This is a genomic window from Clostridium neuense (assembly GCF_045310695.1).
Classification (GTDB): domain Bacteria; phylum Bacillota; class Clostridia; order Clostridiales; family Clostridiaceae; genus Clostridium_S; species Clostridium_S neuense.
Window position 1 is genome coordinate 1 of sequence record NZ_JBJIAA010000025.1, and the last position, 52987, is coordinate 52987.

General features: G+C 29.8%; 44 protein-coding genes, 2 pseudogenes and 1 riboswitch. Of the genes and pseudogenes, 32 read left to right on the plus strand and 14 right to left on the minus strand.

Features of this window, described 5'->3' with window-relative positions; all coding sequences use genetic code 11:
* The 3 genes from ACJDT4_RS21860 to ACJDT4_RS21870 all read left to right on the plus strand — a co-directional run.
* Nucleotides 1–1001: polymorphic toxin type 15 domain-containing protein (locus tag ACJDT4_RS21860; protein ID WP_406789731.1), on the plus strand; the 1001-nt coding region annotated here is incomplete at its 5' end.
* 11 nt (nucleotides 1002–1012) lie between these two features.
* Complete coding sequence (locus tag ACJDT4_RS21865; protein WP_406789732.1) at nucleotides 1013–1561, plus strand: T6SS immunity protein Tdi1 domain-containing protein; 549 nt, start codon at nucleotides 1013–1015, stop codon at nucleotides 1559–1561.
* Between the two features lie 571 nt (nucleotides 1562–2132).
* Nucleotides 2133–2702, plus strand: coding sequence for a recombinase zinc ribbon domain-containing protein (locus ACJDT4_RS21870; RefSeq protein WP_406789733.1), 570 nt, complete (start codon nucleotides 2133–2135; stop codon nucleotides 2700–2702).
* Between the two features lie 614 nt (nucleotides 2703–3316).
* On the opposite strand, the gene ACJDT4_RS21875 is transcribed toward ACJDT4_RS21870, so the two are convergent.
* A protein-coding gene (locus ACJDT4_RS21875; protein ID WP_406789734.1) for an IS3 family transposase occupies nucleotides 3317–4473 on the minus strand; the annotation gives its coding sequence in 2 pieces (ribosomal slippage) (nucleotides 3317–4218 and nucleotides 4218–4473; 1158 coding nt in all).
* 145 nt (nucleotides 4474–4618) lie between these two features.
* Here ACJDT4_RS21875 and ACJDT4_RS21880 point away from each other — a divergent pair.
* Both ACJDT4_RS21880 and ACJDT4_RS21885 read left to right on the plus strand, forming a co-directional pair.
* A complete protein-coding gene (locus tag ACJDT4_RS21880) occupies nucleotides 4619–5137 on the plus strand; it encodes a hypothetical protein (RefSeq protein ID WP_406789735.1) in 519 nt (172 codons plus the stop codon).
* Between the two features lie 497 nt (nucleotides 5138–5634).
* On the plus strand, nucleotides 5635–6087 hold the full coding sequence (locus tag ACJDT4_RS21885; RefSeq protein ID WP_406789736.1) for a hypothetical protein: 453 nt from the start codon (nucleotides 5635–5637) through the stop codon (nucleotides 6085–6087).
* Between the two features lie 8 nt (nucleotides 6088–6095).
* Here the strand turns inward: ACJDT4_RS21885 and ACJDT4_RS21890 are convergent, their stop codons facing one another.
* Both ACJDT4_RS21890 and ACJDT4_RS21895 read right to left on the minus strand, forming a co-directional pair.
* Entirely contained in the window at nucleotides 6096–7028 is a 933-nt protein-coding gene (locus ACJDT4_RS21890) for a GNAT family N-acetyltransferase (protein ID WP_406789737.1), read from the minus strand.
* Between the two features lie 11 nt (nucleotides 7029–7039).
* Nucleotides 7040–7135: pseudogene (locus ACJDT4_RS21895) on the minus strand (YciI family protein); the annotation flags it as partial.
* Nucleotides 7136–7273: 138 nt separating this feature from the next.
* On the opposite strand from ACJDT4_RS21895, the gene ACJDT4_RS21900 reads away from it, so the two are divergent.
* On the plus strand, nucleotides 7274–8605 hold the full coding sequence (locus ACJDT4_RS21900) for an aminotransferase-like domain-containing protein (protein ID WP_406789738.1): 1332 nt from the start codon (nucleotides 7274–7276) through the stop codon (nucleotides 8603–8605).
* Between the two features lie 15 nt (nucleotides 8606–8620).
* Here ACJDT4_RS21900 and ACJDT4_RS21905 read toward each other — a convergent pair whose 3' ends face one another.
* Complete coding sequence (locus ACJDT4_RS21905; RefSeq protein ID WP_406789739.1) at nucleotides 8621–8797, minus strand: flagellar biosynthesis protein; 177 nt, start codon at nucleotides 8795–8797, stop codon at nucleotides 8621–8623.
* A 157-nt stretch (nucleotides 8798–8954) separates the two neighbouring features.
* On the opposite strand from ACJDT4_RS21905, the gene ACJDT4_RS21910 reads away from it, so the two are divergent.
* Together ACJDT4_RS21910 and ACJDT4_RS21915 are read left to right on the plus strand one after the other, a co-directional pair.
* Nucleotides 8955–10328, plus strand: a complete 1374-nt coding sequence (locus ACJDT4_RS21910) for a sensor histidine kinase (RefSeq protein ID WP_406789740.1) — start codon at nucleotides 8955–8957, stop codon at nucleotides 10326–10328.
* A complete protein-coding gene (locus ACJDT4_RS21915) occupies nucleotides 10325–11008 on the plus strand; it encodes a response regulator transcription factor (RefSeq protein ID WP_406789741.1) in 684 nt (227 codons plus the stop codon). The genes ACJDT4_RS21910 and ACJDT4_RS21915 overlap by 4 nt, the downstream gene beginning before the upstream one ends.
* Before the next feature lie 56 nt (nucleotides 11009–11064).
* On the opposite strand, the pseudogene ACJDT4_RS21920 reads toward ACJDT4_RS21915, so the two are convergent.
* A pseudogene (locus tag ACJDT4_RS21920) lies at nucleotides 11065–12444 on the minus strand (urease accessory protein UreH domain-containing protein); the annotation flags it as partial.
* Between the two features lie 75 nt (nucleotides 12445–12519).
* Nucleotides 12520–12696, minus strand: coding sequence for a hypothetical protein (locus tag ACJDT4_RS21925; RefSeq protein WP_406789742.1), 177 nt, complete (start codon nucleotides 12694–12696; stop codon nucleotides 12520–12522).
* Nucleotides 12697–12858: 162 nt separating this feature from the next.
* Between ACJDT4_RS21925 and ACJDT4_RS21930 the strand changes: the two genes are divergently transcribed.
* From ACJDT4_RS21930 to ACJDT4_RS21985, 12 genes are all read left to right on the plus strand, one after another.
* Complete coding sequence (locus tag ACJDT4_RS21930) at nucleotides 12859–13671, plus strand: tetratricopeptide repeat protein (RefSeq protein WP_406789743.1); 813 nt, start codon at nucleotides 12859–12861, stop codon at nucleotides 13669–13671.
* Nucleotides 13672–13680: 9 nt separating this feature from the next.
* Complete coding sequence (locus ACJDT4_RS21935; protein ID WP_406789744.1) at nucleotides 13681–14793, plus strand: sensor histidine kinase; 1113 nt, start codon at nucleotides 13681–13683, stop codon at nucleotides 14791–14793.
* Nucleotides 14794–14797: 4 nt separating this feature from the next.
* Nucleotides 14798–15430, plus strand: coding sequence for a response regulator (locus tag ACJDT4_RS21940; protein ID WP_406789745.1), 633 nt, complete (start codon nucleotides 14798–14800; stop codon nucleotides 15428–15430).
* Nucleotides 15431–15801: 371 nt separating this feature from the next.
* The gene (locus ACJDT4_RS21945) at nucleotides 15802–16737 is read left to right on the plus strand and encodes an ABC transporter ATP-binding protein (RefSeq protein ID WP_406789746.1); all 936 of its coding nucleotides are present in this window, start codon (nucleotides 15802–15804) and stop codon (nucleotides 16735–16737) included.
* An 11-nt stretch (nucleotides 16738–16748) separates the two neighbouring features.
* Nucleotides 16749–17852 (plus strand): ABC transporter permease, encoded by a 1104-nt coding sequence (locus ACJDT4_RS21950; protein WP_406789747.1) that lies wholly within the window; start codon nucleotides 16749–16751, stop codon nucleotides 17850–17852.
* Complete coding sequence (locus ACJDT4_RS21955) at nucleotides 17852–19000, plus strand: ABC transporter permease (protein ID WP_406789748.1); 1149 nt, start codon at nucleotides 17852–17854, stop codon at nucleotides 18998–19000. The genes ACJDT4_RS21950 and ACJDT4_RS21955 overlap by 1 nt, the downstream gene beginning before the upstream one ends.
* Nucleotides 19001–19120: 120 nt before the next feature.
* Nucleotides 19121–19222, plus strand: a riboswitch (purine riboswitch).
* Between the two features lie 303 nt (nucleotides 19223–19525).
* Nucleotides 19526–20815 carry an NCS2 family permease gene (locus tag ACJDT4_RS21960; RefSeq protein WP_406789749.1) on the plus strand — a complete coding sequence of 430 codons (1290 nt, stop codon included), beginning with the start codon at nucleotides 19526–19528 and terminating at the stop codon, nucleotides 20813–20815.
* A gap of 482 nt (nucleotides 20816–21297) precedes the next feature.
* Nucleotides 21298–22713 carry an amino acid permease gene (locus ACJDT4_RS21965; RefSeq protein ID WP_406789750.1) on the plus strand — a complete coding sequence of 472 codons (1416 nt, stop codon included), beginning with the start codon at nucleotides 21298–21300 and terminating at the stop codon, nucleotides 22711–22713.
* A 466-nt stretch (nucleotides 22714–23179) separates the two neighbouring features.
* Nucleotides 23180–24418, plus strand: a complete 1239-nt coding sequence (locus ACJDT4_RS21970) for a PucR family transcriptional regulator (RefSeq protein WP_406789751.1) — start codon at nucleotides 23180–23182, stop codon at nucleotides 24416–24418.
* A gap of 231 nt (nucleotides 24419–24649) precedes the next feature.
* Entirely contained in the window at nucleotides 24650–26044 is a 1395-nt protein-coding gene (locus tag ACJDT4_RS21975) for an APC family permease (protein ID WP_406789752.1), read from the plus strand.
* Between the two features lie 46 nt (nucleotides 26045–26090).
* Nucleotides 26091–27431: a 4-aminobutyrate--2-oxoglutarate transaminase gene (gene gabT, locus ACJDT4_RS21980; RefSeq protein WP_406789753.1), complete on the plus strand. Its 1341-nt coding sequence runs from the start codon at nucleotides 26091–26093 to the stop codon at nucleotides 27429–27431.
* A 218-nt stretch (nucleotides 27432–27649) separates the two neighbouring features.
* Complete coding sequence (locus tag ACJDT4_RS21985) at nucleotides 27650–28171, plus strand: peptidylprolyl isomerase (RefSeq protein ID WP_406789754.1); 522 nt, start codon at nucleotides 27650–27652, stop codon at nucleotides 28169–28171.
* Nucleotides 28172–28246: 75 nt separating this feature from the next.
* Here the strand turns inward: ACJDT4_RS21985 and ACJDT4_RS21990 are convergent, their stop codons facing one another.
* The gene (locus ACJDT4_RS21990) at nucleotides 28247–28450 is read right to left on the minus strand and encodes a cold-shock protein (RefSeq protein WP_406789755.1); all 204 of its coding nucleotides are present in this window, start codon (nucleotides 28448–28450) and stop codon (nucleotides 28247–28249) included.
* A 305-nt stretch (nucleotides 28451–28755) separates the two neighbouring features.
* On the opposite strand from ACJDT4_RS21990, the gene ACJDT4_RS21995 reads away from it, so the two are divergent.
* The 3 genes from ACJDT4_RS21995 (at nucleotide 28756) to ACJDT4_RS22005 (ending at nucleotide 32611) form a co-directional block, all read left to right on the plus strand.
* On the plus strand, nucleotides 28756–30453 hold the full coding sequence (locus tag ACJDT4_RS21995) for a methyl-accepting chemotaxis protein (RefSeq protein ID WP_406789756.1): 1698 nt from the start codon (nucleotides 28756–28758) through the stop codon (nucleotides 30451–30453).
* A 493-nt stretch (nucleotides 30454–30946) separates the two neighbouring features.
* The gene (rhaM, locus tag ACJDT4_RS22000) at nucleotides 30947–31261 is read left to right on the plus strand and encodes an L-rhamnose mutarotase (protein ID WP_406789757.1); all 315 of its coding nucleotides are present in this window, start codon (nucleotides 30947–30949) and stop codon (nucleotides 31259–31261) included.
* A gap of 30 nt (nucleotides 31262–31291) precedes the next feature.
* A complete protein-coding gene (locus ACJDT4_RS22005) occupies nucleotides 31292–32611 on the plus strand; it encodes an MFS transporter (RefSeq protein ID WP_406789758.1) in 1320 nt (439 codons plus the stop codon).
* Nucleotides 32612–32807: 196 nt separating this feature from the next.
* Here ACJDT4_RS22005 and ACJDT4_RS22010 read toward each other — a convergent pair whose 3' ends face one another.
* Nucleotides 32808–34271 carry a sensor histidine kinase gene (locus tag ACJDT4_RS22010; protein ID WP_406789759.1) on the minus strand — a complete coding sequence of 488 codons (1464 nt, stop codon included), beginning with the start codon at nucleotides 34269–34271 and terminating at the stop codon, nucleotides 32808–32810.
* Entirely contained in the window at nucleotides 34271–34957 is a 687-nt protein-coding gene (locus ACJDT4_RS22015) for a response regulator transcription factor (protein WP_406789760.1), read from the minus strand. The genes ACJDT4_RS22010 and ACJDT4_RS22015 overlap by 1 nt, the downstream gene beginning before the upstream one ends.
* A gap of 120 nt (nucleotides 34958–35077) precedes the next feature.
* Here ACJDT4_RS22015 and ACJDT4_RS22020 point away from each other — a divergent pair, with 120 nt between their 5' ends.
* Together ACJDT4_RS22020 and ACJDT4_RS22025 are read left to right on the plus strand one after the other, a co-directional pair.
* Nucleotides 35078–35848: a YdcF family protein gene (locus tag ACJDT4_RS22020; RefSeq protein WP_406789761.1), complete on the plus strand. Its 771-nt coding sequence runs from the start codon at nucleotides 35078–35080 to the stop codon at nucleotides 35846–35848.
* 155 nt (nucleotides 35849–36003) lie between these two features.
* The gene (locus ACJDT4_RS22025; RefSeq protein WP_406789776.1) at nucleotides 36004–36876 is read left to right on the plus strand and encodes a DUF1002 domain-containing protein; all 873 of its coding nucleotides are present in this window, start codon (nucleotides 36004–36006) and stop codon (nucleotides 36874–36876) included.
* 210 nt (nucleotides 36877–37086) lie between these two features.
* Here the strand turns inward: ACJDT4_RS22025 and ACJDT4_RS22030 are convergent, their stop codons facing one another.
* Genes ACJDT4_RS22030 through ACJDT4_RS22040 form a run of 3 tightly spaced genes read right to left on the minus strand, consistent with a single transcriptional unit; the run spans nucleotide 37087 to nucleotide 41574 of the window.
* Nucleotides 37087–38880, minus strand: a complete 1794-nt coding sequence (locus tag ACJDT4_RS22030; protein ID WP_406789762.1) for an ABC transporter ATP-binding protein — start codon at nucleotides 38878–38880, stop codon at nucleotides 37087–37089.
* Entirely contained in the window at nucleotides 38831–40573 is a 1743-nt protein-coding gene (locus ACJDT4_RS22035; protein WP_406789763.1) for an ABC transporter ATP-binding protein, read from the minus strand. Before ACJDT4_RS22035 ends, ACJDT4_RS22030 begins: the two co-directional genes overlap by 50 nt.
* Nucleotides 40570–41574 (minus strand): LacI family DNA-binding transcriptional regulator, encoded by a 1005-nt coding sequence (locus tag ACJDT4_RS22040; RefSeq protein WP_406789764.1) that lies wholly within the window; start codon nucleotides 41572–41574, stop codon nucleotides 40570–40572. Before ACJDT4_RS22040 ends, ACJDT4_RS22035 begins: the two co-directional genes overlap by 4 nt.
* Nucleotides 41575–41934: 360 nt before the next feature.
* Between ACJDT4_RS22040 and ACJDT4_RS22045 the strand changes: the two genes are divergently transcribed.
* The 7 genes from ACJDT4_RS22045 to ACJDT4_RS22075 all read left to right on the plus strand — a co-directional run bounded on the left by ACJDT4_RS22045 (nucleotide 41935) and on the right by ACJDT4_RS22075 (nucleotide 51111).
* Nucleotides 41935–42927, plus strand: a complete 993-nt coding sequence (locus ACJDT4_RS22045) for a glycosyltransferase family 2 protein (protein ID WP_406789765.1) — start codon at nucleotides 41935–41937, stop codon at nucleotides 42925–42927.
* Nucleotides 42928–42965: 38 nt separating this feature from the next.
* Nucleotides 42966–44447 (plus strand): glycan biosynthesis hexose transferase WsfD, encoded by a 1482-nt coding sequence (gene wsfD, locus ACJDT4_RS22050; RefSeq protein ID WP_406789766.1) that lies wholly within the window; start codon nucleotides 42966–42968, stop codon nucleotides 44445–44447.
* Nucleotides 44440–44694: a hypothetical protein gene (locus tag ACJDT4_RS22055; protein WP_406789767.1), complete on the plus strand. Its 255-nt coding sequence runs from the start codon at nucleotides 44440–44442 to the stop codon at nucleotides 44692–44694. Before wsfD ends, ACJDT4_RS22055 begins: the two co-directional genes overlap by 8 nt.
* 581 nt (nucleotides 44695–45275) lie before the next feature.
* A complete protein-coding gene (locus tag ACJDT4_RS22060) occupies nucleotides 45276–46454 on the plus strand; it encodes an acyltransferase (protein ID WP_406789768.1) in 1179 nt (392 codons plus the stop codon).
* A gap of 217 nt (nucleotides 46455–46671) precedes the next feature.
* Nucleotides 46672–49272 carry a sensor histidine kinase gene (locus tag ACJDT4_RS22065; RefSeq protein WP_406789769.1) on the plus strand — a complete coding sequence of 867 codons (2601 nt, stop codon included), beginning with the start codon at nucleotides 46672–46674 and terminating at the stop codon, nucleotides 49270–49272.
* 95 nt (nucleotides 49273–49367) lie between these two features.
* Nucleotides 49368–50057 (plus strand): response regulator transcription factor, encoded by a 690-nt coding sequence (locus ACJDT4_RS22070; protein WP_406789770.1) that lies wholly within the window; start codon nucleotides 49368–49370, stop codon nucleotides 50055–50057.
* Nucleotides 50035–51111 (plus strand): sensor histidine kinase, encoded by a 1077-nt coding sequence (locus ACJDT4_RS22075; RefSeq protein ID WP_406789772.1) that lies wholly within the window; start codon nucleotides 50035–50037, stop codon nucleotides 51109–51111. Before ACJDT4_RS22070 ends, ACJDT4_RS22075 begins: the two co-directional genes overlap by 23 nt.
* Before the next feature lie 50 nt (nucleotides 51112–51161).
* Here the strand turns inward: ACJDT4_RS22075 and ACJDT4_RS22080 are convergent, their stop codons facing one another.
* Both ACJDT4_RS22080 and ACJDT4_RS22085 read right to left on the minus strand, forming a co-directional pair.
* Nucleotides 51162–52412, minus strand: coding sequence for a metallophosphoesterase (locus ACJDT4_RS22080; RefSeq protein ID WP_406789774.1), 1251 nt, complete (start codon nucleotides 52410–52412; stop codon nucleotides 51162–51164).
* Between the two features lie 212 nt (nucleotides 52413–52624).
* Nucleotides 52625–52987, minus strand: a 363-nt coding sequence (locus ACJDT4_RS22085) for a transketolase-like TK C-terminal-containing protein (RefSeq protein ID WP_406789775.1), incomplete at its 5' end; no start/stop codon positions are given.

Sequence of the window (52987 nt, forward strand, 5' to 3'; positions counted from 1 at the left end):
AAAGTGAATTTACAGATACTCAAGTAGAATGTGCATTAGGTAATTGTTTTACAGGAAGGACTTTGGTAAAAACAGAGACAGGCTTAAGAAGAATAGACAGCATACAAGAAGGAGAAAAAGTATACGCAGAAAATGAAGAAACAGGAGAAATAGGCTTAAAAAGAGTAATACATGTATACAAAAATGAAACAAAGGATGTTATACTAGTAAGAGCAGGGAAAGAAGAAATAGAGACAACAGCCTTGCACAGGTTCTATATAGTAGGGGAAGGCTTTAAGATAGCAGCAGACTTAAAACCTGGAGATAAAATAAAGACAGCTGCTGGGACTTATGAAGAAGTAAAAGGAATAAGTGTATGGCATGTAGAAGCTGGGGAAAAAATATATAACTTGAATGTAGAAGATTACCATACATATTATGTTGGTGAGGGAGAATTACTAGTACATAATAATTGTAATGAGGATGAGGCAAATCAAGTATTATTGGACATGCAGGCTGAAAACACTGTACCAAGAATAAAAGAAATAGAAGTCAATTTTAACTATAAGGCGAAGTATGATAAAGCTGAATTTGCAAGGCAGTTAACTGACCAAGAAAATGGCATGAACAAATTGACAGTTGATGAATATTTGAAAAATAGACAAAGATATATTGATGAAGGTCGTGCAATAGAAGGAAATATGGCTCAGCAAGCAGCTAGAGAAAATGCATATTTAGATAAGGTTACAGAATTACGTAGAAGTGGGTTATCTCCAGAGCAAGCAAAAATAAAAGCACAAGAGTGGATGGACACACAGGCGGCGTTACATAATCCAGACCAAATTGCGGGAGGAAATCCATTAAATATTGGTGGAATGGGTGATAAAGGAATCAATTCATCTATTGGGTCACAATGGAAATATAGAATAGATGCTGTTGATGAGCAAATTCAAGCAATGGCTAAAAACATGACCGATGATGAAAAGAAAAGTACTTACCTAAATGTAAAATTAAAATACTAGGAGGATAGGCTATGAATGGTGATTTATTTAAAGGATATAAAATTAATAGTAAAGTTGATAGCGAAATAATTAATAAGTATAAAGAAGTTTTACCAAAGGAATTAATATCAGTATGGGAGAATTATGGATTTGGTTGTGTATTAAACGGATATTTGAAAGTAATTAATCCAGATGAATATCAAACAGTTATAGACATGTCATATTTTAGAGCAAATGTATCTACTCCTATCTTTGTAACTGCATTTGGGGATATAATCACTTGGGAAGAAAATAGATACATTAGAATGGTAAAATATAAAAACGGAACATTTAAAGGGATATCATCAGGATTTGATTTCTTTTGGGAAGATGCAAATACCGATTATTTTTGTAAGGAATTTTTTGAATTAGATAAGTACAATAAAGCAATTTCTAAATTGGGAAAATTAGAATATGATGAATGCTTTGGATATGTACCTTTATTAGGATTAGGTGGCAGTGAAAAAGTTGAAAATCTGAAAAAAGTGAAAATAAAAGAGCATATAGAATTAATTACACAGTTAGTAGGTAAAATAGAATAATAGTAGCAAGTTTATGCAAGCACTCACAAAGCCATTTGGGAGACGTGAATAAATTTTGTGAACCGAGATATACATACATAGAGAATCGTCATTTTTGTGGCGGTTCTTTCTGTTTTTGAGTTAAAAACAGGGGGTTCAAAGGGGGTCTAACCTTTTGCAAAACCAATTTCAACGCGTATTAATATCATTGAGCGGTCTCACCACACGTGGAGACTGTTGTGTTGATACACAAGAAATAGCTTGGTATCAAAGACTTTGGGGCATATGCCCTTTTTTTATGTGTGTTTTATGTTCCTATAGACTATTTTGGTCAATGGATTTTTAAGCGTGGGGGGCTTACAAATACGCAAAACTAAGGACTTTTGCGTTAAGGTTTAGTATTTGCTTAATTGTTTAAGTTGATACAATAAAAGGCAACTTGCCTCCACTATACATAAACTATAATTTTTATACAATAGGAAAAACCTTGAAAATGATCAAGAATTTTTGCTGTTTTTTACATTGAAAATTGGAGTTATAATGGTATAAAAATTACAATATAAAGGTAAAAATACCCAAATGTACACTCTAGGTGCAAAGTTATCTTGAGCTTGCAAGAGATGGTAAAAAGGAAATGTGGGAAGCAGTACAGCTTGAAATGGATAGAAGAAAAACCTTTGCTGAAAAATATAATATTAGCAAATTAGATTATGCAACAGTAGATAATCCTTTTGATGGAAGAGTTATTTGTGGACATTGTGGTAGCAATTTTGGAAGGAAAGTATGGAACTCTAATAATGAAAGACTTAGAAGAATTATTTGGAGATGTAATAAAAAATATACGGTTAAAGGTGAGAAAAGTTGTGAAAATAAGCATGTTGATGATACAGTTCTATACAAAGCATTTGTGAGTGTGTTTAATGAGATGGTTGAAAATAAGGAATACTTCATGGAGAAGTGGAAGGTAGGATTGCAGAGCGAAAACTTTTTAATAAGATATAAAACCAAGCAATTTATAAAGATTCTTAAAAATGCAAAGGTTTTAGAAGAATTTGATATAGATTTGTTTTTTAGAATAATAGAGAAGATTACAGTGTTTGAAGGGGAAAAGATTATAGTAACTTTACTTGATGGTATTGAGATAGAATGTGAAATTGAATAAAGAGTTTTAAAATAGCCAGTTAGTGTGATAGGTAATCACTTTGACTGGCTGTTTTTTTGTTTCGCACATTAATTTTGTAACTCTTACAATATGTAGTGAAATGTTTAAATGAAAAAATTTTGGTTTACTTTAAAGAAATATGTTATAATTTAATTCATAGGTTAATTATGGACTATTATGAAAAAAATACAATTACACATTGGCTATGATGATAAGCTCGATGAAAGGTTTATTGATGAACGACTTGCAAATGTCCTTGACACTCCAGCTGGCTCCACACCAAAAGAACCTGCCCAAATTGCGTAACTGCTATGCAAAAGGCTGAAGTATAGGTAAAGCAGGTGCCTAAAAGTACTCCAGCAAAAAAGTAGCCTGAACATCCCTATGACCTATTTTATAAATTTAGAGTATAAGCTAGGAGGAAGTTATGGCTAGAATTAGTTAAGATATTGGAGTTGCCGAAGGGGCAACTTCATACGTTAAAAATGTTAACATGAGTAGAAAAACAACCGTACATTTTCCCGATAAACTGGACACATCATAGTTAGATATTCTCTTTAAATTGCAGTATTGCTATCCTTTTCATATTATTTGATCTTAATTCGGTTTTACCATTATGTTAATAGGCTTTTATACTCATTTTTAACTTTTGACGGTATCATATATCCTATTGCCTGATGTTTCCTTTTTCTATTGTAGAAAATTTCTATGTACCAGAAAATGTCACGACGTGCTTCTTCACGTGTAATGTAATTTTTTTGATACAACAATTCACACTTTATGGTACTGAAAAACGTCTCAGCACAAGCGTTATCCCAGCAATTGCCTTTACGGCTCATACTGCATATTATTTCATTCTTTTTCAAAAATTCTTGATAATCATTGCTGCAATGTTGTATTCCTCTATCTGAGTGGTGAATAAGTCCAGGAGCTGGTTTGAATCTATTTATAGCATTATTAAGAGCATTTATGCATAATTGTGTTTTCATATTATCATCAGTTGCGAAGCCAACTATTTCTTTTGTATATAAATCTTTTACAGTGGCAAGGTATAGCCAGCCTTCATTTGTGCCAATATAAGAAATATCAGTTACCCAAACTTCGTTTGGCTTATCAACATTAAAGTTTCTGTTAAGTAAATTTTTTGCTACAAGAAGTTTATGATCAGAGTATGTAGTTGCCTTGAATTTTCTTTTTCTTATAGAGTATAAATTATTTTGTTTTTGTAGGTTATAAAGCCTTTTTCGGCTACAATGAGGGAAACATTCTCTCACATCATCAAGCAGTTTATCAAGACCATAAATCCTTCTATTTTCTTCATAGCTTTGTTTAGCTGCTTTAAGTATTTTTTCGTTTTCAATAACTCTCTTACTCTTAATATGTTTTTTCCAAGTATAATATCTACTCCGTGACGTATTAAATAATTTGCACATCTTTTCAATCGAATGTACAGAGCATTGATTTTCAATAAAATGATAAATCACCTTCGGTTGTCCTGAACAAAGAGTGCAGTAGCTTTTTTTAATATATCAACAGACTCGTCTAAATCATCAATTCTTTTTTGCTTTTCCTTAAGTTGACGTTCCAATTCATCAATTCTTGATTTCTCAGGATCTTGCTTTCTTTTCTGGTCATTAAGCCAATTTCTTAATGTTTGCCCATTTATACCTAAATCTTTAGCTACTCCATTAATTGATCTGCCTTCTTCGACAACTAACCTAATTGCATCAGCTTTAAACTGATTGTTATACCTGGTACCCTTATTTGACATTTTATCCTCGCCTCTTTACTATTATTATATCTAACTTACACTTGTCCATCAATTCGGGTACAGGTCAGATACTCTAGATTTAAGTAGAATTATGTATAAGAGTTTAGATAATCATAAGCTAATAACTATAAAGAAGTATTTTAAAATGGACTTAGATAGCCATAGGGCATCAGATGATACTAAGGTTGCGGCAGAAATATATATAAGATATTGTAAGAAACTTACTGATGAAGTAAAAAAGAATGATGATGTAGTATTTAGTAAAGATGAATTCAAATGCTATGATATAGTTAAAAACATATTAATTAGTGAAAATAAAAATACTGATTATTTAAGATATTCACATACTGGAAACTATTTTGATATAGATGTTTTTTATAATTTTTTCAGAATTAAATTAACTGCTAAAAAACATTTTATAGTATCACAATATACTATAGATGAATTGAAAAATATAGTTCCAGATGCTAAATATGAATTATCTCCAAAATCTGAAACTGGTAAAACCAGAATAATAATAGAAGATTTGAATGATATATCAAAGTTTAAGGGCTTCATATTAAAATCATTTGATAAATCAATTGAAAGCATGAATTATTATAAAGAACATGTAAATGCAGCAGAATACAATATTAGTAGATACTTAATAAGTAATGCAAAATAAAAAATATTGATATAAAGTATAATAGGGCAGAAATTAGGAATTATTACAGAAGATGATTTCTTAAGATATTTATAATAAATATGAAAAATGTATTTATTGTTCCTTTATATTGTGGTGACAAAATGGTGACTAACACTACCAATAAATAATATAATCTAATATATTCAAGCAACACGATAAGAGAAGAAACCCCGATAATTCAGGGCTTTAAAAGATGTGACATATTATAAAAACAATACATTATAATTTAGGATGTATTTAAATCTGGATGTTACTTGACTAAAATCTCCTGAATCTTAACATAAGATGTACACATCTAGAGTTTGCGCAGAGCGCATATGACTTCATGAACATAATACTCATTTATCTAAAGAATAACGCTTCAAACAAATATACTATGATAGAATAAATAAGAGTTTGCGCAGAGCGCATATGACTTCATGAACAAAATATTAGTATTTGTTTTAAGACTTTTCACATTATGAAAGGCATACAATATGAATATAATTAATTCCCAAGCATATTTTTCAAATAAGCAGCTCAAAAAAATAATTAAATTGCTAGGCAGCGGTTACAGGCCAGATTGTATTGTAATATATGAAACCAGAAGAGATGTAATAAAAAATATATTTCGTCACAGAGAGGTTCTTACAAGTGCTGTATCAATTTTATTAGGAAAAACAGAAGGTTTGTTTTGGCAACCTAAAAATAGAGTGAGTGTATTTATATTTTCTGAAAATGATGATGGAGATGATAAGGAGAGCAAACAGCTTTATTCACTGCATGCCCTTTTGCATGAATTAAGACATGTATATCAAGAAAAACATAAAATTAATGGAGACGAGGAAATAGATTGTGATAGGTTTGCAACAAATTTTTTAGATGTCCATTCAAAAGAAATAAGCAAAATAATGCATTGGAAAGATGAATGGACAGTTGAAGAAGAATAATAAAATTTTTATCCAGCTAATCTTGTAAGCAGCAGTGCACCTTTGCTGTCAAAAGGATTATCTTTTCCCATAAGCAGCATTACAAAAGTATGATATATTTTAAAATGGTGCTTTGAAATTAGGTAATTACATATTTCCATGTTATAAGTATTAGAGTCAATTAATATTTTTTTATAACCAATATTTTTAGCATAATTTGCACAAGCATTTACAATAGAATCTATGGCAAGCTTGTAATCCGCACTGCTATCTATAATGGCAAGTTTGATCTGTAAGCTCTTTGCGGTATTTTCTCTAATGGATTTTGTATAGCATATTGCAATTCCACAAATGCTGCCGCCATCTTTTAATTCAAAAATAGTTCCTAAACCTTGATGTTTTATGAGATTAAGTTCAGGGGTTAGATCAAAATCCTTGAATACTTTATTTGCTAGGTTTTTTAAGTTAGTTTTTAAGCTGTAATAATCAGTTTCACTAGCTATATTTACTTCATTTACACTGTATTTATTTGAATCAGAAGAATAATCCAATTCATCAAGCTCTTTTTTTAAACTTAGTGTTAGCTTAAGTGGAGAGAATCCAAGATTCATATAAAAACCCACATTGTAGCTTGATTCTGGCATAGTGTTAAGTCCTATGGTTGATGCATTATAGTCTTCCTTTAGAATTTTTATTGTGTGAGCTATTAAAGCTTTTCCAATACCGCTTCCCTTATATTCTGGATGAACACCAAGGGGACCAAACCATGCAAAAGAGCCCCATAGGTGTAAAAAGTTATATCCAACCACCTTATTGTCTATTTCGTAAACGATGCTTGAGTTGTTACTTGCTTCAATATAACCTTCGATTCCAGTTGTAGTTCTTTTGGTATCAGCTTTAAAGCATAGCTTATCTATTTCCTTTACAGCTTCAATATCTCCAAAACACATATTCCTTATCATTTTAAAACCTCCTATTTTATAAACTTTTCAAAGCCTTCTGCATATTTAGAAGGTATAAATTCAATTATTTCATATTCAGCTATGTCATTTTTGTAAAAAGGATCTTCTTATATTTTAAAATTATTATAAACATTAACTGTATCTCCTTAATGATAAATTTATGATACAATTGCAGTATAAATTATGTAAAAGGCTAATTCAATAATTAAAAATATATATTGTACTAGTACAAGAGGAGAAAGAATATGAGAAAATATGATAAAATAGTTGATTATATAAATAGCGAAATCTCAAAAGGTAGCATTAAATGCGGTGAAAGACTGCCAACTATAAGGGAGCTTTCGGAAAAGTTTGAGTGCAGCAAGCAGACAGTTGTGCATGCTTATGAAAAACTTCAAGGGCTGCATATTGTATATTCTATACCTCAAAGTGGATATTATCTTGTGGACAAGAAGAAAATGAATGAAGCCAAACATAATAAAGTGATTGATTTTTCTTCAGGAGCACCAGATGAAAGCATACTTTGTTATGAGGATTTTCAACATTGCTTAAATCAAGCTATAGATATATATAAGGTTACTCTTTTTAATTATTCATCTCCAAAGGGACTTAAGGAACTTTGTTATACATTAAAAAAATATTTTGAAGAATATCAGGTTTTCTGCGGTGAAGAGGATATATTTATAACTTCAGGTTCTCAGCAGGCAATAAATATACTTTGCAGTATGCCTTTCCCAAATGGAAAAAGCAATGTTCTTGTGGAGCAGCCAACATATATGGGAGCATTAAAATCCATTGAAATAACTGGAACACCTGTAATTGGAATAGAGAGAAAATTTAATGGCATAAATTTTGATGAACTTGAAAGAAGATTTGCTTTTGGAAATGTAAAGTGTTTTTACACAATCCCTAGATTTAGCAATCCACTTGGATTAAGTTATTCAAATGAGGAAAAAAAGCATATTTTAAAGTTGGCACAAAAATATGATGTTTATATAGTTGAGGATGATTACTTAGGAGATTTGGAGCTTAAAAACAACGAATATCCAATGTATTACAGTGATGTTTCTGGAAGAACAGTGTACGTTAAGAGCTTTTCTAAAATATTTCTTCCTGGGCTTAGAATTGCAGCAGTAGTGCTTCCCAAGGTTCTTCGAAATACGTTTTTAGAATATAAAAGATGGATGGATTTAAATACCGCAGTGCTTTCACAGGGTGCACTTGAAATTTATATCAAAAACGGTATGTTTAAAGCAAATAAAAAAAGGATAAGAAGGATATATGAAGAAAGAATGCAGATATTGAAAAGTGAAATTTTAAAAAGCAAACTTACTAATGTAAATGCTCATATACCGGATACAGGATTTTATGGCTGCCTTGAATTTTTGAAACCTATTAATACGATGTATTTAATGAATAAATGTAATAAAAATGATATACACATTAAGAATATGGAGGAGGAGTATTTAAAAGATTATTTTAGCAATGAAATATTAAGAATAAGTGTTGCAAGCTGCAGAAGTGAAGATATAAAAGTAGGTATTAAAAAAATTTTAGATATAATTAAAGAAGCTTAAAATCAATTTTTATTTTTACTTAGGTTTTCTTTTATAGCTTAATATGGCAGCTATGAGAAAAAAGCTAGCAGATATAAAATAAAGTTTGTTATAGTAGGGCAACTTCTTTTTTGATGCAATTGAAGCCATTAAGAAAAATATTCCCCCAAAGCAGAGAAGAAGTGATGTATAATAAGTTTTATTTCTTTTCAATGAAATCCCGCCCTTTAAAAAGAATTAAGTAGGTTAAATACAATTATAAAATAATATAAGTTACTTTTCAACAAAGATATGCATACTTTGAATATTTTTCTACACATAATCTTTATAATAAAATGATAAAATGTATGTATTTTTGGAGGTGATTTTGATGCAAAGCATAAGAAGAAGACTGAGCATAATAACTATAGCTTGTTCTATAGTGGCAATTATACTATGTGCGTTATTTGTAAATTTAGCTGTTAATAATACCTTTAATAAATATATGTCGGATATTCAAGAGCAGAGAAATAATAGAATTGTTCAGTACTTTGAGCAAATTTATAAGAAGGATAAAAGGTGGCAGTCTACCTCAGGAGAAGAAATTATGCATGAAGCTTATATGGGAAATTACTGTCTCACACTTTTAGATGCAAATAAGAAGGTTATTTGGGGAATGAATCCCTCTACTATAAAGCAAAATATGAATGGAACCATGATGAAATCTCAAAGTACAGGAGTATACATGTCAAGCACCTTTCCAATAAAAGATAATGGAAAGATTGTTGGATATGTTACTATAGGGCAGTATTCCCCAATTATTTTATCAAAGCAGGATGTTGATTTTAAACTTGCTATAAATAAAAATATCGTCATTAGTGTTATTGTAACAGCATTGTCGGCTATAATTATAAGTATCATGCTTTCAAAGCAATTTTCTGCACCTATTAAGGCAGTTGCGGATACTTCAGTTGAATTATCAAAGGGAAATTATTCTGCTAGTTCTGATGTAAAAAGTGATATAGTTGAGCTTAACAATTTAATAGAGAGTATAAATACTCTTGGAGCAAAGCTTAAAAAGCAGGATGAACTAAGGAGAAGGCTGGTATCGGATATATCTCATGAAATAAGAACTCCTTTAAATGTACTCCAGAATAATTTAGAGGCTATGCTGGATGGAGTATTTCCTGTGGATGAAAATAGATTAAATTATTTGAACAGTGAAGTTATAAGATTTGGAAAATTACTTGATAATTTAAGTGAGTTAAATGGTTTTGAGGATGAAAAAGTTCAGCTTAAAATGAAAGTGATTTTAATTGATGAAATTGTTAAAGCTGTTTGCGATGAATTTTACATTGAACTCAAAAACAAGAATATAAAGCTCAACTTAGATATAGAAAAAGGTAAAAAATTTAATATTATGGGAGACTACAATAAACTGAAAGAGGTTTTTATAAACATAATATCAAATGCAGTTAAATTTACTAATAATAATGGCCAAATATGGATAAAGCTTTATAAGAGTGAAGGTAAAGTACTAGTTAAAATCAGGGATAATGGTATAGGGATAAAAGAAGAGGATTTGCCTAACATTTTTGAAAGGCTTTATAGAGGGGATAAGAGCAGGCATAAGATACAGGGAAACGGAATAGGGCTAACAATTGTAAAAAGGATACTTTCACTGCATTCTGCGGATATAGGTGTTTCTAGTGTGGAAGGAAAAGGAACAGAATTTACTATAAGCTTTAGGGAAGTGATTATATGAAAAATATACTTGTAATTGAAGATGAAAAGCATGTATCAGAGGTAATAAAGGCTTATCTTGAGAGAGAGGGGTATACAGTTTACTGCACAGAAGCTGGTCTTAGTGGTATAGAGTTATTTAATAAAATAGAATTTAAACTTGTAATTCTTGATTTGATGCTTCCAGATATTGATGGAGAAGAGGTTTGCAGGATAATTAGAAGGAATTCAGATGCATATATATTTATGGTAACGGCAAAGGTTTCCTTAAATGATAAAGTTGAGGGATTGAATATAGGAGCAGATGAATACCTTACAAAGCCTTTTAGTCCAAGAGAACTTACGGCTAGAGTAAATGCACTTTTTAGAAGGTTTGAGGGTGAAAAAAAAGAAACTTTGACTTTTGATAATGGTAAGCTTGAAATAGATAAGGATACAAGAAACGTAAAGGTAAAAGGTAATGAGGTTATTCTAACTCCAAATGAATTTGACATACTGTACACACTTGCATTAAATAAAGGCAGAGTTTTGTCTAGAGAACAGCTTATTGAAAAAGTATTTGGTATAGATTTTGAGGGCTCAGATAGAACTGTAGATGTTCACATAAAGAATATACGTAAAAAGATAGAAGAAGATAGCAGAGAGCCCAAATATATAATTACAGTTACTAAGGTTGGCTATAAATTTAATGATAGAAATTAAAAAAAGGTGATGATTTCACCTTTTTTTAACATAGTCTTTTAATTTGATGGAACTTTTCCCGCACAGCAGCCAGGAGATGTAGCCGGTGGGATTTCTTCACTGTCCTTTGATGCATCTTGTGAATTTATGTTATCAACTACTTTTATTACTCCATTAAGCATTCCCATTCCACAGGTGAAATTTATGTCTCCATCCTTAGGTGTGAAGCTTATAACATTGTCACCCGAAACTAATTCTTTTTGGATATTGAGAGATGGAATTACTAGTTGATAATTGCAGGAGGTTAATTCATTTCCGGATATTATCCATTTTACAGGCATGTTTTTTTGAACATAAAATACATTTTGGGAATATCCGCTGGAGACTGCATCCATCTTTATTACTTGTACACCATTTTCTATTGTAGGTTTATTTATATTACTTTTAGCCTGTGAATTGCTGCTTGAATTTCCATAGGTTTTGCTTAAGGCGGCAGTAGCTGTTGGTGAAAAGGATATTCCATATAAATTAAGACCTCTATTTCCCATAAGTATTCCTAATATTACCACAAGAATTCCACTAAACTTTAATATGTTTTTTGTGTAGCCCTTGCTGAGTATACCTGATATGGCACCAAAGCCAAGCATCAATGGTACTGTTCCTAAGGAAAATAAAAACATTGAAAGAGCACCTTTTATAGGACTTCCAGTTCCAAGAGCATATAGCTGCATTGTTTGAAGAGGTCCACAAGGCATTAAGCCGTTTAAAATTCCAATTAAGAATGGTGTTTTAGGTTTTTTCTTCAATGAGCAAGAGGACCATGGAAGTTTTATGTTAAATCTTCTAAAAATACTAAAGCCAGCCATGTTTAGTCCCATAACTATCATAAACAGACCTGCTGCTATTTGAAGTGCTGCTTTGACTCCTATTGAAAGAGATAATACAGAACCCAGTGTACCGACAATTCCTCCAAGCAGTGTATATGAGATTACTCGTCCTAGATTATAGAAAATAGCTGGTTTAATAGAGTCCATTTTGCTTGAAGTTTCAACGTGAGAGCTTTGCGAAAGCATTATTCCACCGCACATACCAACACAATGAATTGAGGTTAAAAGTCCAACTATAAAAAGCATAAAGTAACTTGCACCATTTAGCTTTGAATTGATATCGAAGCCTGTAGAAGTGGAAGTACTTAAAAGTATAACTGCGGCGGCTATTATAAGCATTCCAACAATTTTTAATTTTGAAGAATCTTTGGTACTATATCCGGATTTTTTTATTGCACCTATTATATCCTTATATGTGCATAGATTTTGATCAAATTCTATAGTTGCACTTTGTTCCTTAAAACTTGCTGAAGCATTTTTTACGCCTTTTAGCTTTTTTAAAGCTGTTTCAACTTTATTTTGACAGGAGGTACATGTCATACCATAAACTTTAATTTTTTTCTTAACCATAATAATTGATAACTCCTCTCTAAGCTAAGTTATAATTATTATAAATGCCTATTGTGGAGATATTATGAAGAAGACTTACTTATCCTTTTTATCCCAATCGTGTTCTCTGAGACTGCTTTTAATTGAATATTTAATTGATTGCTGCAGATCATCTAAGCTTTCTTTAATTGCATTTTTTACAGCAAATTTTATAATTAAGTATAAAATAAAAGCTCCAAGAGCAATAGCTAGTAAGTAAATTATTGTTTCCAATTAAAATCACCACTTTCTAATAAGGTTAGACGCAATTAAAATGTATCAATATTGTACCATAAATTTCAAGTGAAATGTTAACTTTCTGTTAATGGGTTTATTGTATAGGTAGTAGAGTATATAATTAAAAGGAATGCAGAATATTTTATAGGGGTGGACTTTATGCTAAATAATAAATTTTTAACAAATGTCATTGTTATTGTCATTGGACTATTAGCATTTATGTTTGTAAACAAGTTTCTCGGAATAATAATTTTAGGAGTTTTTATAATTGCAGTGGCAATTCCATTGATACTTATGTTTTTAGGAAATTCAGCTTATGGTGCAGGACAAATAGATAAGTCAATTAGGTATTACAGAATGGCAGCAAATAACATATTTGCTTCTATTAAAATCAAAATTGCATATGGCTATATTGCTATAAAAAATGGATATATAGATGAAGCTGAAAAGGTTTTGCAAAAGTATGAAAATGTAAAAATGGGAGTTCAGGATGAGATAAGATATAAATCTACATATGGAATTGTTTTATGGAAAAAGGGGAAAATTGATGAAGCAGTTGAAATAGTTTCTAAGGTATATGAAAAATATAAGTCAACTGCAGTATATGAAAACTTAGGATATTTTCTTGTGCTTAGCGGAGATTATGATAAAGCAATTTCATTTAATAAAGAAGCATATGAATACAATGATTCAGACGCTGGAATTTTAGATAATTTGGCTCTTAGCTATTATCTAAAAGGCGAACATGAAAAATCTGCTGAAATTTATGAAAAACTAATGGAAATGAATCCAGAGTTTATAACTGCATATTATTACTATTCTCTTATACTAATAGAGAAAGAGGATTATAAGAATGCGCTAGAGAATTTGCAAAAGGCGTTAAAGTGTAAGTTTTCATTTATTAGTCTTATTAAGAAAGAAGAAATTGAAGAAAAGATAAAAGAAGTTGAAAAATTAGCTCAAAATGAGTAAAGGCGAAGTATGGATAGGTGGATGTGGATAGACTCAACAAAGCTGGCAGTATTAACATACTGTACATATGAATACTGCAGCAATAAAATAAAAAATATATATGAACTTGTATTAATTGTACTTATTTACATTTGTCTTAACACCATCACACATCTTGTAAAAAAAATAAATTTAAAAAGAGTAGTGGTGGTTTTATGCATAATAAATGTCATAGCTGCAGTAAAAATTCTTAGCCCAATGTTTATTATTTTGATAGCATTGAATATATTAGAATTAAATTTCTATTTTAAGTATAGTATTTTTACAAGTATTTTAGAATTAATATTGATTTTTATTTTTATAACTCCTTGGATAAAAGTACAATTTGTAATCTTTACATTTTTTAATTGTGTTATATATATGTTATCAAATAATTATTCAGTAAAAGTAAATACAATCATAAAAGAAAATGATGAGATGAGAGAAAAAATTTATAATCTTTCGTCAAAGTTAGATAAAAATTATGAATATGAGCGCCAGATAAAGTATACATCTAAACTTGAAGAAAGAAATAAGATTGCTCAAGAAATACATGATAGATTAGGACATACTATAGCAGGAAGCTTGATACAATTAGAAGCTTCCAAGCTTTTTTTGTACAAAGATGTTAAGAAATCGGAAGAGATAATTAACAAGGTTACTGAAATATTAAGAAATAGCAATGAGGGTATAAGGGCATCACTTAAAAATATAAAACCGCCTTCAGAGCAAATGGGTATTAATAAAATTAAGATTACATTAGATGAATTTTCAGTAAACAGTAATATAAAGACGAATTTAGTTTGTACTGGAATGATGGATAAAATAACCAATATGCAGTGGATGGTTATACACGATAATTTAAAAGAAGCATTAACCAATATTTTAAAATACTCAAAAGCCACACAGGTAAATGTTAAGATAGATGTACTTAGTAAGCTAATTAGAGTTGAAATAAAGGATAATGGAGTTGGAGCAGAGTCCATTAAAAAAAGCCTTGGAATAATTGGAATGGAAGAAAGATGTGGCAAGCTTCGTGGACAAGTAATTGTTGATGGAACCAAAGGCTTTTCGGTAATAATTATACTTCCAATTGAGGAGTGATAGTATGACAATAAAACTTTTAATAGCAGATGATGATGCTATTGTAAGAGAAGGTTTTAAAATGGTACTTGGTATGGATGAAAGCTTTGAAATAGTTGGAACAGTAGAAAACGGCAAAGAAGCTGTAGAATTTTGCAAAAATACTGATGTAGATGTAGCACTTTTGGATGTTAGAATGCCTGTAAAAAATGGGGTTGAGGCAACTTTGGAAATATGTGAAAAAACAAAAACTAAAGTCCTAATATTAACAACCTTTGATGATGATGAATTTATAAATGATGCAATAAGGTATGGAGCTAAGGGTTATCTCTTAAAGAGCAATCCTCCTGAAAAAATTAAGAGTGCTATAAAAATGGTTTACGGTGGTAATGCAGTCATTGAAAATGTGGTATTTGATAAGCTGAAAGAGAATTTAAAAGTTTCAAATAAAGGTAAAATTGATAAAAGCTTATTTTCGGAAAGAGAATTTCAAATAATAGAAAGCATATCAAGGGGACTTTCCAATAGGGAAATTTCAAAGGAACTTTTTATATCAGAAGGTACTGTTGCAAATTACATAACATCAATTTTAAACAAAACTGGTTTAGAGCATAGAACTCAAATTGCAATATATTATTTAAATAATGGGAAGATATGAAGTTCTTCACGTTTATAAAGTGAAAATCTTCATGTAGAAAAGGTGAACTTATGTACTATTATAAGTTTGGCCTTTTTTTTATAATATTGGTGTAAAGTTAAATTAGCTGAAGGCCATAAAATTTATTTGCAAGGTTTTACAGGTAATTTATAAAGGATTAGAGTACAAAGTACAGAGTACAGTAAAAGATGATTTTTTTCAGCTAGCGCTGCTAAAAATCTTAAACTTAATGCTAGATCATGGTTAAAATATAGTATTCAGCGCAGCTCATAATATAAGTTTTAAGATTTACGTAAGTGAAACGAAAGGTAAATCCACATTCACTGTGCTCTGTCAATTGTCCTCTGTCCTCTGTTTTAAAGGAGGTTATTATGAAAATTGTTAAAATAAAAAATCTTGTAAAAAAGTTCAATGATATAGCAGCAGTGGATAATATTTCACTTGAAATTGAAGAAGGTGAAGTGTATGGTCTTTTAGGGCCAAATGGAGCAGGGAAAAGTACGACAATAAATATGCTTTGCGGCCTTATTAGGGCAGATGCTGGTGACATTAGTATAATGGATAAAAGTATAAATAAGAATAAGCTTTTTGTTAAAGGCAATATAGGAATAGTTCCACAGGATATTGCTATATACGAAGAGCTTACTGCCTATGATAATGTTAAATTTTTTGCAGGGCTGTATGGCTTTCGCGGAAAAGAACTTAAAGAAAGAGTGGAAGAGGCCTTGGACTTTGTTGGACTTTTGGATAAAAGTAAAAACTATCCAATGGAGTTTTCTGGTGGAATGAAGAGGAGACTAAATATTGCTTGTGCCATTGCGCATAAACCTAAACTTATTATAATGGATGAGCCTACAGTTGGAATTGATCCTCAGTCAAGAAATCACATACTTGAATCTGTAAAGAAGCTAAATAAAATGGGAAGTACAATTATATATACAAGTCACTACATGGAGGAAATAGAAGCCATATGCACTAAAATAGGAATTATTGATCACGGAAAATTAATAATAGAAGGAACTAAGGAAGAACTTAAAAACAGTATTACTAATGTAAATACCACCTGTATAGCTTGCACGTCAATTGAAAATATAGATGAAAATGAGCTTAAAGAACTTAATGGAGTTATAGGTGTAGAAATAAATGAAACGTCAGCTTATATAAGTACTTCAGCAGATGTAAATAATTTAGATAAAATAATTTTATACTTTACTAAAAAGGGTGCTAAGATAAAAAATCTTGAAATAAAAACTCCTGATCTTGAAACTGTATTTTTAACTCTTACAGGAAGAAAATTAAGGGATTAGGGGTGAGGAAAATGAATATGCTTTCAATTATCATTAATTCTATAAAGCTTACACTTAAAAATAAGACTGTGTTTTTTTTAGAAATATTATTTCCAGTAGTGCTTATATTTGTATTTGGAATAGTTTTAAATGGAGCTATGGATAATTCTAAAAATTTTAAGGATATAAAAATTGGATATTATAATTCAAACGATTTAAATAATGCGTTTGGTGAGATAAAGAAGCAGGGCCTTAAGCTTGGAATGAAGTTTTATAAGGATGAAAAAGAAAATGCAATAAAGAAGGTTGAAGATGGAAAGTATACATGTTTTGTTGAAATAAAAAACAATGAAATTTACCTGTATAAAAATGATAAGGATGAATTTAAAATAAATCTTGTTGAAGGTTTAATGAAGACATTTGTTCAAAGGTATAATGCTATTTTTAAGATAGCAGCAGTAAACATGAGGGCGTTAAGCAGTATGAACTTTAAAAAAATAGATATGAATTTAGTAAAAGATGTTTCAATTAGTGGAAAAGGAACTCCTGGCTCAATGGATTATTACGCTGTAACTATGCTTACTTATATTCTAATATTTTCTGCGACTAATGGATTTTACGCAATGTCTAAACGTAAGGAAATAACCAATAGAATTATCTGTTCTCCTGTGAAAAAAAGGGATGTTATTTTAGGAAAACTTTTAGGAAATGTTGCATTTGCCGCAATACAGATACTTGCACTTATATTATTTAGCAAATTTGCATTTAAAGCATATTGGGGCGAGAATATTGGCACAGTGTTTTTTATAGCTTTATCTGAAGCAGCAGCAGTTATTTGTATTGGAATGGCTGTAGGTTTTATAAGTAAGAACTGCAATGAAATTAATACTCAAGTTTCAACAATAGGGTTAGTACTTGGATTTTTAGGTGGAGCATTTATTCCAGTAAAGAATATGGGGAAAACATTTAAGTTGATATCCAATATATCGCCAATAAGACTTATAAATGACGCTATATTTAATGTTATTTATGAAAGTAATTTTACTAAAGCTTTTATGGCAATTGTCATATGTATGCTTACAGTATTGATATTTATGGTTATAATGTCAGTTTATTATGAAAGGAGAGTGGCTTAATGGTAAAAGATATATTATGGCTTATGCTTAATACATTTAAAATAAGTTTTAGTAAAAAAATTAATCTTATAGGGATTATAATAATTCCAATATGTGCTATATTACTTTCTATAATGGTAAGCACTAAAAGCAGCAGTAACCCAATAGATGTTGGAATTTTAGACAATGATAAAAGTAGTATGTCTAAAGACTTTGTAAAAAATATTAAAAGTCAAGATGATTTTAATATTATATTAGTTAGTGAAAAGGATGGGGAAAACAAGCTTACAGCTGGAGATATAGATTGTAATGTTATAATTCCAAAAGGTTTTGAAAAAAGTATATATGATAATAGAATAAAAAAGTTATATATTAAATCCTTAAAGGGTTCATCTGCTACTGCGTGGGTAGATAATTATACCAATATTTATTTAAATAATATAATGGATACATTTAAAGCCTCTGGAAATAATATAAATGTATTTAATAAGATATACAAAAATAGTAAGGTGAAAGCACTAGAACTTAATATAGAAAAAGTAAAGAATAAAGCAGCTGATAAGGAAATAACCTCAAGAAGTATTGGATTTTTTATAATGATTGTAATGATGAATGCGAGTATTTCATGCGGATTCATTTTGAAGGAAAAGAAGAACAGGGCTTATCTTAGAATTCGTTCTTCTAAAGTTAGTTCAAAGTCATATGTATTAGCCAATATATTTGCTGGACTTGTTGTTGCTGCTGTTCAAATTTTTGCAGCACTCATAATTATGGTTGGAATATTTAAAATCAATACCTATGTTCAGTTTTGGCAGTTATTCATTATATTACTTTGTTTTGCAATTTCGGCAGTAGGGCTTGGAATTTTAATTGTGTCGTTTTGTAAGAATTCTAATTCAGCAAATTATGCTATCACGCTTATAATAACACCAAGTTGTATGGTGGGAGGTTGCTTTATACCTACCAATCTTATGCCAGAGACAATTCAAAAGATATCATACTTCTTGCCTCAAAAATGGACAATTGATGCTATTGAGAAACTGCAAAATGGAAGCAGCTTTGCAAGTATATCCTCATATATTTTGGTAATACTTGCTTTTGCAGTTACATTTTTTATAATTGCAGCTTATGGATTTAGCAGAGATCAAAATGTAAAGATATTCGAGTAAAAGTCACAATTGAGAGCATTAACTATATATACCAATGATTCATAATAAATTTATAGAAAGTTTAAAAATAGCTTGATTTAATTATTAAATTGCTGTAATATTATTAAGGATGACACGAATAATAAATAAATTTAATATACCCGTATATACTTAGAAATATGGTCTAAGAGTTTCTACCAGACTACCGTAAATTGTCTGACTATGGGTGTTTATAGGTATTTTGTATATTTATAAACTCCATAAATTAATATGGAGTTTATTTTTGTTTTTGGGCTTATTGTTCGTATTTATTGCGAAATAAACTTGAAGTCATAAAGTGTTTTATTTGGTGGCAAATATTGAAAAAAATTCACCGCTTAGAATGCTTATTAAGGTTCTGCAAAAATACATTATATTAAATAGTAAAATAGGAAAACTAAAGTTATATGATCTAAGCCTAAATTACTATAGTTAAACACCACAAGACAAAGCGGTCATAATATTTTTTCATAATATAAAATATTAAAATAAATCTGGGAGGTACTTATGTTAGAGAAAATTTTTCACTTATCAGAAAACAAAACAAATGTTAAAACAGAACTTTTAGCTGGATTTACTACTTTTATGACAATGGCATATATACTTATAGTTAATCCTCAAATTTTGCACAAAACTGGTATGCCAATGGAAGCAGTTTTTGCAGCCACAGCTCTTGCATCATTCATCGGTACTATAATTATGGCTTTTGTAGCAAATTATCCTTTTGGAATGGCTCCAGGAATGGGACTTAACGCATTATTTACTTATACAATATGTATTACAATGCACTTTTCTTGGCAGACGGCTCTTGCAGCATCACTTATTGAAGGTATTATATTTTTATTATTAAATGTCTTTAAGGTTAGACAGTATATAATAGATAGTGTTCCACAAACACTAAAATATGCAATAAGCATAGGAATTGGTTTCTTTATAACTTTTATAGGTCTTCAAGATGCAGGAATAATAGTTAAGTCAGAAGGAACTTTAGTTACACTTGCAAATATGAAAAGCCCAACAGTTTTACTTGCTGTTTTAGGTGTTTTATTAATAGCTGTACTTTATAACAGAGGTGTAAAAGGTTCTTTTATAATAGGTATGATAGTTATATATGTATTAGGCATAATTTTTGGATTATCGCCAGCACCAAGCAAAGCTTTTTCAGCACCACCATCCGTTGCACCAGTATTTTTAAAATTTGATTTTTCACATGCAATGACATTTAAAATAATTCCAGTTATACTTGCTATGTTGTTTGTTGATATATTTGATAGTATAGGAACTCTTATAGGTCTTGCTTCAAAGGCAGGATATTTAGATAAAGATGGAAATGTTAAAAATGCAGATAAAGTTCTTACAGCTGATGCTGTTGGCTCAACTATAGGAGCTTGTCTTGGAACTTCTACACCAGTTGCTTTTGTAGAATCTGCTTCTGGAATTGCAGAAGGTGGAAGAACAGGACTTACAGGTGTTGTAATAGCAATATTATTTTTATTAGCTATGTTCTTTTCTCCAATATTAACAGCAATACCTTCATTTGCAACAGGACCAGTTTTAATAGTGCTTGGAGCAGTAATGATGGAGCCTATCGGTAAAGTTAATTTCTCAGATTTCACAGAGAGTTTTCCTGTGTTTATAACTTTAATACTTATACTTCTTACTTATTCAATTACAGATGGTCTTGCATTTGGATTTTTATCTTATGTTGTAATTAAAGCATTCTCAGGTAAGGCTAAAGAAATACCAAAGGCTTTGTATATAATTTCAATATTATTTATAGTAATGTTTGCCATTTAATATATAAATAAATATCTACCTAGATTTTTGTTAAGGTTAATTGGTAGTATTGACAGGACAATTTTTAAAAATCCAGTAAATCTTGCTTGAAATTCTAAAAAGGCTTAGTGCTTTCAATTTGCTTAAGAACAGTGAGTTGTTGAAAGTTATTAGAATTTCAAACTTAGATTTATGGATTTTTTTAATGTCCTTAAATACTGCTGATTAACCTTTTTTATATTTTTGAGTAAATAGGGAATAATATTTTGTGTAAAAAAATGCTATTACAGGATACAAAAAATGATATGTTTAAGTGAAATATGTAAAAATAACAATGAGGCATCACTATTATTGACACATTAAAAATATATGTCAATAATATATCACTAAAATTAGCATATTGATTTGTGAAAACGTTTTTAAGACGACAATGTTGAACTTTTAAATAGATTAAATTCAAGATATAATATTAATTGCTGCAATTAATATTAAGGAGGAGTTTCATGGACATTTTTAGAAAGAAATCTTTAGAAAGCATGCTTACTAGTGCAAAGAAAACACATCTTACAAAAAGCCTTAAAGCAAAAGATATAGCAGCTTTGGGAATAGGTGCAGTTGTTGGTGTTGGTATATTTGTTGCTACAGGAACAGGTGCCCATATGGCAGGACCTGCTATAATAATTTCATTCATTTTAGCAGCCATAGTAGCATGCTTATGTGGATTAAGCTATTGTGAGCTTGCAACTATGTTTCCGGTAGCAGGAAGTACATATTCATATGCATATATAACTTTTGGGGAATTCATAGCGATGATAATAGGATGGTGCTTGACTGCAGAATATTTAGTGGCATGTAGTGCGGTTGCATCTGGATGGTCAGGAACCTTAGTTGGAATATTAAAGAATGTAGGAGTAAGTTTACCACATGCTATTATTGCTTCACCTGCTAAGGGTGGAATATTAGATTTGCCAGCTGTGCTTATAACTTTATCTCTAACATATATGCTTTACTATGGAATGAAGGAAAGCTCACGTGTAAATAATGTAATTGTATGTGTTAAGATAGCTATAATTCTTCTATTTTTAGTATTGGGTGCGTCACATATTAATGTTGCTAATTATAAACCATTTGTTCCATTTGGATTTAAAGGTATTTTTCTTGGTGCATCAACAGTATTTTTCTCTTATATAGGATTTGATGCAATTTCAACTACAGCAGAGGAAGCTGAAAATCCAAGTAGAGATGTATCAAGAGGACTTATAGTTTGTCTTATAGTTGTAAGCTTGTTATATATATCCGTTGCTTTTGTTCTTACTGGTATGGTTCCATTTAAAGAAATAATATCTGAAAATGCAGTTCCAGGCGCACTTGCGAGAGTTGGAATTAGATGGGGATCAGCTTTAGTTGGAGTTGGAGCAATTTTAGGTATGATTTCTACAATGATAGCAGTTCTTTATGGTCAAATAAGAGTATTTATGGTTATGTCAAGAGATGGACTTATTCCAAAGGCTATTTCAAAAATTCATCCAAAACATAATACACCTTATGTAGCAACTTTGTTAACAGGTATTACAGCAGCTATAATAGCTGGAGTTTTGCCGCTTGATATCATAGTTGAATTTTTAAGTGTTGGTACTCTTTTGAGTTTTTCAGCCGTATCTCTTGCAGTTATTGTTCTTAGGTATAGGATGCCAAATTTTGAAAGAAAATTTAGGTGCCCAGGAGTTCCATTTACACCATTTATAACCTTAATAGCTTGCATAGCATTACTTACAACATTAAGGGCTGTAACTTGGCTTGGATTTATTGTATGGTTAGCTATTGGACTAATAGTATACTTTACCTATGGAGTGCATAACAGTGTACTTCAAAATCAAATTAAGGAAGTAAATGAAGATTTAAAGGAAAATCAAAAATAGATAAGGTTTTATACCTTATCTATTTTTTTTATATAGATAGACAACTTAGAAGATTTAAATTGATAATACTAAATTCATACTGTTAAGTTATGGTTTAACTCAGAGCACAGTGAAGATAGATTTACATTTTGCTGCTCTCAGGTAAATCTTAAAACTTATTAGTATCAGTTCGCTGAATATTATATTGTAAGCCATGTGCAGCATTAAGTTTTATATTTTTCGAAGCATAGCTGAGAAAAATAATCCTTTACTGTTCTCTGTCAATTGTACTCTGTACTCTAAGTAAAATATTAGTTTTCTAGTATAGACTTGGTGTTGGTCATTTCAAACTTTCAAGTTGTCTATCTTAAAAGCATTGATGATAAATTGGCAATAAATAATTGACATATATAACAATTATTCATATAATTTAGATATTAAGTAATAATTTTTAAATACATGTTAAACTATGATAGGGGGTTATGTCATGGTAATAACTTGTGGTAGCATATTAAAATTACCTTTTCTTGAAAATATGAAAGTTGTGGCGGGGGAAAGGGGATTGAATAGAATTATTCGTTGGGTTCACGTAATGGAGTATCCTGAATATTCAAGGTGGCTTAACGGTGGAGAGCTTATTTTATTTTCAGGAGTGGCTATCAAAAATGATTTGGATAAATTTTTGAGTTTTGTAAAAGATATAAATTCTAAAAATGTTTCTGGACTTGCAGTTAATATAGGGCCATATATTGAGAAAACACCTAAAGAAGTTATAAGTTTAGCAGATTCACTTGGGTTTCCAATATTCGAATTTCCCTTTGAAGTTAAATTTATAGATGTAAGTCAAAGCATATGTAAAGCAATTTTTATAAATAAGGTGGAGCAGCAATCTAGGGATAATTTTATGAAGGATATTATTCTGAAAGGAACAGTTTTTTCGGAGGATATTTTGGAAAGAGCTATTTTGTACGGGTATAACCCAAATAGAGAATACTATTCCTTTGTTATAAGTATTGAAAATTTCAACAAAATTGCAATGAAAAATGGAGTGCTTGATAGTGAAAAAGCATTTCAAGTTAAGCAGCATGTGGAACAGATTGTAATGGATATGTTCAATAAAAAAGGTAAGAAACTAATTCAAATAACAGAAGACAGTTCAATTATATTAATGATTGAAGGCAGGAACAATAATTTTTATAAAACTTCAATTGAAGATGTTGGATGGGAAATAATTAAAAATATAAATGCTGCAATTGATAATATAACTGTAAATATTGGAATAGGTGGATTGTGGAATGAGCTGAAGGACTTTAAAAAAAGTGTTAATGAAGCACGTAAGATATTAAGACTTTTAAAAGCTAACGGTTTAAAAAATACTGCAAGATATTACGAGAATATTGGCATTTACAAACTGTTTTTTAAGATAGATGATTATGGTATAATGGAAAATTTTTATCTTAATTCATTAAAAAGTTTATTAGATTATGATAATAAAAATACCACACAGCTTGTAGATACGCTTGAGGTTTATATAGAAGAAGGTGGAAATTTAAATAGAGCATCTGAAAAACTTTTTGTTCATAAAAATACTTTGAAATATAGGATTAAAAGAATTGAGGAGATTTCAAAATGTGATTTGAGAAATGTTAATCAATTATTTGATTTTTATATTTCTTTTAAAATTAAAAAATTCTTAAAAATAAGTCATTTCAACTCTAATAGTTGAAGGGCTTGTTTTTTTATACCATTTTAGTTTGGTAAAACAAAAGCTCAGGGTTATATTTGTCCCAAAACGATATATAAAAAATATTTCAAATGTGATAAATTATATATAACATTATTAATAAATTAGTAATTTAATAGAATTATATATAATATATTAATAATAAAACGTAATAAATATTAATAATAAATGAAAAGCGATGCTTCGGATATAGGAGTTTGGAGGTAGTGAATTATGGAAAAATTAAAAAAGGATAACTTAAGCATAATTGAAACTGTGGCTTTATCAGTTGCAATTATAGCACCAACGGCATCAATGTCACTAAATATATCATTAATGGCTAAAACAGATAAATTTTCTTCACCGCTTGTGTTTTTGATTTCAACTATTATTGTAGGAATTGTATCCTATTCAGTAATTAAGTTTAATACTTGTATGTCAACGGCCGGTTCCCTTTATACTTTCACAAAAGAAGCACTTGGCAGGAGAGTAGGATTTATATCAGGTTGGTCACTTTTATTTGCTTATATGGCACTTGCAGCCGGCTGCAGTGCAGGAGCAGGAGCTTTTACCTCTAAACTTCTTTTATCTGTATTCGGAATACATGTAGGTTGGCTTCCATTATCAATTGTTATTTCTATGATTATGATAATTTTAGGGATTACAGATGCGAAAATAAGTACAAGAATAATGCTTACAATGGAAGGAATATCGATTTTACTCATATTAGCTCTTTCAATTGTAATCATATTTAAAGTTGCTTTTACTAAGGGCTTAACTATTGCTCCTTTTAAACTAAATGGTGTTAAAACATCGGCTATTGCCAGTACTTCAGTGCTTGCATTTTTATCATTTATAGGTTTCGAAAGTGCATCTAGTTTAGGAGAAGAAACAAAAGAACCTCATAAGTGTATTCCTATAGCTATAGGAAGTGCTGTATTTGTAACGGGAGTTTTTTATTTATTGTCAAGTTATGCTCAAGTTATAGGCTTCGGATTGGATGCTAAAGGATTAAAAGCAATAACAGCCTCTACTCTTCCACTTTCGGATTTGGCAGGTATATATGCATCTAAAGGTTTTGGAACTCTTTTGATTTTATCTGCATCACTTTCATTTTTTTCTTGCGCGCTTGGCTCTGTATGTGCAGGTGCAAGAATGTTATTTTCCATGAGTAGGGATGGGCTTATGCATAAAAGTATGAAAAAAGTTAATAGAAGATATAATACACCTTATGTTGCACTTATATTGATAGTTACAGTTGATTTAATTGGCCAAATATTATTTTTTAATAAAGATGGTATTGATGTGTTTAGTTATTATGGAACAATTGGTTCTCTTGCAATTTTGGTGTCGTATATATTTACTAGTGTTGGAGCGATAGTTTATTTTACAAAAAAGAAGATTTGGAATGCATTACATTTAATAATTCCAATTTTAGGAATTGTATCTTTATTGTATGTATTATGGTCAAGTATTTATCCAATTCCGGAATTTCCACAGAACTTATTCCCATATATAGTTTTAGCATGGATTGTACTGGGTGTTATATTAAGTAAGTTGTTTAGTAAAAAGGAAGTATATGTTGAAACTGATAAGCAGGAAGAGCTTATTGTTGAAAATGCTAATTAATTAAAAAAGTTAATATATTTTAAATTAAAATACTGGAGGTATTATAATGATAGAAGAGTCAAATGCAAAAATTATTACAGAGGTTCCAGGACCTAAATCTAAGGAGCTTATTCAAAAAAGAGAAAGATATGTTGCAAATGGCGTTAGCTGTAGTGCACCTATATTTGTTGATGAGGCTAAGGGAGCACTTATAAAAGATGTAGATGGCAACGTGTTTGTCGATTTTGCAGGTGCAATAGGTGTTCAAAACATTGGTCATAGAGATGAAGGTGTAGTTGAAGCTATAAAAGCTCAGCTTGATAAATATATCCATCCAAGCTTTCATATGCATATGTATGAGCCATATGTAAATTTAGCAGAAAAGCTTACTCAAATTACACCTGGAAATTATCCTAAAAAAGCAATGCTTGCAAATAGCGGAGCTGAAGCTGTTGAAAATGCCATTAAAATAGCCAGAGCATATACCAAAAAAAGTGGTATAATATCTCTTCAAGGTTCTTTTCATGGACGTACAAATATGACTATGTCAATAACAAGCAAGTATAAACCTTATAAAAATGGATTTGGACCTTTTGCTTCAGATACCTATAAAACTGATGCAGCTTATTGCTATAGATGTCCATTAGGATGCAAATATCCAAGCTGTAAAGTTGCGTGTGCAGAAAAACTCAAAACTATGCTTAACACTGTTGTTTCACCAGATGAAATCGCGTGTCTGATTGCTGAACCTATTCAAGGTGAGGGAGGATTTGTTGTTCCGCCAAAGGAATATTTTAAAGCTCTTCAGCAAATCTGCAATGAAAATAATATAGTATTTATTGTAGATGAAGTACAAGCAGGCTTTGCAAGAACCGGAAAGACCTTTGCACATGAAAACTTTGAAGTTGATGCTGATATAATAACTATGTCAAAATCTATAGCGAATGGAGTGCCCTTAAGTGCTGTAGTTGGAAAAGCTGAAATAATGGATGCAGCTTGTGTTGGCGGCATAGGGGGAACTTATGGTGGAAGCCCTCTTGGATGCGTGGCTGCACTTAAAGTTATAGAAAAAATAGAAAAAGAAGATTTAAATTCCAAATCTCTTGAGATGGGTAGCTATATAATGAAAAGATTAAATGAAATGAAAGAAAAGTATTATGTTATTGGCGATGTGAGAGGACTTGGAGCTATGATAGGCTTAGAATTTGTTAAAGATAGAGAATCAAAGGAACCCTATGGTGAAATAGTTAAAAAGACAATTAAATATTGCTTTGAACATGGGGTTATATTCCTTAACGCAGGACTATTTGGAAATGTAATTCGTTTTCTTCCACCTCTTGTAATGACTGATGAGCAGCTTGAGTATGGTCTTAATATTTTAGATGATGCAATAAAAGAATCTATTTGATAAATTTTAAATGGGGTGTCGCATTAATATATTTTTTTATGCTAATGCGACACCCCATGTGATTTTTGAGCAAAATGCTATATACTTTAATTCATTCCTAAAATTCTGCAGGTACAGAGGAATTTTTTCCTTGCACTACTTTGCAATATTTATGGATATATATTTCCTACTTTGGTATAATAATTAAATGTATATTTAATTTATAAAATGGAGGAAGAATGATGGAAAATCCAATAGTTACAATTGAGATGGAGGATGGAAATAAAATTGAGGCTGAATTATATCCAGCTGTGGCCCCTAATACCGTAAATAATTTTATTTCTTTAATAAACAAACAATTTTATGATGGTACTATATTTCACAGAGTCATTCCTGGGTTTATGATTCAAGGTGGAGATCCTGAAGGAACAGGAATGGGCGGCCCTGATTATTCAATAAAAGGTGAATTTTCTTCAAATGGCTTTAAAAATGATTTGAAACATACAAAAGGAGTTATGTCAATGGCAAGAACTTCTTATCCAGATTCAGCAGGTTCTCAATTTTTTATAATGTCTAATGATGCACCACATCTTGATGGAGATTATGCTGCTTTTGGAAAAGTAATTTCTGGAATTGAGGAAGTTGATAAAATAGTTTCTTCTAAGAGAGATTATTCTGATAAACCTTATGAAGATCAAAGAATAAAGAAAATGACTGTTAATACATTTGGAAAAGATTATCCTGAACCTGAAAAGATATAATTAAGATAAATAACTTCATGCTTTAGCATGAAGTTATTTTAATCTTAATGTATATAGGTATATATATTAATTAAATTATAATCTAACAACGTTAGCTGCTTGAGGTCCTTTTGCACCGTCTTCAACGTCAAATTGAACTTTATCGCCTTCATTAAGATTTTTTCTTCCAGTCATGCCTTGAATTGCAGTGTAATGTACAAATACATCATTTTCTCCTTCAACTGCTATAAATCCATAGCCTTTTTCTGAATTAAACCATTTAACTGTTCCTGTTTTCATTATATCCTCCTAAAGTGGCACACAATTATTGACATATTACCATATATCTGTGGGCCTAATTACAAGTTTATTATAACATAAAATGTAATATAATGAAACGTTGAAGTATGTATTATGCTGTTATAGTAAATGTTGAAATTTATACATTTATATAAATATGCAGTATTAATTTATCAAATAAAGCAATGATTATATAAAAATGTGTAATAAAATGTTATAATATATTTAAACTTTGTATAAAAAAGTGATGCATAATTAAAAAATGATCATGTAACAAATCAAACATAACTTAGGAGGGCTAACTTATGAAAATAATGTTTAAAATTTTATTATCTTTCATGTGTGTTGTTATTTTAACATGTGCCATAGGGGTATTTGGAATTACTCAAATTAGAAAAGTTAATTCCAATATAGGTACAATTTATAATGTAGATATGAATGGAAGCAATACACTTAATGAACTAAAAAATAATATTGCAACAGCTAGGGTAAATATGCTATTGCTTATGGATCCTAATAATTCTTATCAAGTCGATAAGTTAATTGAAGCTATGGGATCACTTGAAAAAAGTAACAATCAATTGCTTGGGTATTATAAGAAAAATTTGATTACAAATCAAAATAAAAAATCTTTTGAAGCATTTGAACAGTATTTTGATGGATGGAGAACAACGAAGGATCAATGTATTAATTATGTGAAAAATAAGGATTATAATGATGCTCAAGTTGAGTTTGAGAAAAATTCCGATTATTTATCAAGTATAGTTGAAAATTTAGATAATGAAATAGAATCAAATACTAAACTGGCAAAGAAGGATTATAATAGTAGTCAATCTGAATTTGAAAAATCTATTATTTTCGCTATTTTTATTATTATAATAAGTATGGTAGCTGCTATTTTGCTTGGAATATTTCTTGCTAAAGATATACATAATGCTTTAGTTAATATAAGAGAGTATGCTAAGCAGCTCGCAAACTTTAATTTTTCTACTCCCATACATATGAATAGAAAAGATGAATTTGGAGAAACAAGCAAAGATCTTAATAAAGCTCAAGAAAATGTAAGGAATTTAATAAAGATGATTATGATTAATTCACAAGATATGAGTGCTGCTAGTGAAGAACTTTCGGCAACTTCTGAGGAGTTATCATCAAAGGCTGAAACCATAAATAATGCAGTAAATGGTATAGCTTCATTAGTAAATAAAACTAGTGATGTTTCTCAAGAGATAACTGCTGCAGTAGAGGAAATTAATGCGAATGTAAATCAATTATCTTCTAAATCTGCTGATGGAAGTAAAACTGCTAGCGATTCAAAGCAAAGAGCTACAAATGTAAAAAACCAAAGTGCAGTAGCAATAAAAGAAAGTAAAGAAATTTATAGAAAAAAGAAAGATGATATAATACAGGCAATTGAAAATGGAAAAGTGGTCAATGATATTAAGAATTTAGCAGATGCTATTGCACAAATATCAGAACAAACAAATTTACTTGCATTAAATGCTGCAATTGAAGCAGCAAGGGCAGGAGAAGCAGGAAAGGGTTTTTCAGTTGTAGCTGAGGAGGTAAGGACGCTTGCAGAACAGTCTTCTGAGTCGGTAAATGGTATCAATGAAACTATACAAAAAGTTCAGGTAGCATTTAAGAATCTAGCCTATAATAGTGACGAAATATTAAAATTTATGCGTAACGACGTGAGTAAAACCTTTGAGGCTTTTGATGATGTTGGAAACAAGTATTATTCAGATGCTGATTTTGTAAGTAAAATGTCTGATGAAATAGCAGTAATGGCTCAAGAATTAAATGAAACAATAGGCCAAGTAAGTGAAGCTGTACAAAATGTTGCAAATGATCAACATAAGTCGGCTGAAAATACTGAAGAAATAAGATCAAGTATTAAAGAGGTTACCAGAGCTATAGAGCAAGTGGCAGTTACATCTCAAAGTCAAGCAGAGCTTGCCCAAAAGCTTAATGAAATGGTACTAAAATTTCAGATAGATTAAAATAAATGTTTCTATAGAGCAAAATAGCTTCATTAAAGAAAAGTTAATAAAATATTTTAAAATAATAAAGGAGAATCCTTGTATATAAGGATTCTTCTTTATTTAAGGTTAGAGGCTTTTTCTATTTATATAGTGAAGTAACTATAATTAAAGATGCAGCAATAATGCAAATAAGGATAAAAAATTTATTTTGTTTGGATATTAAAAATGATAGCTGAATGAAATATAATTTAAGCATAAGTAAACGATTAGATGGAGGGGGGATTATTATGAAATACCATTTGATAATTAATATAGAGGGCTCAAGTTGAAGCAATATGCTGTAAATTTTAAAGTGGTATAAGAAATTTAGTAAGAAGCATTTTGAGGATATTTCTTATGTATATGCACTTATATAATTTGAAGTATTGAAAGCTGCATATAAATTTTTTGCAACAGAGAATAAAAATAAAAAGGTATTTATCTAGTTTTAATTGTTAAGGGGGAAAATAAAATGATCCGTAAAGGCAGTATAATGAGATTATTTAGTGGTTTTGAAGATGAATATAAGAAACGTCATAGTGAAATTTGGCCTGAAATGGTTGAGATGCTAAAAAAATATGGTGCCCAAAACTATTCGATTTTCTTGGATGTGAAGACAGGTAATTTATTTGCTTATGTGGAAATAGAAGATGAAAAATTATGGAATGAAACTGGGGAAACTGAAATTTGCAAGAAATGGTGGGCTTATATGAAAGATATTATGGAAACAAATTCTGATAATAGTCCTGTATCAATTGAATTAAAAGAAGTATTTCATTTAGATTAAATGTAAAGGGTTTAACGGGGGGAATAATTAATGAGTATTAGTAAAGAAAAAAAATCACTTTGGATAGCAACGATTTCGGCATCCATGGCAAATTATATTGATGCTGGATCTATTGTTGCAGGAGCAGCAGGCTTATCACTTTGGACTGCTTATCTTCATATGAGTGATATACAACTTGGAGCCTTGAGTGCTTTTAGTTCAAATGCTGTTTCAGCGGCCATTGGAGCGTTAATTGGCGGTAAGCTTTGTGATAAATACGGGCGTAAGTTAATTTACAATTGTTCTATGTTATTTTATATGGTGGGAATATTACTTATTGTTTTTGCGAAATCCTTTCCAATGTTTTTTATAGGTTACCTAATCGTAGGATTATCAGTTGGTGCTGATATACCAGCATCTTGGACTACTATTGCTGAAGGTGCTCCAGCTAAAAATAGAGCAAAACATTGTGGGTCTGCACAGATTGCATGGTCAGCAGGTCCAATCATAGTATATGTTCTTTCAGTGGCATTAGGTGGCTTAGGGTTACTTGGTAGTCGTATAGTTTTTGCACATTTATTTTTTGTTGCACTTTTTACTTGGATACTAAGAAGAGGGGTACCAGAATCGGCATCTTGGAAGGCTGAACAAGAGAAAGAAAAAGAACTTGCGGCCAAAGGAAAGGAATCACAGAAGCTTACTTTTAGACAACTATTCACAAAGACAAATATTAAATCAATGTTGTTTTTGATTGGAGTTTATCTTTTCTGGAACTTGGCGGCAGGAACAATGGGTTTCTTTATGCCATTAATTTATCAAACAGTTGGTAACGTTTCCTCACAAACAGCAAACTTACTTCAAGCAGGTTTATTTGGACTTACAGCAGTTGGAACATACTTTGTCTTTATGGGGTTAGGAGATAAAATAAGCCGCAGAGGCATTTATGCAGTATCATCAGTAATGGCAATAGCAGCATGGTCAATATTTATATTGCCACAATCAAGTATGAAACCTTTTATGCTAGTTGTATTTGTTGTTGTATATGGACTTTCTTGCGGATTTGGGCAACAACCATTTTATCAATTATGGTCAAGTGAACTTTTCCCAACAAAATACAGAGGAAGTGCTCAAGGTGTAATGTTCTTTGTTGTCCGCGTAGCACTTGGTATATGGAGTTTTATAGTTCCAACAATTATGAGTAAGTTTGGATTTCAATTGGCAGCAGCATGTATGGTAGGCTTTCTTATAATTAGTGCAATAATTGGAGTTACGTTTGCTCCAAATACTCAAGGAAAGACACTTAAAGAAATTGAAAATGAACGTTATGGTAATACAAAAATCGAAGAAAAATTTTGTGATGAGACAGTTTAATATATATTTTCAGTAAGTTTTGGTTAAGGCAAGGAGGAAGGTTAGGAATTACTATTTTGCTTTTTTCTTATGTAATGGAATATACAAAAAGGTTTTAAGCAAAGCATAAATGGTCTGTACAAACTTTCATAGAGATAATTATTGAAATGAAAGTTTGTACAGACCATTTCTAGTAAAAAGCTTTATTAGAATACTGTTACATAGTAGTTAAATATATATAAAAGATAGTTCCTTTTCCTAAGGTGCTTTTTACGTCTATTTTGCCTTTATGAGCATCTATTATTGATTTTACGATTGGTAATCCAAGACCATAACCGCCATGTTGTCTTGAGCGATGAGACTCACTTCTAAAAAATCTATCGAATATTTTATTTAAATCATCTTCAGCTATACCTGTTCCATTATCACTTATTTTAAGAACCAATAAGTTTTTGTTATCTATAATTTGTGATTCCAGTGATATTGTGATGATACCGTATTTTTCATTTGTATGATTTATGGCATTTTGAACGATATTAAATATAACTTGTTTTACTTGATTTTTGTTTCCTAAAAAATACATATCTTCATTTAAAATAAGATTTATCTTTCTATCTTTTGAAAGAATTTTTAGTTGGGGATAAATATCCTCTATTATGCTTTTCATATTTTGCTTTGACATTTCTAATTCTGTTTTTCTATCTAGTCTAGTTAATATTAAAAGTTCATTTACAAGCTCGGTAAGGCGTTCACTTTCTGTTAAAATACTATTTAAAGCTGTATTGAGTTTCTTTTCATCTTTGGCGGCTCCCATAAGCAAAACTTCAACAAAACCTCTAATAGAGGTGAGAGGAGTTCTGAGTTCATGTGAAGCATCTGAAATAAACTGCTGCATTTTCTTTTTTATGGCATTTTCTTTTTTGAAGGAGGTCTCTATACGTTCAAGCATTCCATTAAAAGCCATTGATAGGCTGTCGATTTCTAATTGCTTGTTATTTACAGGAAGTCTTTTGTTGAGTTCTTGAGGTGTAATCTGTTTTACAGTACTAGTCATATTATATAGAGGATTTAAAGTGTGTTTTAATACTGCACCACCTATTATAACACCTAGAATTAGAATAATAATGCATGCAAATATGTATGTAGAAAGTTGCTTGTAAAGTATAGACATAATTGGATCAGCCTCAGTACTTAATTGAACTAGTCCAGAACTAGAATGTAAGTCTCCGATTTTTCTCCATATGACTAAGTCTAAATTACCATATGTGTTTTTAATTAATGCATATCCTTCAAGATTCCCTTTTTGATGCATTATAGTTTTGTAATCATTTTGAGTAAGCTGTGGTGCTGGAGCTCCGTGTTTGTAATTGCTTTTAGAAGATACTACGTTTCCATCACTATCTATAACAGAAGAGGCTATACCAAAATCAACGCTATTTTCTACAAGCTCATCAGCATTGCTTATTATATCCTCTTTTGAATATAGATTCATCATAGTCTTGGATATATTATGCATGCGTGATTCCAAAACCTGTTCTTTACTTTTACATAAGTAATGTTTTAAAGAAGCATATTGAAATATTTCTGCTATTATAAGAAAGAGTATTAAAAGTAGGAACATCCTTGTTAAAAGCTGAAACTTTAAGCTTTTTTGTTTAGGAATGCTAAATAATTTTTTCATTATATAACCACCTTATATCCAACACCTCTTACAGTACAAATTATATTGTGCTCCTTGTCATTAAGTTTATCTCTTAAATATCTTATATAAACCTCAACAATGTTTTCTTCACCGTTGAAGTCATATCCCCAAACTTTTTCTAGAATGATACTTTTGCTTAAAACAATTCCATTGTTAGTAAGTAAATATTTTAGTAAGTTGTATTCTGTAGGTGATAAATTTAATATTTTATTGTTAAAACTTATTTCATGAGCGGCATCATCTATTATAAAATTTCCAATATTAGTTTTTGGAAGCACTTCAGGCAAAGTGTTTCTGAGCCTAGCGTTAATTCTTGCAAGTAATTCTTTAAAGCTAAAGGGTTTTACCATATAGTCATCAGCCCCAAGATTAAGTCCAAGAACGCAATCATCAATGTCATCCTTTGCTGTTAACATTATAATTGAGGTTCTTATTGATTTTTTTATTTTGGAGCATACTTCATAGCCGTTCATTCCAGGCATCATTATGTCAAGTATTATTAGTTCTGGTTTTATTTCTAATGCAGTAGAAAGAGCTTCTATGCCATTGTAGGCAGTATGTACAGTATATCCTTCATTTTCTAACCCCATTTTTATAAATTCAACTATACTTTCCTCGTCATCAACAATTAATATATTAACATGCTTTTTATTAAAAAAAGTCATAACTACTTCTCCTTTTAAGTAAGTATTATTTATATTATTTTATCAGATTAAAATATAAAATAAAGTATTACTTAAAAATTAATTTGTGATAAAATAAATTAAGTCTTGGGGGTGAAAAATATGTTTAAGAGGAACTTAGGAATATTTTATGTTATATTAGGAGTTTTTAATATTATTTATTTTGCAGCATGTCTTATTACTTTTGGATTTATAATTAATTTTTCATCATTTTTTGCCTTTATAGGTTTCATTCTTATAGTAATTGGAATTTTAAAGATCAAAATTAAAGGGAGTATTTTTAAAGGGAGGTCTAGTAATATTTTAAATTTGTTTAGATTATTAATTATAATATTTTTAATTTCTTTTGCTGCAATCGAAAGTATGCTCATATATAATTCATTTGAAAAGAGCAATAGAAAAACTGATTTTGTTGTAATACTTGGAGCAGCAGTTAGAGGAAAAACCATGACTTTAGCACTTTGTCAGAGAATGGAAAAGGGACTTGAATATTTAAATCAATATCCAGATATTAAGGTGGTGGTTTCTGGGGGTAAGGGTCCTGGAGAAGATATACCAGAGGCTGAGGCTATGAAAGATTTTTTGCTTAAACATGGTATAAATCAAAGTAGAATAATAGTAGAGGATAAATCTAAAAACACTATGGAAAACTTAAAAAATACAAAAAAAGAACTCCAGAAATTATATGGACAGCGTGATTTTAAAATAGCACTTGTTACAAATAATTTTCATGTATTTAGAGCAAAAATGCTTGCAGAAAGGTTTGGATTTAAGGTATATGGTATTCCAGCACCTGTTCATCCAGGCATTGTACTTAACTCATATGTAAGAGAATATTTTGCAGTTATAAAATCATTTATATTTGATAGATAATATTTTTAGTATATAATATATAGATAAACCGTTTCAATTATTGAAATTCATGTGCACCATAATGCCCTGAGGAGAGCATTTTGGTACAAATAAATTTTAAGTTTCAAGATGGTTTATCTTTAGATGCAATATATAGTAAAAAGGAGACTTGTATTATGAAATTTAAAGCAATTGTAAGTAGGGTATTAGCGGGAATTTTGGCTTCATCTTTATTAGTATGTGCGCCTTTGACAAAGGTTAGTGCAGATGCTTATAAAAGTGTCACTTTAGGAGGAGATTTAAGTGATCAACAAAAACAAGACATGCTTAAATACTTTGGAGTGACTAAGGACGATGCAAATGTAATAGAAGTAAATATAGATGAGGAAAGAAAATATTTAGGAAATACTGCTTCTAAAAATCAGATAGGAACAAAGTCTATATCGTGTTCATATATAGAACCTACTAGCAGTGGTGGCTTGAATGTGAGCACTCATAATATATACTGGGTTAATGGAAATATGATAAAAAATGCGCTTATTACAGCAGGAATACAAAATGCAAATGTTGTAGCAGCAGCACCTTTTAATGTATCAGGTACAGCTGCACTAACAGGAATATTAAAGGGATTTGAAACCAGCAAAAGTGGAAGCAAGATAAGTGAAGCAAACAAAGAAGCAGCAAATCAAGAATTAGTAACTACGGGTGATCTTGGTCAGAAAATTGGTAAGGATAAAGCAGCTGGCTTAATGAATGAGGTTAAAAAGGAAGTAGTTGAAAAGAAGCCTAATGATAAAGCCGAAACTCAAAAAATAGTAGAAAATGTAGTCAACAATTATAACTATAATTTAAGTAAAGACGATATAGGTAAAATTACCGATGTAATGAATAAAATAAATGGCTTAAATCTAAATTATAGTAAAATAAAAGGGCAACTAAATAGTGTTGCAAACAAATTAGGATCGATTCTTAAAAGTGATGAGGCTAAGGGATTCTTTAGTAAAGCGTGGGATTCAATTAAAAATTTCTTCTCTGGCATTTTTGGATAAAAACTTAGGCGTTAGTGAACACTTCAACTATTGAAATTTGGCTGCACCAAATGCCCGGAAGGTGTCATTTTGGTGCATATAAATTTCAATATCTAAATAGGTTAAACATGCTTCAGCCTTCATTATTATATGTTGTGTTACTGTATATGTTATTAATAGATGTTTTATAAAATTAAACAAAAATAAATCCTAAAGGGTTATGCTTTAAATTTAACTTATTGCTATTTCTTTGGTGCTTTCATAAACCAACTTTTTATAATATCCATCCTTACTCATAAGTTCATTATGATTTCCAATTTCTAATATTTCACCGTGCTTTAAAACTATTATTTTATCTGCATTTCTTATTGTCGAAAGCCTGTGAGCTATCACTAAGGTTGTCTTTTCTTTTGTAATATTTTCTATGGCTTTTTGAATAAGCTTTTCTGTATGTGTGTCTATATTGGCAGTGGCTTCGTCTAAAACAAAAATACATGGGTTATGGGCTATAGCTCTTGCAAAGGATAATAGCTGTCGCTGACCTGCAGAAAAAGTACTTCCTCTTTCCATAACAGGTTCATGAATTTTATTTGGCATCATTTCAATAAATTTAGAGGAATATGAGTTTTTTATAGCTTTATCAATTAAAGCATTATCAATTGAATCATTTAGCGTGATGTTTTTTTCAATGTCACCAGAAAATAAAAATACATCTTGCAGTACAACAGCTACATTTCTTCTTAAATCTTCAAGTCTTATATCGTTTATATTAACTCCATCAATTAATATTTCACCTTTTTGAATCTTATAAAAACCGCTTATAAGGCTTATTATAGTAGTCTTTCCTGCACCAGTTTCACCTACAAAGGCAGCGGTTTCACCTTTATTTATGGTGAAGCTTAAATCTTTAAGTATCCAGTCCTTTTCGTTATAGGAGAACCAAACATTTTTGAACTCTACTTTTCCTTCCATATGTTTTATGGAAACTCCTTCATTAAGCTTTTCAAGAATATCCTTTTGATCAAGGAGTTCAAAAATTCTGTCAGCAGATACTAAAGCAGATTGTATTGTGGTGTAATTATCTGCAAGATCTGAAACCGGATCAAAGAACTGTCTTATATAGGTAGTAAATGCATACAAAACTCCAACTTGAAGAGTGCCTTGTGCAATTTTTCCCATACCGTACCAAATAATAATTGCTATTGAAAGGTTTTGAAATACAGTTGAAGCAGGTTTTAGAAAACTGTTAAGAAAAACTTGAAATAAGGTTGCATCGAAGTATTCATCATTAAGCTTTGAAAATTCCTCCTTCTTTTCTTTTTCTGCCCTAAAAATTTGCACAAGTTTCATTCCAGAAATATTTTCAGCCATAAAGCCATTTATTTTTCCAATTAGTGATTTCATTATTACAAAATTTTTCTTGACTTTAGTTTTCAAAGCAAAGATTATAAAAAGCATAATAGGTATTACTGAAAAAGATACGAGGGATAGTTTTATATTCATGGAAAGCATAGCATAAACAATTCCTATTAAAAGAAACACATCTTTAAATAAGTTTATTATTACATCTGTGTACATTTCACTTAAAGCTTCTACATCATTTGTTGCTCTTGTTATAAGTCTTCCAGAAGAAGTTTTATCAAGATAAGACAAAGGGAGAAGCTGTATGGTTTTAAATACATTACTTCTTAAGGTTTTCATAATACTTTGAGCTGCTCTATTTATTAAATTGGCTTCGCTTATTGAAAAAAGTCCACCAAAGGCTACTATTAAAAAATATAAAATTCCCATTGAAGTTATGGAATATAGGCCGGCTTGAGGCTTTTTAGAAACTAGAAAATCGTCTATTACTATTTTTAATATATAAGGTTTAAGTAAATCAGCAGCATTTATCAAAAGTACGCAAATAGAAGCAAGTATAATTTTTTTTATGTGAGGTAGCGTAAGCTTTAAGAGCCTTTTAAAACTCTGCATTTTAAGAGGCTTCTGATTGTTTATCCTTGAACTGTTCTCTGTAGATGTCATAGTATATACCTCCTTTATTTAGAAGTTCATCATGAGTGCCTTTTTCTACTATAGTACCTTCATCTAGCACTATTATTTCATCTGCATCCCTAACAGCGGAAAGTCTATGGGCAATTATGATTGCTGTTTTATTTTTTCTTATAGCTTTTAGATTATCTAGTATTTCAGTTTCAGTTACAGCGTCAACTGCCGACAAGGAATCATCTAGTATTAATATAGGAGGATTTTTAACTACGGCTCTTGCTATAGATATCCTTTGTTTTTGACCTCCAGAAATGTTTACTCCTCTTTCGCCAAGGATTGTATTAAAACCATTTGGAAAGTTAATTATGCTTTCATATATGCATGCTGCTTTAGCTGAATTTTTAATTTCTTCATAACTATATATATCTTTAAAAAAGCTAATGTTTTCTTTTATATTTGCAGAAAACAGAAAGTTATCCTGTGGTACGTAACCAATATTATTTCTTATAGAATTGAGTGTGTAGTCATTTATATCAACGCCATCTAAAAATATTTTTCCATTTTCTACGTTATAAAGCTTTAGAAGTAAATTATTTAAGGTTGTTTTTCCAGCACCAGTTTTTCCAACAATACCTACTGTAGAACCTTTTTTTATGGTTAGATTTATATTGTTTAAAGCTTTTTTGCTAGAGCCTGGATAACAAAACGTTAAATTTTTAAATTCAATATTTCCTTCGATGTTTTTTTCAAGCATAGCATTTCCATCAACAACAGCAGGTTTTACTTCAAATATTTTGTTAAGTCTTTTTAAGGAAGCCATTCCTCTTTGGAAGACAATAATTACACGCCCTATAGACATTACCGGTGCCATAATCATTGATATGTAAGTATTAAAGGCAACGAAATCTCCTAAAGAAGTTTGACCTTTTAAAACCATGTTTCCTCCTATAATTAAATTGCAAACAAAGCTTATACTAAAGCAAAGTTCAATTATTGGAGAAAGTGCAGAAGAGATTTTGACTAATTTTAAGTTTGAATTCATCATTTTATCATTGAGTGCCTCAAAATTTTTAACTTCTTTTTCTTCTTGAACATAAGCCTTTATAACTCGTATTCCATTTATATTTTCCTGTACTCTATCTGATATGTTTGCAAAGTTTTCTTGAACCTTTCTAAATCTATGCTGAACCATTTTACCTATTTTAAGCATTATGATTACTATAAAAGGTATTGGAATAAGGCACATTAAAGTTAGTTTGAAGCTTATGCTAACTACCATAGAGTAGATTGAAGAAACGCATATTACAAGACCATTTATTGACATAGCTGTAGCTGGTCCAAAGGTCATTCTTACAGCGGAAATATCATTTATAGCATAGGCTATAAGGTTGCCTGTTTTTTCATTGTTATAAAATTCAGGTGATAGCTTTTGAAAGTGATCAAAAAGCTTCTCTCTTATATTATTTTCAAGTTTTCTTCCGCCACCCATGACCATGTTTCTCCATACAAAGGTACATACAAAGGTTGAGAAGGCAATTAAAATCATATAAATGATGTTTGAATTAACATTCATGCTTTTAAAATTACGATTTTTTAAAATATCTATAGTGTCTCCAAGTACTTTTGGAAATAAAGTTTGTATGTATGATGAAGCAACCATAAATATTAAGCCAATGAAGTATCTAAGCTTGTTTTTTTTAAAGAAATTGATTATTATATTTTCTTTCATGCATATTCTCCTTTTGTGAGTTTTTTTACTGAATCTCTTTCTATTAAAAAGCCGTTTATGGTTATATTTTCATAAGGTTTTTCAGAATCATTAATTCTTTTCATGAGTAGATCAATGGCACTGTTGCAGGAATATTCTATATTAATGTCTATGGTTGTAAGAGCAGGTATTGATATCGAGGCTACCTCTTGATTACCTTTACCTATTATTGATACATCTTCTGGAACTTTAATGTTATTTTCATGCAGCAATTTTATTACCTTTAGCGCAGTTAAATCACCCTGACATATAATTGCTGTAGGTCTATCTTCAAGAGTTAAAATTTTTAATAATTTTTTATTGAAATCATCAGCTTTATTATCTATAAAAAATTCTTTGTTTATTTGAAGCTTATATTTGTTCATAGCGGCTTTCATGCCAAGTACCTTTTCACCTAATATATATGTTGATAAATTTCCAATAAAGCCTATACGTCTGTGTCCATTATCTAATAAGTATATACATTGCTTGTAAGTAACATTTGCAGCATCAAATCTTACAGTGTCACAGTCCAGAGAAGGGGAGTAGTTTGCATATGAAACTTGACATTTTACTTTTGATTTTAAAAAGTTTATGTAGTCTTCATTAAACCTTCCTATAAATAGTATTCCATCAAAATAATTTCCTTTTAAAAGTTTATATGGAAGCTCTTTTTGATTCTGCTTATCTTTTGACACAAATTCTATACTGTATTCAGCATTTCTATTTTGAAGATTTGTTTCTATGCATTGAAGAGTAAAATTAAAGTTTGGGTTATCTTGTAGGTTTGTTTTTTCATGAAGAATTAAAATATTAACGTTATTTTTTGATTTTTTATACCCTAAAGCTTTAGCTTTAAAAATAATCTTATCTCTAAGTTCCTTGCTTACACCATCTTCGCCTCTAAGTGCTCTGCTAACTGTAATTGAAGATACGTTTATAGTTCTAGCTATATCGGAGATGGTGGCTTTTTTATGTTTCAATACAATAAATCCTCCTTTTTATTAGATATTGTTTTATAGTATGACAAATTTATTATAGACTTATAACCGCTGAAATTCAACGTTATAAAATATAAGATATAACGTTATAAATTATAGAGACACTTATAGCAAAAACTTAAAAGAATCTTAATAATTTTTTTATTAAGTTTTTAACTTTTATGCTTTAAAATACATTATATGGGCATAATATATTAATAATTATTTTATATGTAAATTTTTATGTTTGCTCACCATATGGTAAAATTTTCCCCCATTTACCGTATCTAATATATAGAAATATAGTCCTAATTATCTTCAATGATTTTGAAACATAATTATAAAGTAGAAAAGGAGAATTATATGAAAGGAAAAATAATATATTCAATTGTAGTACCACTATATAACGAAGAAGCTGTAATTGAAGAGAGTTACAAAAGACTAAAAGTAGTAATGGAAGCTTCTAAGGAAAATTATGAAATTATATTTGTAAATGATGGCAGCTTTGATAAAACAAGATATATGGTAGAAGCAATGTGTAAGAAAGATGAGCATATAAAACTTATAAACTTTTCTAGAAATTTTGGTCATCAGGCGGCTATAACAGCAGGTATGAAGGAAGCAGCAGGTAAAGCTATAGTAGTGATTGATGCAGATTTGCAAGATCCTCCAGAGGTTATATTAGAGATGATTAAAAAATGGAAGCAGGGCTATGAAGTTGTATATGGTAGAAGATCCAAAAGAGAGGGCGAAAGCTTTTTTAAAAAATTTACAGCCAAAATATTTTATAGATTACTTAGACGTATGACAAGTATAGATATTCCAGTAGATGCAGGAGATTTTAGGCTTATAGATAGGAAGGTTTGCGATGCATTAAATTCACTGCCAGAGAAAAATAGATATGTGAGAGGTCTTGTAAGTTGGGTTGGTTATAAACAGACTTTTGTTGAGTTTAAACGTCAGGAAAGATTTGCAGGAGAAAGTAAATATCCATTAAGGAAAATGATTAAATTAGCTTTTGATGGTATAACAGCTTTTTCCTATACTCCAATGACAGTTGTAGGGGGCTTAGGAGGAGTGATTTTTTCAGTTGGTTTAATTTCCACTCTCTATATTTTAATAAAAAATTTATTGCTACACTCACATGTTTTAAGCTTAAGCTTAATAATGGCTGTTAACTTTATTATGTTTGGATTAATGTTTATTAGTATTGGTATTATAGGACAATATATAGGCAGGGTTTCAGATGAAGCTAAGAATAGACCACTATATATAATAGACAGTAAGATAAAGGGTGAAGATAAAATGAAAGAATATGAAGTTGAAGAAAATTTAAAGAATGATGAAGTATCATAGAATTTTATTTGGAAGGATACTAGCTGATGAGGTTAATATTGAAAAAAATAAATTATATAAAAAATAACTGTTTAATTGAAACGGTCATCTTAGTTATAATAGGAATTATACTTTTAAATACACTATTTATCTATCCTATTATTGGTAGGTATAATAATGGTGATTTTGATAGACTTATGGTATATGGTGGACTAAACGAAATGGGAAGAAATTATCATGAAATTTATGATGGCTTTATGCATGCTAAGTATTTGGTAACAGATCCAGGTGTGTTTTTACCTTTTTACTGGGATTGGGTTTCTGAAGCTGTGCTTGTAAAGTTTGCAGTAGTACTTTTTTTAATTGTGAATGGTTTTAGGTCTAATATATTCGATATTCGATATTTATCCTTTTTTTATTGTGCGGCATTTTTATTAGGAATATTTTTAGTATTAAGATATAATAGACTTTCTAAAGTTACTAAGCTTTTTGCAGGAGTGTTTATCATTTTATTTTTTACTAGCACCTGTTATATTGCTTATTTTAATTCTTTTTATGGAGAAGCAGGTACTATAATTTTTTTCTTTCTTACTATAGGAACTTATTTGCGTTTGATAACTATGAGTAAGCCGAGGATAAGAGATTTTGTATATTTTTTTATAGCATCTGGGGGGTTTTTAACTGCTAAGTCACAAAATTTGCCTCTATTTATTTTTATGTTAATAATATATGGAAGTTTATATGTTTGTTATAGTGAGCTAAGGTATGGAAAAGAAATTTTAATAGGTTCGGTGTTTGTATTTGTATTTTGTTTTATTTCTTATTTTTCATTAACAAATACCATTAAGGAAAATAATTTATTTCAGTCAGTTTTCTGCGGCGTTTTACAGCAATCTAAAACACCTGAAAAAGATTTAACGGAACTTGGATTAAATAAAAAGCTTGTGATTTTTAATGGGCATTCCTTTTATAATAAAGATAAAGGACTCGATCCTTTGGGGAAGGACATGATGAAAGAATTTTATCCTAAAATTTCAAATTGGAAGATACTTGGATTTTATTTAAGTCATCCAGGTAGGATGTGGGAAAAAATAGAAGATTCAGCTAATAATGCATATGCGTTTAATAAACCAGGAAATTGGAATTTTGAAAAAAACCAAAAAGATTCTAAAAAATTAGTTAATAATTTTAGAATTGAGCTTATAGATAAATTTCAAGCTTTTCATCACAATGTTTATGTTTTTATAGTCTTTTCAATTATGTACTTTGGAGTTTCATTATTTTATCTTATAACAAGTAAGAAAAGAGATATAAAGCTTTTAAATTTAATGATAATATTTATTCTTGTAGCTGGAGCTTCACAGTTTGTTTTACCTATTATAGGAGCTGGGCACTGCGACTTTGGTAAGCATTTGTTCTTGCTTAATTTATGCTATGATACTATGTTTGGAATTTCACTACTTTGGTGTATGCATATTATCCCAAGGGTACTTTATGCTGCAAAATTTAAAATTAGAAAGAGAAAAATTTTAAATGGATAAAAAGCTGTTTAGCTTTTATAAAACAGCTAGTTATAGTGATGGAAGCTGGGGAAGATTATATGATTATATTAAAAAAGCTTTTGCTTTTATTATTTGTAATTTTGTAGTAGTATTTGGATTTTCAAAATTAACTGATGATAATGATAAAAAACTTTTATTGTTTTTATCATTCATTATAATCTCGCTTTTAATTTATATTATTTGTGAAATTGTTTTGGAAAGAAAATTAGCAAAACAAGCTAATTAAGAAAGTTTTTATGTACCAAATAGAGACAAACAACTTGAAGCAAAAGTATATAAATATGGGCTCATAATATATTCAATTATATATATAGCTGCAAGTGTTTTGATTGTTTTTGCTTTATAAATTAAAATAGCATGAAAATAATTTTAGTGTTTTTAAGCAACAGTGAATTGTCAGTACTTTTAAGCTTTTATGTGCACCCAAATTTTTCGTAATGAAATGGAGAAAAACTTTCCTTTTAGGTTAAGTGAAGTAATAATGTTGAAGAAATGGTTTAAATAAAATTGTATAAATCTTAGAGCAAAAATTCTTAAAAGCTTAAGATAAGAAGGATAATGGACTAAAGTCCAAACCTCGTATATGTTTACTTTCAATCTGTTTGAGCATTTTCTCAGCGAGTTATTGAAAGTTCTTAGATTTTTAGGATTTTTACTCTTAGATTTATTAATTTTATTTAATATTTCGAAACATTATTACTTCACTTCTTTTTTTTCTTAAGAAAATCTTCATAATTTTTTATGCTGCTTTGTAATTTTTCATCCTTAAAATTAAAGTACAGAATAAAATTTAGGATGTGAAATTTAATGAAGAACACGCTATTAAATGATGAGGAGAGAATAAAAGAAATTGATGTACTAAAGGCAGCGGCGTTTATATTTGTTGTGGCCCAGCATACTATAGGAGGATATTCAAATGTTAAAAACCTCTATTTTTTAGATTACGGGATTTTAAAATTTTTATATGTAATAGCAAAACCAGCTGTGCCAATATTTTTATTTATTAGTGGTGTTTTGTTTTTTAGAGCATATGGAGATAAGCTTAATTTAAAAGATTTTTATTTTAAAAAATTTAAATATATATTTATCCCATATATAATTTGGTCTGCTTTGAATATGTATTTTATGAATAATACTGAACGTTTTAGTGATTTTATAATTGAAATCCTTGCAGGAAACGGAGCCTTCCATTTATGGTATATGGGCATGGTTATAAGACTTTTTTTAGTATTTCCATTGATTTTTTATGTAGCTAAAAGAATACATAAAAGCAAAGTTATTATAAGAATAATTGTTTTTATAGGTCTTGTAGTTTTGTACTATGAAGTAAATAAATATAACAATGTAATAAGTGATTATGTTGGAAAATTAATATTTGGTGCTCCAACAGAGCTTCAGCAGAAAATAGTAAATGTTTCATTTGTATTTTGGTATTTGTACCTTGTGCTTGGTATATATTTAGGTTTGAATTATGAATTTATTAAAGAAAAGCTAGTTAAATGTAGGATGTTAATATTTTTAATTTATGGGCTTCTTTTAACTTATGAATATTTAAATGAAATCAATTCTTTTAAGTTTGTAAGAAGTTTATCAATAGCATACTATTGTTTTTCAATATCAGCTTTTTATGTAGCAGGAATAATGCTTTCGAAAAAAATAAGTCTGTATAGGATTATGAGCTTCATAAGTAGATTTTCTTTTTGTGCATATATGGCACATGTTATAGTTATTAATCATGTAGTTCAGTATTTGCAAATAAAGTTTCTTATACATGATTATTTAATACTTGGAATTTTAACTTGCATTTTAGTGTCAATAATTACACCAGCAATAATAAAGACTTTAAGTTATATACCATTTTCAAGTATTATTACTGGAGTTAAGCAATCTAAAATACAATTACTTAATTATAGCTTTGAAATAAAAGTTTGGAAGAATAGTGAGAAAGGTAGTAAAATTGTTTATAAAGCATTTGAAAAAAAATAACAAATCCAGATTGCGAGTTAATTTTGTGTAATGCAAGGAAGCAGGTTTCGCTAATACTGGGTAGTCTTAGCGGGTTCGGTTGACGAAGTAGTACGCAAAATTAGCCGCAAGATGGACATGTTATTTTTTTAAAAATGCCTAAGGCAGGCGTATATAAAATTGAAGGGTAGTGAAAGTTTTGCTATCACTGTTGAAAAAAGTTTTTGTGGGAAGTAATTTGAGAAGATTTATTTTGGTAATAATTTTGTCTGTAGTAACGGGCATGTTAAGTTATAGCTTTTATCAGAACAAGGAATTTGAAAATTTAAGAAATAAAAATGAAATAGTAGAAGATAAACTAAAAGATATGGTTAAAGAATACAAGGAATATTTTAATGAACGTATAAAATGCCTTGGAGTTGAAGATGAATCTAAACGAGAAGACAGCTTTTTCAAAACTCAGTATGAATTTTATAAGAAGCATGATAACAAAAATAATAAAATGTTATTTAGGTTTGTTACTATAAATAATACAAGTGGAGAAATGTTTTGGGAAGATTGGCCTTATAAGGATATTTTGAAATATGAGCCTAAAGAAGTTAATATTAATAAGAGTAATGTTGAAAACTATATAAGTGAAAATTCTTATACATACATTAAATATGGACAAAATTATGCAAATGGATATATTAGCATGCTTCCAAAGAATCCAGGTGAGGAGAAAACTGATATTACTAATTGGACAACATATTATTGGCTGGATAAAAGGGACTACTCATCAGATGATATACTAAAAATCATAGATATAAATATAAATAATGCACGTAAAATGGCAGCGTTAATATGTGCGTTGGGCATAGTTACTTTGATTTATTTGATTTCACTTTTGGTTTACATAAAAAAGTTTGGAATAATAGAATTGATAAGTGATATAAAAGCTCGCATTATAAGAATTGGTATTAACTGTATGAGAATGCCTTTTTGGAATCCGTGCAAAATTTTATTGAAAATTATTAAAAAAGTTTTTATAGGTGGAGTTTTAAGGAGAAGCGTTATGCTGCTTATTTTGTTAATAGCGGTAGGTATAGTAGATTATCACTTTTATGCAAGTGACAATTATAAAAATTGGTTTAATAGGAAATGGGCGCTGCACGACAAACTTACTGATTTAAGTAAAGGCTATGAAAAGGAATTAGGTGAGTATACAAATCATTTTTTTAAAATTAATGATGGTGAAATTAAAGAAGAAGATTTTGAAAAGCACGATTTTAAAAGTTATTATGGTAGAGGAGATAGCGATGCAGTTAGATTTGTTGTTGTAGATAATAAAAAGCACAAGGTGTTTTGGGAATATTGGACATTAGCAGATTTAAAAGTGAACAAAGAAATTAAAGCGGATATTGATAAAAATATTATAGCTTATATAAAGAAAAATGCTTATGTGTATAACAACAGTCGCGTAATGGTAGGTGGAGGTGTAGAGATTCCAAGCCCTAAGTATGCTGCTCTTACTGGAGCTAAACCTAGCGTCGGAGATGTGTATATGGATATGACTGTATACTATTGGTTTGATAAAAGAGATGTACTTGTAGATGGTTTAGTGTATGATATAAATTTAAAAATAAATATAGCACGTAAAAATATTGAGCTATTAGTAGCATTAATTGTAGCTGCGGGTCTGTATTTAATTTCATTACTTTTATATATAAGAAAGTTTGGTATAAAGAAATTTTTAAGTGATATAAAAAGTGAGTGTATAGAACTTAAGCTTAAGTTTGATTTTGTTTGTGAAAAATTATCTTTTGAAGGTCCATATAAAAAAGCAATCATCATATTTTCAGTTACTTTGGTTTTTTATTTAACTATTTCCTATGTAGTAGATGGTGGAGAAGATCCGTCTTATTTCATAAAAAAGATTATTTTATTAGAAGAACCAATAGATTTTACATTTATACTCTTTATTTTTATAGTATTTTTACTTTCTTTAAAAAAGATAAAAAATTTTAAATATACTTTAGAATATACAGAAAAAATAGCAAAGGGAGATTTGTCACTTGAGATTAAAAAATCAGGAGATATTGATATGGACAAACTTGCAATCAAGATAAACTCAATAAGAGATGGCTATGAAAAGGCATTTAAAGAAGCTATAAAAAATGAGAGGGTAAAGACGGAATTAATTACCAATGTATCTCATGATTTAAAAACACCTCTTACTTCAATATTAACTTACGTGGATTTACTTAAAAGAGATAATTTATCCTTAGAGGAAAAAGAAGACTATATGAAAATAGTAGAAAAAAAGACTAAGAAACTTAACAATCTTGTAGAGGATTTAGTTGAAGTTTCAGAAGTAAATAGCGGCAAAATAAACCTTAATAGAGAAAAAATAGATATGGTTTTTTTAATTTATCAAGTAATAGGTGAATGCTCAAATTATCATGATGAGAGAAACATTAAGTTTAAGGTTAAAAGCTTTAGCGAAAAAGTTGAACTTTATATTGATGGAAAAAGAATGTCAAGGTTAATTGGAAATGTAATATCTAATGCGATAAAGTATTCTATGCCTAATACTAATGTATATGTAGAAGTGAAAAAAGAAAATGATGATATTGTAGTGTCTTTTAAAAGTATATCTGAAGATGAAATGAAATTTGATACTAATGAAATTTTTGATAGATTCAAAAGAGGAGACGAATCTAGAAACTCGAAGGTTGAAGGCTCAGGACTTGGACTTGCAATTGCAAAGGGCATAGCAGAACTGCATGGCGGAAGGATGTATGCTGAAAAAGAAGGAGACTTGTTTAAGATGTTCTTAATACTAAAAATAACACCATAAACTTAATATTAAATTAGTCATATAAACTGGAATTTAATATTAACAGTTTTAAGATTTAAGCTTATTTATAAATTAAAAGCTTGGAGGCAGATTAAATGAAACAAAAGGTACTTATTGTGGATGATGAAAAAGAAATAAGAGATGCTATAGAAATATATTTAAGAGGAACAGATATTGAGGTTTTTAAAGCAGAAAATGGCATTGAAGCACTTGAAATACTAGGAAAAGAAGAGGTTCAACTAATTGTTTTAGATGTAATGATGCCAAAGCTAGATGGAATTAGAACCTGCCTTAAAATAAGAGAAACAAAAAATATTCCTATAATAATGCTTTCTGCAAAAACTGAGGATGTGGACAAAATACTAGGACTTAACGTAGGAGCAGATGATTATGTTACTAAACCTTTTAACCCACTTGAATTAGTTGCTAGAATAAAGTCTCAACTTAGAAGATACTTGGTGCTTGGGGATGGAGAAATAAGCAGCGATGAAATAAAAATAGACGGCTTAGAGATTAGTAGGGAAAAGAATAGAGTTGTCGTTGATGGAGAAGATGTAAGCTTAACACCATTAGAATTTAAAATACTTCTTTTGCTTGCAGAAAATCCAGGTAGAGTATTTTCAATAAAACAAATATACGAAAATGTGTGGGGTGAACCTTTTTATAAAAGTGAAAACACGGTTACGGTGCATATAAGGAGAATAAGAGAAAAAATAGAGATAAACCCTAAGGAACCTAAGTATATAAAGGTGGTGTGGGGTATTGGATACAAAATGGATAAGTAAAATAATAAATTTAGTAATTAGAAAGCTTACAATATCCAATATGAAGTTAAGATACACATTAATTTTAATTATAACAATAATTCTTCCTGCAATTTTGTCAGAGGTAATTTATTCTAGAAGGTTAAGTGCTTTAGGAATAGTATACGCTTTTAAGTTGTTTATAACAAAGCTTCTTACACGTTATGGTATAAAGGATTTTTTTATAGTTTACTTAGTAATTATTTTCTTATATATAATGAAAAAGGTGAATTACTTTGAGTATATTTTGAAGAGTGCAAATAAAATTGCTGATGGGGATTTTTCTATTGAATTAAATGAAAGTGGAGATAAGGATTTATCAAAGCTTGCGCATAATATAAATTTGATAAAGCATGATTATGAAAATGCAATTGAAGAAAGACTTAAGGATGAAAGGTTAAAATCTGAAATTGTGTTAAACGTGTCTAATAACTTAAAATTTCCTATTAATTCCATAGAAAATTATATTGGATTATATCAAAATGAAAATATACTTGATAAGGAAAAAGAAGAATATTTAAATATAATATATGATAGGGCTAAAAAACTGAAAACACTTATAGAGAATTTATTTGAAGTTTCAAAATTAAACAGTGGGAAGGTGGAGCTTAATAAAGAGGATATAGATATTATGGAGCTTATATATCAAGTTATTGGCGAATGTTCACAGGATTATATCGAAAAAAATATTAAATTTATAGTAAACAGCTTTAGTCAAGAAGTAATTATAAGTGCCGATGGTAAAAAGATATCTAGGCTTATGGTGGAGCTTATAGTCAATGCTTTAAAATATTCGCTAAATGGCACAAGGGTTTACATTGAAGTAGAAAAAGCTGGTGGCAAAATAGGAATTTCAATAAAAAATGTTGCTAATTATGACATGTGTATATATGAAAAGTGTGTTTCTAAAAATCCGGGATTTGGAATTATTATAGCTAGTGGTATAGCAGAGCTTCATGGTGGAAGTATGAAAATTGAAAGAGAAGGGGAATTATTCAAGGTATATGTTTTCTTTAGAGACAAGAATATTTCGTAGTAAATTAATTTTAATTAGGGGAGAGACATTTAGTATCTCTCCTAACTTTTTTAATTAGCAGTTTTTGTAGTAAAGTTTACTGTTAAGTTGTTTCTAGATACATTATTAAAAGCATCAACGGCATAAATATCAAAAGTATAATTAGTATTTGGAGTCAGATTATTTATATCAAAAGTATGATAATCTGGTTCTGTGCATAAGAGACTATTAAGAACCTTATATGAAGTGCCAGTGGTTTTATTTACTATTTTATATGAGGTTACAAGAGTGTTATCCTTTGCCTTTGGATATGAAATAGCGGCTGAATTTTTAGTTATATTGTTTACAAAAGCTTTAGCAGAAGAGTGCCAATATGGAGGTTTATTATCTTGGGGCTTAAAGGTTACTGGATAATCAACAGTAAAAGTTTTTCCTACCCACTTATGCTGAGAAAATTCTCTACATTTAACCACTACTTTCTTATCATAGACTTTAACTACTAAACCTTCAGCTAGTGTGTTAGGCTCATAATTATCGTCTTCAGACATCATATAATATATAGCACCAGTGTTAAACATGGTAAATCCATTTTGAAACATAGTTCTTGGATGTTCTAATAAATAATGCGAATGACCTGAAAAGTAAATAGCCTCTGGATGTTTTTGTAATACGGCTGTTAATTCATCAGGATTTTCTACGTTATCGCAAGTATCGCTTCCATAAACCGTATGAGGGATTGGCTGATGCAAAAATACAAAGGCAGGCTTGTTATAAGCTTCATTTTCACTTAATTTACCATCGAGCCAATTAAGCTGCTCATCTGTAACTACAACTCCGCTTCCTTTTCCTAGATTTTCAGGACTTAGTACTATGAAATGATATCCATTTATCCACTTATCATAGTTTAAAGCTGGCATATGAGTTTTTGAAATAAAACGGTTTTGACACTGAGCAAGAGTTGAGTTTTTTGAATAATACTCATGATTTCCCATAGTTATTATGCTAGCTGCGGAGGGGTTTTTATTTGAATTGAGTATATTCATAAAAGTATCGTAGTTATTAGCTTCACCATTGTCAGTTATGTCTCCGACTATAGCGATGGCATTGTAATTTGGAAGTTTACAATTTAAATCTTGCAAAGTATTTCTAAATTTTAAATCTGCATTGGTGCCCCCTATATGAACATCGCTAATAACAGGAAAGATTAGATTAGGCTTATTTTTCTTGGCAGCATACACTTGACCTTTTGGTATTGTCAGAAAAGTAAAGGATACGATAGATAAAAGTGAACAGGATAACTTAAGGAAAAGTCTTTTTTTCATTTACAATTCTCCTTTAAAATTATTAATAAGAATATTATTTAGTTAAAGTTCTTATACAACAATTTTAAATGTAAAATTTTAACTTTAGTTTAAGGGAACGTTAAAATAAGATTATGTATAGTTTAAAGTAAAAGAATTTTTTGAATAAATGTTAAAGCCTAAATCTTAAAGAATTTAGAAAGTTAAGATTTAGGCTCTTAGGTTTACGAATTTTATTTAATGTTCTGAGATACTATTTTCTCAGCTTTAGAGACTACATTTTCAACAGTAAAGCCATAGTTTTCAAATAGAACTTCTGCTTTTCCTGAGGCTCCAAAGTCGTTCATTGCAATTATATCTCCATCAAGACCAATATATCTGTACCAGCCCATAGGGGAAGCTGCTTCTACCGCAAGTCTCTTTCTTACTGCTTTTGGAAGTACGCTTTCTTTGTATTCTTCGCTTTGAGCTTCAAAGAGTTCGAAGGATGGCATACTTACTACTCTAGCATCTATTCCCTTTTTCTTTAATACTTCATGAGCTTTGTATATAAGTTCTACTTCTGAACCTGATGCCATTAAGATTATATCTGGAAC

What these genes read in the sequence shown, in the direction of transcription:
- ACJDT4_RS21865 (WP_406789732.1), top strand. Translation starts at nt 1,013, where the DNA reads ATGAATGGTGATTTATTTAAAGGATATAAAATTAATAGTAAAGTTGAT.
- ACJDT4_RS21880 (WP_406789735.1), top strand. Translation starts at nt 4,619, where the DNA reads ATGGACTTAGATAGCCATAGGGCATCAGATGATACTAAGGTTGCGGCA.
- ACJDT4_RS21885 (WP_406789736.1), top strand. Translation starts at nt 5,635, where the DNA reads ATGAATATAATTAATTCCCAAGCATATTTTTCAAATAAGCAGCTCAAA.
- ACJDT4_RS21890 (WP_406789737.1), bottom strand. Translation starts at nt 7,028, where the DNA reads ATGATAAGGAATATGTGTTTTGGAGATATTGAAGCTGTAAAGGAAATA.
- ACJDT4_RS21900 (WP_406789738.1), top strand. Translation starts at nt 7,274, where the DNA reads ATGAGAAAATATGATAAAATAGTTGATTATATAAATAGCGAAATCTCA.
- ACJDT4_RS21910 (WP_406789740.1), top strand. Translation starts at nt 8,955, where the DNA reads ATGCAAAGCATAAGAAGAAGACTGAGCATAATAACTATAGCTTGTTCT.
- ACJDT4_RS21915 (WP_406789741.1), top strand. Translation starts at nt 10,325, where the DNA reads ATGAAAAATATACTTGTAATTGAAGATGAAAAGCATGTATCAGAGGTA.
- ACJDT4_RS21930 (WP_406789743.1), top strand. Translation starts at nt 12,859, where the DNA reads ATGCTAAATAATAAATTTTTAACAAATGTCATTGTTATTGTCATTGGA.
- ACJDT4_RS21935 (WP_406789744.1), top strand. Translation starts at nt 13,681, where the DNA reads ATGGATAGGTGGATGTGGATAGACTCAACAAAGCTGGCAGTATTAACA.
- ACJDT4_RS21940 (WP_406789745.1), top strand. Translation starts at nt 14,798, where the DNA reads ATGACAATAAAACTTTTAATAGCAGATGATGATGCTATTGTAAGAGAA.
- ACJDT4_RS21945 (WP_406789746.1), top strand. Translation starts at nt 15,802, where the DNA reads ATGAAAATTGTTAAAATAAAAAATCTTGTAAAAAAGTTCAATGATATA.
- ACJDT4_RS21950 (WP_406789747.1), top strand. Translation starts at nt 16,749, where the DNA reads ATGAATATGCTTTCAATTATCATTAATTCTATAAAGCTTACACTTAAA.
- ACJDT4_RS21955 (WP_406789748.1), top strand. Translation starts at nt 17,852, where the DNA reads ATGGTAAAAGATATATTATGGCTTATGCTTAATACATTTAAAATAAGT.
- ACJDT4_RS21960 (WP_406789749.1), top strand. Translation starts at nt 19,526, where the DNA reads ATGTTAGAGAAAATTTTTCACTTATCAGAAAACAAAACAAATGTTAAA.
- ACJDT4_RS21965 (WP_406789750.1), top strand. Translation starts at nt 21,298, where the DNA reads ATGGACATTTTTAGAAAGAAATCTTTAGAAAGCATGCTTACTAGTGCA.
- ACJDT4_RS21970 (WP_406789751.1), top strand. Translation starts at nt 23,180, where the DNA reads ATGGTAATAACTTGTGGTAGCATATTAAAATTACCTTTTCTTGAAAAT.
- ACJDT4_RS21975 (WP_406789752.1), top strand. Translation starts at nt 24,650, where the DNA reads ATGGAAAAATTAAAAAAGGATAACTTAAGCATAATTGAAACTGTGGCT.
- gabT (WP_406789753.1), top strand. Translation starts at nt 26,091, where the DNA reads ATGATAGAAGAGTCAAATGCAAAAATTATTACAGAGGTTCCAGGACCT.
- ACJDT4_RS21985 (WP_406789754.1), top strand. Translation starts at nt 27,650, where the DNA reads ATGATGGAAAATCCAATAGTTACAATTGAGATGGAGGATGGAAATAAA.
- ACJDT4_RS21990 (WP_406789755.1), bottom strand. Translation starts at nt 28,450, where the DNA reads ATGAAAACAGGAACAGTTAAATGGTTTAATTCAGAAAAAGGCTATGGA.
- ACJDT4_RS21995 (WP_406789756.1), top strand. Translation starts at nt 28,756, where the DNA reads ATGAAAATAATGTTTAAAATTTTATTATCTTTCATGTGTGTTGTTATT.
- rhaM (WP_406789757.1), top strand. Translation starts at nt 30,947, where the DNA reads ATGATCCGTAAAGGCAGTATAATGAGATTATTTAGTGGTTTTGAAGAT.
- ACJDT4_RS22005 (WP_406789758.1), top strand. Translation starts at nt 31,292, where the DNA reads ATGAGTATTAGTAAAGAAAAAAAATCACTTTGGATAGCAACGATTTCG.
- ACJDT4_RS22010 (WP_406789759.1), bottom strand. Translation starts at nt 34,271, where the DNA reads ATGAAAAAATTATTTAGCATTCCTAAACAAAAAAGCTTAAAGTTTCAG.
- ACJDT4_RS22015 (WP_406789760.1), bottom strand. Translation starts at nt 34,957, where the DNA reads ATGACTTTTTTTAATAAAAAGCATGTTAATATATTAATTGTTGATGAC.
- ACJDT4_RS22020 (WP_406789761.1), top strand. Translation starts at nt 35,078, where the DNA reads ATGTTTAAGAGGAACTTAGGAATATTTTATGTTATATTAGGAGTTTTT.
- ACJDT4_RS22025 (WP_406789776.1), top strand. Translation starts at nt 36,004, where the DNA reads ATGAAATTTAAAGCAATTGTAAGTAGGGTATTAGCGGGAATTTTGGCT.
- ACJDT4_RS22030 (WP_406789762.1), bottom strand. Translation starts at nt 38,880, where the DNA reads ATGACATCTACAGAGAACAGTTCAAGGATAAACAATCAGAAGCCTCTT.
- ACJDT4_RS22035 (WP_406789763.1), bottom strand. Translation starts at nt 40,573, where the DNA reads ATGAAAGAAAATATAATAATCAATTTCTTTAAAAAAAACAAGCTTAGA.
- ACJDT4_RS22045 (WP_406789765.1), top strand. Translation starts at nt 41,935, where the DNA reads ATGAAAGGAAAAATAATATATTCAATTGTAGTACCACTATATAACGAA.
- ACJDT4_RS22055 (WP_406789767.1), top strand. Translation starts at nt 44,440, where the DNA reads ATGGATAAAAAGCTGTTTAGCTTTTATAAAACAGCTAGTTATAGTGAT.
- ACJDT4_RS22060 (WP_406789768.1), top strand. Translation starts at nt 45,276, where the DNA reads ATGAAGAACACGCTATTAAATGATGAGGAGAGAATAAAAGAAATTGAT.
- ACJDT4_RS22070 (WP_406789770.1), top strand. Translation starts at nt 49,368, where the DNA reads ATGAAACAAAAGGTACTTATTGTGGATGATGAAAAAGAAATAAGAGAT.
- ACJDT4_RS22080 (WP_406789774.1), bottom strand. Translation starts at nt 52,412, where the DNA reads ATGAAAAAAAGACTTTTCCTTAAGTTATCCTGTTCACTTTTATCTATC.